The sequence below is a fragment of the Corynebacterium sp. HMSC076D02 genome (assembly GCF_001813815.1).
Classification (GTDB): Bacteria; Actinomycetota; Actinomycetes; order Mycobacteriales; family Mycobacteriaceae; genus Corynebacterium; species Corynebacterium simulans.
In genome coordinates this window covers 80210-136728 of record NZ_KV814045.1, presented here as the reverse complement: position 1 = coordinate 136728, position 56519 = coordinate 80210, and the positions used below count along the sequence as shown (strand labels likewise).

The following is a 56519-nucleotide window of genomic DNA, read 5'->3' as shown; positions in this document are numbered from 1 at the left end:
GCTGAAAATGCCGTGACAAACGGGATGAAAAAGCTCAGCAGGGCCAAAGCTCCGGCGCCAATCAGCAGGCGCCGGAGCTTTTTGTCTTGGGTGGAAAGCGCGATGGCCCAGGTAACCACGGTGAGAATGACTGGTGCGGCGCGCAGGATGATGACCGTTACCAAGGAGGCCATATCAGGCGACATGGCCGGTTCTGCAAGTTGTTCTTGGAACAGGAAGGTCCACAGCACCTCGACCAAGACCAACACCGTGAAGGCAACTCCGACGGCAAAATATCGCTTCCCGCTGCGGGATGTGGAGCCGAACTTGAGGCTATCCGAGGAGAGGAAAAGAATCGTGAGCAGCGTTGCAATTGGTGCGATAAGGCCCGCGATATTGATGTTGGGCAGCGACATCTGTGCGCTGTATTCCTCCCAGTAGCACCACACCCAGGTGGCCCAGGAAGCCGCGCCGAGGAGTGCGCAAAGGCCTACTCGCAGGTCTCGTGTTGGCCGGAAATAATAGAAAAGGCCCAGGATGATGTGCGCGAGCGTGACGAAAGCAGTGCCGACGACGGGTCCGACGAAAGGAGGCAGGAAGAGCGGAAAGATTGGCAGCAACAGCAGGCTGGCCACAAAGAGGCCGAGGCACAGCCGTGCACCAAAACGTTCGTTCATTTCCAGTCTCCTTTCTAAGACGTTGCGAGCCATGCTGTGAGGGATTCAGCGTTAATACAGGGGATGAATACGGGGAACGCCGATCATAGTAACGCCAGATTGGGCAAAGCTGTAGGATTTGGGGCATGCGCGTTTATTTAGGAGCAGACCACGCAGGGTTCGAGATGAAGAACGTCATCGTTGAACACCTGAAGAAGCAGGGCCACGACGTCATCGATTGTGGCGCACACGTTTACGACGCTGAGGATGATTACCCAGCTTTTTGCATTGAGGCGGCACTGCGTACCGTCAACGATCCCGGTTCCTTGGGCATCGTGCTCGGCGGCTCCGGCAACGGTGAGCAGATTGCAGCCAACAAGGTAAAGGGCGCGCGTTGCGCACTGGCTTGGTCCCCAGAAACCGCCCGCTTGGCTCGCGAGCACAACAACGCTCAGCTGATCGGCATCGGCGGCCGCATGCACTCTGAAGAAGAAGCGCTGGCCATCGTGGATGCCTTCCTCGAGCAGGAGTGGTCCGCAGCTGATCGCCACCAGCGCCGCATCGACATCCTGGCGGAGTACGAGCGCACTGAGATTCCGCCGGAGCTTCCTGAGGCTTAGTTCCTTCAAGGTTCCTTTAAGGTGCCTTCAAATACTAAAACTGCTAAAAGCGCCTTCACTTCTTTTCGCCCACCCACTGGATGTGGGGCCAACGAGAAATGAAGGCGCTTTTTAGATGCCTAGCTAAGCAGACTCGCGCTGTCTAGTTCTCGCGCTGCTTAGCTAGCGTTGAACTCGTTTGGGTGCGGGCCGCCGCGGCCTTCCTCACCAAGATCCAGATCCGTGATGGCAGCCATCTCGTCCTCGGTTAGCTCAAAGCCAAAGACATCGAAGTTTTCCGCAATACGCTCTGGGTTCGCGGACTTCGGGAACAAGATGACGTCATTTTGCAGGTGCCAGCGGATGATGACCTGCGCAGGGGAGACCCCATATTTCTTGGCAGGCTCGGTAACCTCATCAATCTCGAAAAGGTCCGTCTGGCCCTGACCGAGTGGGCCCCAAGCCTCAATCTTGACGCCGTGTGCACGGAAAGCGTCCAATTCGCGCCAACGCTGCAGGTACGGGTGCAGCTCAACCTGGTTAACCACCGGGGTAACAGAGGTGTGGGTTTCCAGCTGCTCTAAGTGCTCGAGCTCGAAGTTGGAAACGCCGATGGATTTGACCTTGCCGGACTTTTGCAGCTCAATCATCTGCTTCCATGCCTCGACGTAGTTGCCGTTTTCTGGGCACGGCCAGTGGATGAGATAAAGATCGACGTAGTCGAGGCCCAGCTTCTGCAAAGACTCATCGAGGGCCTCTGCGGCGTTGGTCTGGCTATCATTCCACAGCTTGGTGGTAATAAATAGCTCCTCGCGCGGAATATCGGAGTTAGCGATGGCGCGGCCTACGCCCTCCTCGTTGCCATAAACGGCAGCAGTATCGATGTGGCGATAGCCCACGCGCAGGGCTTCAGCGACGAGCTCTTCGGTCTTTTCTGGATTGACCTTGAAGACGCCGAAGCCAAGCTGTGGGATTTCGTTACCGTCGTGGAGTTTCATCATTGGTACAGACATGGTTCCCAGACTACGTTGCGAGTGAACAACTTAGCAGAAGCCAAGCTCAGCGGTACAAAATAGCCACAAAAATTTACGTATTAATTATTGCTCGGGTGGTGCTGTTGCTGGGCGCCCAGTGTGGGGGCGAGAACTAGAAATCGAAATCGAAGCCAAAGAGACCGTCGTCGCCATCGCCGCCGTCGAAGAGGCCGTCGAAGAATCCGCCGCCATCTTCGCCGTCACCGCCCGTGTTTCCGGCGATGTCACCACCGCCTAATTCACCACCACCCTGGTCGCCGCCCCAGTCGCCGCTTTCGGCAGCTGCTGCCGAGTAGCCAATGCCGGACATGCCGCTGAACATGGCATTGAACATCATGGAGTAGCCCATCATCCATACGCCGGTGCTCAGTGCGTCGGCCCACCATGGGCGGGAGTACCAACCAGCCGGAACCGGGCGGCCTGCAACCACGCCGCCGGGGTAGTAGTTCGGCGTCTCGCTGGATGCATAAGGCGAAGCGGTAATCGTCTGGCCGTCTGCCTCAACTGTGCGCTTTTCAGTGACCTTGCCAGCCTGGCGCTGGCCCTCCAACGGTGGGAGCTCTGGACCTGCATCCATGCCCATGATTTCGCGCGCTGCGTTGACATAGTGCATGCCCTCTAGCGCGGATTCGCGCGCCAGATTCGCCTGCTTGACGGTGTTGGCGCGGGAAATCGCGGCATTGGCTGCGGTGAAACGCTCGGAAGCATCTGCCATGGCTTGTGTGGAAGCAGCGTCGGTGCCGGAAATCTGCATGACCTGACCACCCAGGCGCTCAGTCCAGCGGCGGGCATCTGCCAATGCGTCCTCGAAGCGCTGCGCTTCAAGCTCTTCGCGCCTTTTCTTCTGTCCGCGCGAAGCAAAGTAGGCGGCGCCGCCGCCGACGGCAATAAGCAGGATAATTGGTGTCAAGAAAACTCACTTCCAAATCTTGATGGGCAACACACGTTGAACGCCTTCCAAGCCTAGTTAGTTCCCCACGTTGACGGGCCGGTTTTATTTTCTGCCGGCAAGTGCGCTAAAGTGGTTCGCACGTCAAACATCGCTAGATGTCGGACTGTGGGAATGTCGTATAGTGGCTAATACCTCAGCCTTCCAAGCTGAAGACGCGGGTTCGATTCCCGTCATTCCCTCCAATTTTTAAATCTCGAGTCAACGTTTCATGCAAATGTTGGCTCGAGATTTGTCGTTTTCCACCTTGCGATCAAATCCAGGGAAAAGCCCATAAAGCGTGCTTGTTTGGCCGAAACCCCAAATGGTGAGGTGACAAACCTACATGGTGAGGTCTAAAAGGTGAGGTCAGTAGACTCCAGCCACAGCCGTTATCACCAGGCGCAGAATTGACGGCGTGACCTCACCATCTAGGAATGGGCGACCTCACCATCTGGTTTAGGGGCAAGGCCCACGTCCCACAGTGCGATGTTGTGGGGCTTCGCTGAACGGGCTGCGGAGACGTTGCCGATGCAGTGGAATGGCGCCGCAAAACAAGCGCTAAAACTCACGCTTGAAGGCGTTAACTTTGCGTAATTGGCCGTTGCGACGGGGAGGAAATTCATAGCTGTTAACCTGCGGAAATGCTCTTAAGTGGGGGTCGGTGTTAGGTCATTTGGAGATATGCCGCTACACTATTTCGAGTATGCAACGCACCCACGGCGAAAAGCATGACATGTTTTAGAAGATCGTGGAGGCCTACATACGGGGCGTGGCGCAGTTTGGTAGCGCACCTGCTTTGGGAGCAGGGGGTCGCAGGTTCAAATCCTGTCGCCCCGACGTATGGGGGTCTGGGAATACCCTTAAAGTATTTCCAGACCCCTTATTTACATTCTGAACCAATTTATGCCAGGAGAGTTTCTCGTGAAGACCACCGTAGACAAGCTGAGCGATACCCGCGTCAAGCTCACCGTCAACGTTCCGTTTGCTGAGCTGGACAAGGAAATCGATCAGGCCTACGCGGCGATCGCACAACAGGTTTCTATCCCAGGTTTCCGTAAGGGTAAGGCTCCGCGCCAGCTTATCGACGCCCGCTTTGGTCGCGGCCCGATTCTCGAGCAGGTTGTCAATGACATGCTGCCGACCCGTTACGAGCAGGCAGTTCAGGAAAACGACCTGAAGGTTATCGGCCAGCCAGAGGTTGACATCGCGAAGATCGAGGACAACGACTTCGTCGAGTTCACCGCTGAGGTTGACATCCGCCCGGAGATCGAGGTTCCGGACTTCTCCAAGCTGTCTGTTACCGTTCCGGCTCTGGAGGCTAAGGAAGAGGACGTCGACAAGGCTCTCGAGGACTTGGCAGCACGCTTTGGTGAGCTCAAGGACACCAAGCGCAAGATGAAGACCGGCGACTTCGCCATCATCGACATCGTTACCGAGATCGACGGCGAGAAGCTGGAAGAGGCATCCTACGAAGGCATGTCCTACCAGATTGGTGATGACGACCTCATCAAGGGCCTTGACACCGCACTGCGCGGCATGAAGACCGACGAGGACAACGAGTTCACCTCCACCATCCAGTCCGGTGACCACGCTGGTGAAGAAGCAACCATCAAGGTTCACGTTCAGCAGACCAAGGAGCGCAAGCTTCCGGAACTGGACGATGAGTTCGCACAGATGGCTTCCGAGTTCGACACCATGGACGAGCTGCGCGAGTCCACCAAGACCCGTGTTGAGGAGTCCAAGAAGGCTGAGCAGGCTGCGAACATCCGCGACGAGGTTCTGAAGGCTGCTCTCGACGGCGTTAAGTTCGAGCTGCCGACCTCCGTCGTTGACGAGCAGGTTCACGCACAGCTGCACCAGATCCTGGGCCAGCTGGCTCACGACGAGAAGGCATTCGCACAGCTGCTTGAGGCGCAGGGCACCACCCGCGAGGAGTTCGATAAGGAAGCTCGCGAGTCCGCTGAAGAGTCCGTCCGCACCCAGCTGTTCCTGGATGCCGTTGCTGAGGAAGAGCAGCCTGAGGTCTCCCAGCAGGAGCTGACCGACCACATCCTGTTCACCGCTCAGTCCTACGGCATGGACCCGAACCAGTTCATTCAGCAGCTGCAGTCCAATGGCCAGATTGCAAACCTCTTCTCTGATGTTCGCCGTGGCAAGGCTCTCGCAGCCGCTATCTGCCGCGTTGACGTCAAGGACGAGGACGGCAACAAGGTTGACGTCGACCAGTACTTCGGCGAGGTCGAAGAAGAGGGCGCTGAAGATGCTACCGAGGAGAAGTAGGTTTCTTTCGTAGCGAGCGGTTTCTAGCGCACTAGCAAACCCCGGATTCATGAATGAGTCCGGGGTTTGCGTGATCGTGAACGCCCTCTAGAGATGTGCGTGGGTCCTAGCTGGTTAAGGCATTGTCCACCAGAGCCAGGAAGCGCATGACGTAGTCCTTTACAAATTCTGCGGTGTGTTCATTAAGACGGCCCGAGTCTTCGAAAAGGGTGGGTGATTGGCCGAGGAATACCTCGGGCTGCCCAGGAAAAGGCATATCAAAGTAAGACAGGGCCAATCGGAGGTTCTTTTGTGAGCTATACCCACCCATGCGCCCTACAGAATGGCTGATGATTCCTGCGGGGAGGTTCTTCCAAGCCACATCTGAGTTGGGTTTAGAACCGATGTCCACCGCGTTTTTGAGGCATGCGGGGATTGTGCGGTTGTTTTCGGGCGTAATGAAAAGGACTCCGCTAGAGTTCTTGATGGTGTCGCGGAAGGTGGTGTACTCGGCCGGAGTTGGCTTGTCCGTGACCGCGGGATCATCGTAGTCGAAGTCATAAAGGGGCAAGTTGCGGATTTCGAGGATGTTTGCCTCGTAGTCTTTCGGGATCATTGTGAGTACTTCGTGCGCAATCTTGCGCGCAATTGATCCGCGACGCAGGCTACCTACGATAACGGTGATGCGTGGGGTGGAAGTCATGCTGAACCTTCTTTCTTCATTGGGGCTGGATTAAGGGAGAAAAGGCTTGCAACCGAAAGCTGGGGGCGGGCCGGCACTGTGGGCGGCAGCGAGAAATCCCTCTATTTTGTCATCTTCTTCATTGCGGAAATACAGTTCAATGAGGCCCAAGAGCCCTCCCAGGACGGCCTCGCGTGCGGCCGAGCTTTGTAGCAGCCGCAATGCCGCAGGTTGGTTTCCTTCACGAATAGTCTCAAACAATGCAATGGTTTCAAGCCAGCTTCCTTGGTCTGGTCGTGGGAAGGGTTTAGAAATCCCAGTCATCATCACTCGTTTCTTCAGCGGTACCAATGACATAGGAGGAGCCTGAACCAGAGAAGAAGTCATGGTTCTCGTCTGCTCCAGGAGCTAGGGCGGCGAGAATTTCTGGGTTAACTTCCGTTTCCTCAGGTGGGAAGTAATCTGGGTAGCCTAAGTTCATCAGGGCCTTATTTGCGTTATAGCGAACGAAGACGGCCACATCGTCCATGAGTCCTAATGGTTCATATAGTTCGCCGGAGTATTCCAGCTCTAGGGAATAGAGCTCCTCGAGCAAAGAGATGGTGAAATTCTTCATCTCTTTTTGCCTTTGAGGAGAAGAAGATTCTAGGCCACGCTGGTATTTATATCCCGAGTAGTAACCGTGTACTGCCTTGTCACGCAGAATGAGGCGAATCATGTCTGCCGTATTGGTCAGGGTGGCGTGGACAGAAAAGTGTAAGGGGAGATAGAAACCCGCGTATAGAAGGAGCGAAGAAAGAAGCGTCGATGATACCTTGCGCTTGAGCGGATCCGGCCCGAAATAGTGCGTGAGGACTTTCTTGGCACGTGCTTGGAGAAGGTCATTATTCACCGCCCAGCGGTAGGCTTCGTCGATTTCCTTTGTGCTGCTTAGCGTAGAAAACACTGAAGAATAAGAACGGGCGTGAACTGATTGCATGAAGGCAATGTTGGTGTAAACGGCCTGCTCATGCTCGGTGCGGGCGTCTTGAATTTGGCAGATTTCTCCCACGGTAGCCTGCACGGTATCTAAAGTGGTCAGACCTGTGAACACCCGCATGGTGAGGTTACGCTCTGAGGGCGTCATTTTCTGCCAGGCTGAGAGATCATTAGAAAGCGGCACTTTCTCCGGCAGCCAGAAATTGGCGGTGAGCCGGTTCCATACTTCAAGATCCTTTTCGTCACTCACACGGTTCCAATTGATGGGGCGGATGCGGGCTGAGGGATCATGTCGGAAGCTCGGAGGCGTAACAGAGATGCTAGTTAACGCAGCAGCGTTCGATGCTGAAGTCATTACTTTTTCCTTTCGGGTGAATTGGTAGTGCAAAAGATGGGAGGGCAGCGCTCCTATAAAGCGCAGGAGACGCAGCCTTCGACCTCAGTGCCTTGGAGCGCGGATTGGCGTAAACGGATGTAGTACAAGGTCTTGATGCCGGCCTTCCAGGCATAGATTTGCGCCCTGTTGATATCCCTAGTGGTGCTGTCGGCAGTAAAGAACAAGGTCAGAGAAAGGCCTTGGTCCACGTGCTGCGTGGCCATGGCGTAGGTATCAATGATTTTCTCGTATCCCACGGTGAAAGAGTCCTCGAAATACTCCACATTGTCGTTGGTCATTTCCGGTGCGGGGAAGTACACGCGCCCCAAGCGGCCTTCCTTGCGAATTTCGATCTTGGAGGCAATCGGGTGGATGGATGCAGTCGAATCATTGATGTAGGCAATTGATCCAGTGGGTGGAACTGCCTGTAGATAGGCGTTATATATTCCGTCTCGGGCCACCTGATTCTTTAATTTCAGCCAGTCCTCGCGTGTAGGAATCCGCACGCCTGCTTCATGGAAAAGCTGCTCTACTCGCTTGGTGGCAGGTACCCATTCCTGTTTGAGATACTTGTCGAAGAATGCGCCGGAGGCATAAGCAGAGTCTTCAAAACCCTGGAATCGCTGACCTTTCTCTACCGCTAACGCATGGGATGTGCGCAGCGCATGATAGGTCACAGTCAGGAAATAGAAGTTGGTAAAGTCCAAAGCCTCGGCGCAGCCATAGGGAATCCGTTTGGAAGCAAGGAAACCATGGAGATTCATCTGCCCCAAACCAATCGCGTGCATGGATTCATTGCCTTTAGCAATGGAAGGAACTGCTTCGATATCGGTAAGATCTGAGACTTGGGTGAGCGCGCGCACTGCGGTTTCTACAGTTGCTCCAAAATCCGGTGATGCAAAGGCCTTAGCGATGTTGAGCGAACCCAGATTGCATGAAATGTCTTGGCCGATGGTGGTGTAGTTGCCAGATGGGCCAAGAGTGGATGGCGTGTTGACTTGAAGGATCTCGCTACACAGGTTGGACATATTGATACGTCCTTTGAGGGGATTAGAGCGATTGACCGTATCTTCGAAGAGGATATAGGGGTATCCAGATTCAAATTGAAGCTCAGCAAGCGTAGTGAAAAACTCCCTGGCCTTGATGGTGGTGTGCGAAATTCGCGGATTGGTCACCAGCTCGTCGTAATGCTCGGTGATAGACATGTCGGACATGGGCACGCCGTATTCGCGAGCAATGTCATATGGACTAAACAGATGCATGTCCTTGTTCTCTTTGGCCAGGCGAAACGTTATATCCGGAATAACGACACCCAGTGAAAGGGTCTTGATGCGAACTTTTTCATCTGCATTTTCCCGTTTGGTATCGAGGAAGCGAAGAATATCTGGGTGATGCGCATGCAGGTAGACAGCCCCAGCGCCCTGGCGGGCTCCCAGTTGGTTGGCATAGCTGAAACTATCCTCCAGAATCTTCATAACTGGGACTACGCCGGATGCTTGGTTCTCAATCTTTTTGATCGGGGCTCCGGATTCGCGCAGATTGCTTAGCAATAGGGCCACGCCACCGCCGCGTTTTGATAGTTGTAGCGCGGAGTTCACACTGCGGCCAATGCTTTCCAAGTTGTCTTCTATTCGCAGGAGGAAGCAAGACACCATTTCACCGCGCTGAGCCTTGCCTGCGTTGAGAAAAGTAGGGGTGGCGGGCTGGAATCGTCCGGACATGATGTCGTCCACCAGTTTCTCTGCAAGAACTTTGTCGCCTTGTGCCAGGTAAAGAGCTGTGGTGGTGACGCGTTCTTCGTAGCCTTCAAGGAGTGTTGAGCCGTCAAAGGTTTTTAGCGCGTAGGAAGTAAAGAACTTAAATGCGCCGAGGAATGTGCGGAACCGATGCTGGGCGCGATGTGCTCTGTCATATATGGCGCACAGGAACTCGTCCTCGTAAAGTTCGAGGAAACCCCGCTCGTAGTATTCATTATCTACTAACCATTCCAGGCGTTCCGTGGTGGAGCTAAATGTGCGCATGCGGGGAGCAACATGGTGGGCTAAATAATCTTGTGCTGCCTCAATATCTTTGTCGAACTGAATTCTCCCGGAAGAATCGAATAAGTTCAGCTGTGCGTTGAGCGCATGGTAACTTTTGCGCTTACCAACGCCGCCTTCGTCGTTAGCACCGGTGGTGATGCGATGGGCTGCGTCAACAGGCTGCGTGGGTGTGGTCTGCGGAGGGGTCATTGTGTAGTCCAATCTGTGTGGTCCGGACGTGTTCTTCATTTTTTGACGTGTTCTTGCTGTTCCCAAAACTTGTGAAGACCTTGTTTTACGATGTCAATATCTTTTTGGGTGCCGAGTAGCTCGAAGTGATACAGCTCGGGCACGTGGCACTTGGCGGAAATGATTTGGCCGGCTACGCAGTAGGCGTTTCCGAAATTGGTGTTTCCTGAGGAAATGACGCCGCGGATAAAGGATCGATTGATTGGGTCGTTAAGGAAAGTGATGACCTGTTTAGGAACCGCGCGTTTGAGAGAGCCGCCTCCGTAGGTAGGGACGACGAGTACATACGGGTGTGAAACCTGGATCATTCCGTTTTTCTTGGGCCGTAGTGGAATTCGCACTGCGGGTCTGCCTAGGCGTTCAACAAATCTTTTTGTGTTTTCAGAAACGCTCGAAAAGTACACCAAATCTGGTGAGTCTGACATAGCAATCCTGCTCATCCTGGCCTGAGCCATTCGTGGGATATGTGATATACGAAAGCGTAACTACGTGTGAGCGTAGTTGCAAACTACGTTGCAACGTATATTTTAAAAGGGCAGGTAATGTTAGGTTTAGGTGGAGGGGGATGGCTTTTATGGGGTATGAGGAGCTACAAAAACTGCGTCGGTAGCTGGGCGTCCGAGCAGTACCCACGGAGCGCTACCAAATACTCGCACTTCGAGTGATTCTGAAAAGGGGGCTCCTTCGCGCGTGTCTAGAACGGCACCCGTGACGATGCCGTGTTCTTTCAGGAAAGCTAGTAGTTGTGGGTCGGAATCGGAGATTCGTTCAACGATCACCTGAGTTTGTGCTCCGCTGTCAGAGAGCCGGTGTGCACGAGGAATCGTGATGTTCCCATCAACTGTGGGAATAGGATCGCCGTGTGGATCCCTGCTGGGAAAATTGAGGAACTTGTCCACGCGCTCTATCAGCATGTCCGACACTGCGTGTTCGAGGTTTTCTGCTTCGTCATGGACTTCGTCCCATGTATAGTCCAATGCCTGTACCAAGAAAGATTCAAGCAATCGGTGACGGCGCACCATATCCAATGCATACTGTCTACCCCGATCGGTGAGCTCCACTGCTCCGTAAGGTGTGTGTGATACCAACCCTTGCTTGGTCATTTTGCGCACTGCATCGGAGACTGAGGAGAGTTTGAGCCCTAAATGTGCTGAAATAAGCGTGGCGGTTACGGGCTCAGATGACCATTCCTTTAGCCCCCAGATGGCTTTCAAATAATTCTGTGTGCTAGTGGAAAGCTCGGAAACAGACATGGGAAAATCTTAACCCAGCACCTTAGTGTGTGCTGACGTAGCGCTCCCAACGCTCATAGCGAACAGGGGCCAAATTTGAGAAGAATGTCGGTAAGGTGGGGCCAGTTAAAAATTTTTCAATTGAAGGAGCATCATTAATGTCTGAGAAGATTTCAATGAACTCATCCGCTACTGGTATGAGCCTGGGCGATAGCGTCTATGAGCGCCTCTTGCGCGAGCGCATTATCTTCCTGGGAACCCAGGTGGATGATGAGATTGCGAACAAGCTGTGCGCCCAGATTCTCCTGCTGTCCGCAGAGGATCCCACGCGCGATATTTCGCTTTATATCAATTCGCCGGGTGGCTCCGTTACCGCGGGCATGGCCATTTACGACACGATGAAGTACTCGCCGTGCGATATTGCTACCTATGGCATGGGTCTGGCAGCTTCCATGGGCCAGTTCTTGCTCTCCGGCGGCACCAAGGGCAAGCGCTACGCTCTGCCACACGCTCGCATCATGATGCACCAGCCTTCCGCTGGCGTGGGTGGCACCGCTGCTGACATCGCCATCCAGGCTGAGCAGTTTGCTCAGACCAAGCGCGAAATGGCGCAGCTGATCGCTGAGCATACCGGCCAGAGCTTTGAGCAAATCACCAAGGATTCTGACCGTGACCGTTGGTTCACCGCACAGCAGGCCAAGGAATACGGCATCGTTGACCACGTCATCGAGTCCGTAAACGGCCCGATCAATAACTAGGGAATAAGGAGAATTATCACTATGTCTAACCTTCAAATGCCTAATTCCCGCTACGTTCTGCCGGAGTTTGTCGAGCAGAACGCACAAGGCTCTAAGACCACCAACCCATACTCCAAGCTCTTTGAGGAGCGCATCATCTTCCTTGGCACCCAGGTTGATGACACCTCGGCGAATGACATCATGGCGCAGCTGCTGGTCCTCGAGTCCCAGGATCCAGATCGCGACATCACCATGTACATCAACTCCCCGGGTGGCTCCTTTACCGCGCTGATGGCTATCTACGACACCATGCGCTACGTACGTCCTGATGTGCAGACCGTGTGCCTGGGCCAGGCTGCATCTGCTGCAGCCGTCCTGCTGGCTGCCGGCGCACCGGGCAAGCGTGCGGCACTGCCGAACTCCCGCGTGCTGATTCACCAGCCACGCACCCAGGGCACCCAGGGCCAGGTTTCTGACCTAGAGATCGAGGCTAACGAGATCGAGCGCATGCGCCGCCTCATGGAGACCACCCTCGCTGAGCACACCGGCCGCACCGCAGACCAGGTCCGTGAGGACACTGACCGCGACAAGATCCTGACCGCTCAGGAAGCCGTTGAGTACGGCATCATCGATACCGTCTTTGATTACCGCAAGCTCAACGCCTAAAACCAGTAGTTAAGCTAAAGCCCTTGCACCGTATTCGTGGTGCAAGGGCTTTGGTTTTAGTTCTATAGGTCTTGGTGCGTCACCCAAACCCGTTCTACGGATGGATGTGTCTAGGCAGCCGCCACATCAGCACAACGCTGACGATGATAGCGATACCGCTGAAAATGAATAGGCCTGGGTACGGTGCCTCGATTGGGATACTGAAGGTGTATGCGGCCCAGTTTATCGCGATTGCTAGGAAATAGACTAGGAGAATGCCTCCAGCGGCGGTGATGGTTCGCATAGCGATACTTCTATTATCAAGCGCTTTGAAGAGCATCCCTATCGCCGTGCCAGCATAGCCCGCAACGAGGTAAGTGGTCAGGAATGCCAGGACAGAAAGCAAATGAGCTAACCAAGTTGGAAGGGTGCCGGTATCGCCGTTGACAGCAACCTCAAAAGAGCTATCGACATCAACGCCTGCGGATACCGCGATGTAATGTGCTGCGGCGGCGACGAGTCCAAAAAGAACGGAGCCCACGATGGCAAACCCGTGAGCTGCGATCTGCCACCGCTTCTGCGGCATATCGAGGCTGCGCAAAACCTTGAACTGCGAGGTTGCGCTTGCGCAAAGTATCGCCCAAAAGATAGCCGAGAAGATGATCCAGAAAGTGGGATTAACGCTAACTTGGCTGGAGTCATGCGGAACTAGGTAAGCGCCCACGGCGAGCACAATGATGAGGGGTGCAAATACTGCGATTGTCTTTCGGTGTGCCGAAACGAGTGCGGTCATGGTGTTGCTCCTTTAAAGCTGTGCGGATACAAGTGAGTCGATGAGTTGGACGTCGTCTGGGAAATCGGTGTCTATGCCGTGGAGAGGAGTATTCAGCGGCTCCGCTAGTTGGACACGTACGCGAGAGGTTCGCCCGAGCTTTTGCTGGCTGACGACGCTCCCCGTGAGTGCGGCAACTGCGTCATCAACGGCACTGCTCTCGCCCGTGAACAGTGGATATAGTTCCCGCTGTTCGTCGAGCAGAAGTGGACCAACCGCGCGGCCTTTCTGCACGACGATGAGCCCCTCAACGAGGCCAGCGAGATCCTCGGCGCGATGTGAGGATAGAAGTAACGTCCAATCGTCGTTGTGGGATGCGTGTTCGATGATGACTTGGCGCAGTACCTCACGCGTCGGTACGTCTAGCCCAGTGAAAGGCTCATCCATCAGCGTGACAGGCGTGCGTGCAGCAAGAACGGTGATGTTGGCAATCAATTGGCGCTTGCCGGTGGAAAGCCTCGAGCAGACCTCTGAGGGGTGAAGCTCAAAGCGGGCTAGGAGACGGTTCGCATAGGCGATGTCGAGTTCGCCTCGCGCTTTCTGGGCGATGCGAAGGTGATCTTTCACTGTGTGCCCCGCCAGCAAAATGTCAGCGCCGGTGCGTGCAAGGGCAGTTGGGGCAGTCTCGATAGAGCCGGATGTCATTGGAAGGTGACCCGCAATCGCTCTCATAAGCGTCGTCTTGCCCGCACCGTTGGTGCCGATAATGCCGTAAATTCCGGGCTTCAATCGGATCGAGTGAGCGTGGAGAAAGTCCTTTACTCGGAGGTCTTTTGCCTCGATAGTGTGCATGGTTATTCTCCTTCGCTTTTGATGAGTTCGATGAGCTCAGCCGTTGTGATTCCGAGGGCTCGTGCTTCGGCTAGAAGCGGTGCGACGAAATCCTCGTGTAATGCGGCACGACGCTTTTCTGCAATGCGGGTGCGCGCTTCGGGAGTGACGAACATTCCAAGTCCGCGACGCTTTTCGAGCAGGCCTTCGTCGAAGAGCGCGGTTAAGGCCTTGGACGCTGTCGTGGGGTTGACTGAGTGGAATGCGGAAAGCTCGTTTGTGCTGGGGGCGCGGTCGCCGGGGGCGAGCTGGCTGGACATGATCATGTCGCGGATGCCGCTGGCGAGTTGTTGGTAGAGGGGGAGGGGATTGCCCATGAGACCTCTTTTCGGATGCGTGACTGATAACAAAGCGGTTTGTGGGTTTGTGGGTTTACCACCCATGTGGGTAACCCTAAATGAGCTTTGATGTGTCGTCAAGAGCAAGCGGCAGAAGCGGAGATTGATGCTCCGGCCCTTGGTCGATTCGGCTGCAAATATAAGTGTGAAAGTTTTCGCAGTGCGGGGCCATGACGTGGAACTTTCTGCAGCCGCGTGCTTTAACAAATATTTCGGGCAACCAACCGATTTGTTGTTACCGAGAATTAGTGGTCAACTATTTATATGTCAGATCACAATACGCAGCTGTCTGGCGCGACAGCACACAAAACGGAGCCTGAAGAAAGACTGTTCTTCGGGCATCCGTGGGGCCTAGCCAACCTATTTGGCATCGAGATGTGGGAGCGTTTCAGCTTCTACGGCATGCAGTCGATCGTTTTGCTCTATATGTACTACTCCGTCACCGATGGCGGACTAGGCATGGACAAGACCGCTGCAACGTCCGTGGTTGGTGCCTACGGCGGTCTGGTCTATATGGCCTGCCTTTTGGCCTCTTTGGTTGCAGACCGAATTTTGGGCCCGGAGCGCACCCTGTTCTACTCCGCGAACCTGGTGATGCTCGGTCATATCGCTCTGGCGTTTATTCCGGACGTTATTGGTCTGGCGATTGGTTTGGTTCTCATTGCCATCGGCTCTGGCGGCGTGAAGACCACCGCCCAGGTGGTGCTTGGCTCGCTATATAGCCGTGATGACACCCGCCGTGACGGTGGTTTCTCCATCTTCTACATGGGTGTCAACATCGGCGCTCTATTAGGCCCGTTTGTCACAACAATCATGTGGGGCTGGAAGGGATTCCACTGGGGCTTTGGCCTCGCGGCAATCGGCATGTTCGCGGGCCTGATTCAGTACACCCTGATGCGCAAGTCCACCATCAAGGATGCAGGCCACGAGGTCCCGAACCCTGCTAGCAGCAAGCAGATGCTGCTCGGCCTAGCTGCCGTCCTTGGCATCGTGGCAATTGCGGTAATTTCCATCGCAACCGGCGTTGTCAAGGTCGATTGGCTATCCAACATCGTCACCGTCGTTGCGCTGTTGGCGGCAATCGTATTGTGGTGCCAGATGTACTTCTCCGAGCTGGTTGATGCGGAAGAGAAGAAGCGTCTGCTGGGATTTATCCCGCTGTTTGTCTCTGGTGTTTTGTTCTTCGGTATCTTCCAGCAGCAGTTCACCGTCATGACCATCTACGCGGATGTGCGCTTGGACCGTAACTTCTTCGGCATCGAGATTCCGCCGTCACTGGTGCAGTCCTTCAACCCGGTCTTCATCGTGGTCTTCTCTGCGATTTTCGCAACGATGTGGACCAAGCTCGGTAACCGTCAGTGGTCCACGCCAGTGAAGTTCGGCGCCGCGAACATCATCATCGGTATTTCCTTGTTCTTCTTCCTGCCGTACTCCGGTACCGGTGCAAATTCCACGCCGATGTTTGCCATCATTGGCATCCTCTTCCTGTTCACCATGGGTGAGCTTTTGCTGTCCCCGGTTGGTAACGCGCTTGCTACGAAGGTCGCGCCACGTGCCTTCCCCTCCCGCATGATGGCGGTGTGGATGATGGCCGTTGCCATGGGTACCTCCCTGGCTGGCTCCCTGGCTGGTTTCTACAACCCGGAGGACGCTGGCGCGGAGAATACCTTCTTTATCTCCCTGGGCATCGCTTCCATCGTTCTGGGGCTGCTGGTCCTGGCAGTCAGCCGCTGGGTGGTTAAGAACTTCGCCACCTTCCGCTAAAAAGGAGCCGATGCTTTCCGACGCCGTTGGTCTTAAGGCCCGCGGCGTCGTCGCCGTTTTCTTGGTCCCTGCGTTGCCTGCTGAAAGCAGACGCATAGTGTATGTGAACTGCGAAAAGGGAAGTCTCAAGGAGGGGTTGAGGCTGCGCCACGCGGAGGAATGAATGAGGGCGGTGTCGCGTTGATTTACTAAGGTGGAGGTATCTGTGGGACGCGCCCCTTTTTAAGGGCGCCGGATGCAAAGGATTGGCATCCTAGAATCTTCCCACCACAATCAATAATCAAAAGCGAGTGGAAAGACCTTAATGGCACGTATGCAAGAAAGCGCTGACCTGCTCAAGTGCTCCTTTTGTGGCAAGAGCCAGAAACAGGTGAAAAAGCTCATCGCCGGCGGCGGTGTCTACATCTGTGATGAGTGCATCGAGCTGTGTAATGAGATCATCGAAGAAGAACTCGGCGCAGCCGCCGCGGCTGACAATGCCGAGAAGGAAGTAAAGCTTCCGCGCCCTTCGGAGATTTCCTCCTTCCTTGATAAGTACGTCATCGGCCAGGACCAGGCCAAGCGCGTGCTTTCGGTGGCGGTTTATAACCACTACAAGCGCATCAAGGCAGAAGAAGCAGCGGGCCTGGAAAGCCGCCGCAAGAAAGTCGAGGATGAGGACGTCGAGATCGCTAAGTCCAACATCCTGCTGCTCGGTCCTACCGGTTCCGGCAAGACCTACCTTGCGCAGACGCTGGCTCGCATGCTGGATGTTCCTTTTGCTATCGCCGACGCCACCAGCCTTACCGAGGCCGGCTATGTGGGCGAGGACGTAGAAAACATCCTGCTCAAGCTCCTGCAGGCCGCAGACTTTGACGTAGAGCGCGCGCAGCGCGGCATCATCTACGTCGATGAGGTGGACAAGATTTCCCGCAAGTCTGAAAACCCATCCATTACTCGTGACGTTTCCGGTGAGGGTGTGCAGCAAGCCCTGCTGAAGATCTTGGAGGGCACCGTAGCCGCCATCCCGCCGCAGGGTGGCCGTAAGCACCCCAACCAAGAGTTCATCCAGCTCGATACCTCGAACATCCTGTTTATTGTTGCTGGCGCCTTTGCTGGCCTCGATAAAGTCATCGCAGAGCGCGTGGGCAAGAAGGGCGTGGGCTTTGGCGCGAAGCTCGAGACTGCCAGCGAGCGCGAGAAGCTCGACCTCTTCTCTGAGGTACGCCCTGAGGATCTCGTAAAGTTCGGACTTATCCCGGAGTTCATCGGCCGCTTGCCGGTTGTGGCCACCGTGGACAACCTCGATCGTGAGTCCTTGGTCAAGGTCTTGGTGGAGCCGAAGAACTCGCTCATCAAGCAATATCAGCGCCTCTTCGAGATGGATGGCGCGGAACTGGTCTTCGCAGACGAGGCCTTGGGCTCCATTGCCGAGCTCGCGCTTGAGCGCAAGACCGGCGCTCGTGGCTTGCGCGCCATCATGGAGGAGCTGCTCGTTCCCATCATGTATGACCTGCCAGACCGCGAGGACATCACGGCCGTGCACATTACCGAGGCCTGCGTTAAGGGCGAGGGCGAGCCGGAGTTTGTCTACTCTGACGCCGAAAAGGAATCTGCCTAGCTAGCGCGTTTCCCTCTAGCCCACATGTAAAAAGAGCCGCCTTCTAAAAGGCGGCTCTTTTAGGCTTTATTCGTAAATATCCGATGCGGCCTGCTCTTCGTCGCTGGAGTAGATATCCTGCGGGCTAGCGTCGTTGTCTTCGTCGGCGGCGCTGGTGGTGAGGTAGGAGCTGTGCCCGGAATCCGGGATGTTGGTGGTAAGGAATGCCAGGACTGCGTCGACAGTCATGCGGTGCATGCCGTCGGTGTTTTCGGGGCTGCGCATGTCGATGTCCAACAAATTCTGCATCATCGAGCGATTGGTCACGCGGTACATCGTGAGGGAGGCAATGAGGGTGAAGATATCGTTGGCCGAAATGCCCGGGCGGAAGGCGCCGGAGTCCTGGCCCAGCATCAGAAGTTTGTCCAAGTGAAGGAAAACTTCGGAGACGTCGATTAGCGCGTGGCCGCCATCAAGCGCGCCGGTGGAGGATTCCATCGTCATCATGCGGATGGCCTCTGGGTGCTCAACGTGCTGCTTGAAAAGCCAGTCTACGAGCGTGCGTACGCCTTCCACTGGGACTGCAGAGTCCAGCTCAAGGCTGCCTGCCGGTGGGTTGAGGAGGCGTGCCGCAACCGTGAGGGCCTGCTGGTACAGGCCCTTTTTGTCACCAAAGTGGTAATGGATCATGCGCTTGGACATGCCGGCGAGGCGGGAAATGTTGTCCAACTTGGTGTCAGCGAATCCCAACTCGGAGAACTGCTCGATGGCGACGTCGATTACTTTGTCGACGGAGCCCGTAAGCTCGGCGGTGCCGACGGAATCGGGCGAAGCCGAATCAGTGGCGTCCATGGTCATTGTTTCCGTCCTTGTAAGTCCTGTGCGAGATGAATCTGTTCCTTTAAGACTCTTTCTTTCTCTTTCCTATAGTGCCCAAAAACCAACTTTTCCGAGTTTCAAGTGAAAATAAAGTCATGAACTGCGGGACATTTGGGGGTAATTTTCGCAATTTTGTGATCTCGATTGACTCCAAAAGAGGGGGAGTAACCTGCTGCATAAGTTCTGCGCGCAAGGCTAAGGTGGGCTTTAAGAACACGTTTGTTTCACCACATCCCGCAGGAGGATTGCACATGACTGAGTCAGCATTGAAGCCCGTCAAAGTAACCGTTACTGGGGCAGCCGGTAACATCGCTTATTCGCTGCTGTGGCGCATCGCTGCTGGCGACGTCTACGGAAAAGACACCCCGGTAGAGCTCGCGCTGCTCGAAATCCCTGACGCTGTAGGCGCCGCAGAAGGCGTGGCCATGGAGTTGGCTGACTCCGCTTTCCCGCTGCTGCGCGGCATCACCGTCACCGATGACCCAGCAGTGGCCTTCAAGGACACCAAGGCTGCCTTCCTCGTGGGCGCGCGCCCGCGCTCCAAGGGCATGGAGCGTGCGGACCTCCTTGAGGCCAATGGCGCCATCTTCACCGTCCAGGGCAAGGCCATCAACGATCACGCCGCGCGCGACGTCCGCGTGCTCGTTGTCGGTAACCCGGCCAACACCAATGCCTACATCGCCGCCCAGAGCGCACCAGACCTGGACGCCAGCCAGTTCAACGCACTCATGCGTCTAGACCACAACCGCACGCTCAGCCAGCTTTCGCTCAAGACCGGCACGCCAACCGCAGAGTTCACCAAGGTGGCCGTCTGGGGCAACCACTCCGCCACCCAGTTCCCAGACCTTAGCTACTCCAACGCGGAGGTAGATGAGAAGTGGTACACCGAGGAGATGATTCCGAAGGTGGCCAAGCGCGGCGCGGAAATCATCGAGGTCCGCGGTCATTCCTCCGCTGCTTCTGCTGCCTCTGCTGCAGTCGATCACATGCACGACTGGATCCACGGCACTGAGGATTGGCGCACCGCCGCGGTGGTCTCCGATGGCTCTTATGGCGTGGACGAGGGCCTTATCTTTGGTTTCCCCACCGTGGCCAAGAACGGCACCTGGGAAATCGTGCAGGGCCTAGAGCTTGGTGAGTTCCAGACCGAACGCATCCAGGCCAACGTGGAGGAGCTGCGCGCTGAGCGCGAAGCCGTCCAGCACCTGCTTTAATCGAGCAGCAGGTTATCGATAAGCCGCACCGGACCCACGAATGCGGCAACCAACGCTAGGGCAGGGCGCGCTGCAGCAGCCACCGGCTCTAGCGTTTTCGGATCGACTACCGTCAGGTAGTCCAGCTTCACGCCCTCGCTGGCATCCAGCGCCGCGGCGGCCTGCGTTACGTCGGCGAAGGCGCCGTCGCGAAGCGCAAATAGCGTGCGCGATAGCGCCAGTGCCTGGTCACGCTCCTTCGTGCTGAGCCTTTGATTGCGGCTCGATTCCGCCAGACCATCTGCCGCGCGGACGATGGGTGCCGCCACAATCTCCACCGGCAGGTCGAGATCTGCCACCATGCGCCGAATCACCGCCACCTGCTGGGCATCCTTTTGCCCGAAGTAGGCGCGGGTGGGCTGCACGATAGTAAAGAGCTTGGTCACCACCGTGGCCACACCATCGAAGTGGCCTGGGCGGGAAGCCCCCTCGAGCACCTCACCCATGCGCCCAGTGCGCACCCACACTAACGGGGTACCAGACGGATACATCTGTTCCATGCGCGGCGCGAAAACCGCATCCACGCCAATTAATTCCAAGAACTTCGCGTCACCTTCCAGATCCCGCGGGTAGTTCCGGTAGTCATCGCACTCGCCCAAATCACTAAACTGCAGCGGATTTACAAACACCGAGACCACGACCACGTCGTTGTCTTGGCGTGCGCGCTTAACCAGCGCGCCGTGCCCGGCATGCAGAGCACCCATGGTCGGCACCAATCCCACGCTCCGCCCGGCAGCGGCCTGCTCCGCGCGGAAAGTACGCAGCTGCGAAATAGTTTCAAAAACCTGCATTACTCAAACCTTAAAGACTAGTCGCTGAAGGATTCCGCCTCATTCGGGAACGCGCGCGAGTGAACGTCGGCGGCGTAGGAACGCGCGGCTTCGGCAAGCATGCCGCGCAGATCCGCATACCGGCGCACAAAGCGCGGCGTCTTGCCCGCGCCCATGCCAAAAGCGTCGGTCCAGACCAGAATCTGCCCATCGCAGGCATTGCCCGCGCCGATGCCGATGGTGGGGAAGGAGACCTCCTTGGTCAGCGAGTGCGCAGGCGCGCCGGGGAAGTTCCAGGATGTGAAGACATGACAGACAATGTATCCAGCCGCCGGCGCCCGCGGTGCCGATTTCGCCCAATGGGGGTGAAAAGCCAGTTGACCGACAGGGTAGACTTGTCCGGGTGACTGAGCAGAACAACGCTGTAGATAAAGAGCAACTAGTAGGCACTAACCGTGCTGACGCGCTTCCGAAGTCCTGGGAGCCGCAGGCGGTAGAAAAGGACCTCTACGAAGGTTGGGTCGAAGCCGGCTACTTCACCCCGGATGCCGCCAGCGAGGCAGAGCCTTATTCCATCGTGCTGCCGCCACCCAACGTGACCGGCCAGCTGCACATGGGCCATGCCCTAGACCACACCCTCATCGACTCCATCATTCGCCGCAAGCGCATGCAGGGTTATGCCACCCTGTGGCTGCCGGGCGCCGACCACGCGGGTATCGCCACCCAGACCAAGGTCGAAGCCAAGCTGAAGGAGACCGAGGGCAAAAAGCGCTGGGATTATGAGCGTGAGGAGTTCATCTCCAAGGTCTGGGAATGGAAGGAAGAATACGGCGGCACCATCCAGAATCAGATGCGTGCCATTGGTGACTCCGTGGACTGGTCCCGCGAGCGCTTCACCCTGGACGAGGGCCTGTCCCGCGCGGTCCAGACCATCTTTAAGCAGCTTTTCGACGCCGGCATGATCTACCAGGCCCACCGCCTGGTCAACTGGTCCCCGGTTCTGGAGACCGCGGTCTCCGACATCGAGGTTGTTTACAAGGACGTCGAGGGCGAGCTCGTGTCCATCCGCTACGGCTCGCTAAACGACGACGAGCCGCACCTCATCGTGGCCACCACCCGCGTGGAGACCATGCTTGGCGACGTCGCGATTGCCGTCCACCCCGATGACGAGCGCTACAAGGACCTGGTGGGGCAGGAGTTTGCCCACCCATTCCGTGATGATCTCAAGCTCAAGGTCATCGCTGATGATTACGTGGACATGGAATTCGGCACCGGTGCTGTGAAGATCACCCCGGCCCACGACCCGAACGACTACCAGATGGGCCTGCGCCACAACCTGGACATGCCCACCATCATGGACTCCACCGGCCACATCGCGAACACCGGCACCAAGTTCGATGGCCTGACTCGTGAGGAAGCACGCGTGGAGATCCGAGAGGCGCTGCGTGAACAGGGTCGCATCGTCAAGGAAATCCGCCCTTATGTCCACTCCGTTGGCCACTCCGAGCGCTCCGGCGAGCCGGTCGAGCCGCGCCTTTCCCTGCAGTGGTTCGTGGCGGTAGAAAAGCTGGCCAAGTACTCCGGCGACGCCGTGCGCGAGGGCGATACCACGATTCACCCGACCTCCCTCGAGCCGCGTTACTTCGAGTGGGTCGATGACATGCACGACTGGTGCATCTCCCGCCAGCTGTGGTGGGGCCACCGCATCCCGATCTGGTACGGTCCGGAGACCACCGACGCCGAGGGCAACACCACCCGCGATATCGTCTGCGTCGGCCCTGACGAGGAGCCGCCGGCAGGCTACGAGCAGGATCCAGACGTTCTGGATACCTGGTTCTCCTCTGCGCTGTGGCCATTTTCCACGCTGGGCTGGCCGGAAAAGACTCCGGACCTGGAGAAGTTCTACCCAACCAACGTGCTGGTCACTGCCTACGACATCCTGTTCTTCTGGGTCGCCCGCATGATGATGTTCGGCACCTTCGCTGGCGGCCAGACCCCGGAGTTGCTCAACGCTGGTGATGGCTCCGCGCGTGATGGCCGCCCACAGATTCCTTTCCACGACATTTACCTGCACGGCTTGGTTCGCGATGAGCAGGGCCGCAAGATGTCGAAGTCCCTGGGCAACGGCATCGACCCGATGGACTGGGTCCGCGACTACGGCGCGGATGCCCTGCGCTTTACCCTGGCGCGTGGCGCAAACCCGGGCGTCGACCTGCCGCTGGGCTCCGACGCTGCTGCGGCTTCCCGTAACTTCGCCACCAAGCTTTTCAACGCCACCAAGTTCGCGCTCATGAACGGCGCTGGCGTGGCGGAGCTGCCGGCACGCGAGGAGCTAACCGACGCCGACCGTTGGATCCTGGACCGCGCCGAAGAGGTCCGCGTCAAGTTCGACGCTTACCTGGATGACTACCAGTTCTCCAAGGCCAACGAGCTGCTCTACCACTACATCTGGGATGAGCTGTGTGACTGGTACCTGGAGATTGCCAAGTCCCAGATTCCGCGCGACGTCGATTCGGCAGATACGTCAGACGCGGAGCGGCTGACCGGCCGCAACACCCAGATCGTCCTGGGCCGCGTCCTCGACGTCGTCCTGCGCCTTTTGCACCCAACCATGCCTTTTGTCACCGAGGTCCTGTGGAAGGCACTTACCGGCGGCGAGTCAATCGTGATTGCCCCGTGGCCAACCGCGGCCGATACCAACGGCGGCATGGCCACCGACGAGGTTGCCGCTCGCCGTATCGCGGACGCCGACAAGCTCATCACCGAGCTGCGCCGCTTCCGCTCTGACCAGGGCGTTAAGCCTTCGCAGAAGGTTCCAGGCCGCCTGGACTTCGCCTCGGTGGACCTTGCAGGTCAGGAGAACCTGGTGCGCAACCTGGCTAATACCACCGTGCCGGAAGAGGGCTTTACCGCCTCTGCTTCCATCGAGGTTCGCCTTTCCCAGGGCACCGTCGAGGTCGCCCTCGATACCTCCGGCGCAGTCGACGTCGAGGCAGAGCGCAAGCGCCTGGAAAAGGATCTGGCCAAGGCCAACAAGGAGCTCGAGCAGACCGGCAAGAAGCTGGCTAATGAGTCCTTCCTAGCCAAGGCTCCGGAGGAGGTCGTGGAGAAGATCCGCACCCGCCAGCAGGTGGCACAGGAAGAAGTCGACCGCATCACTGCACGCTTGGAGGCACTTAAGTAGTGAGCAAGCGAGAAGATCGCGAGGAATACGAACTCGTCGACGCTCTGCAGGAGGGCACTGAGGGCGGACCCGTGGAGATCACGGAGTCCGGCCTGCAGCTCAACCTCGGCATGGGCGCGGAAGACGAGTACGAGGAAGCCGCTCCCATCGAGGTCAGCCCGGAGGAACTCGAAGCGCTAGCGCTTGTCGACGCCGAGCTCAACGCCCGCGCGCCCGAAACCCAGATCGCTCCGAGCCTGGAACGCATCCAGGCGTTGATGGATTTGCTGGGTAACCCGGAGAAGTCCTTCCAGGTCATCCACGTCGCGGGCACGAATGGCAAGTCTTCGACTTCCCGCATGATCGACTCCTTGCTGCGCGCCTTCCACCGCCGCGTCGGATTGGTGACGAGCCCGCACCTGCAGCTGGTCACCGAGCGCATCGGCATCGATGGCCGCCCGATTCACCCGCGTGACTTCGTGCGCATTTGGGGCGAAATCAAGCCTTATGTCGAGATGGTCGACGCGCGCTCGGACATTCCGATGTCCAAGTTCGAGGTGCTGGTGGCCATCTCTTATGCGGCCTTCGCCGACGCGCCAGTCGACGTCGCCGTGGTCGAGGTCGGCCTCGGCGGCACCTGGGATGCCACCAACGTGGTCAACGCCGAGGTCTCCGTCATCATGCCGGTGGGCCTCGACCACACCGACTACCTGGGCGATACCCTCGCCGAGATCGCGGGGGAGAAGGCCGGCATCATCAAGGCGCGCGAGCACGACGATGATGACGTCCTTGCCCCGCGCGAGAACATCGCCATTATCGCGGAGCAAGAGCCGGAGGCGATGTCCGTCATCCTGCAGCGCACCGTCGAGGTCGGCGCGGGCGTGGCGCGCTCCGGCAGCGAGTTCGCGGTGCTGGAGTCCCGCATCGCGGTCGGTGGCCAGCAGCTGAACATTCAGGGCTTGGGCGGCCTCTACGAGGACGTGTTCCTGCCGCTGCACGGCGAGCACCAGGCTAAAAACGCCGGCGTGGCGCTGGCTGCGGTCGAGGCCTTCTTCGGGGCGTCGGCAGGCAAGCCGCTCGATGCGGCCACCGTGCGCAACGGCTTTGCACAGGCCATCTCTCCCGGCCGTCTGGAACGCGTGCGCACCAGCCCCACGACCTTCGTCGATGCCTGCCATAACCCGCACGGCGCGAAGGCCCTAGGCGCGGCCCTTGACCGCGACTTCGACTTCGCGCGCCTCGTTGGCGTCATCAGCATCTTCGAAGACAAGGATGCCCTTGGCATATTGGAGGCCCTCGAGCCTTATCTCACTGAGGTCGTCATCACGCAAAACTCTTCTCCGCGCGCCCGCGACGCCTACGAGCTGGCAGAGCTCGCCCGCGACATCTTCGGCGAGGAGCGCGTCTACGTGGAGCCTGATCTGCCCGGTGCCTACGCGCAAGCAGTGGAACTGGCTGAGGATGCGGAAGTTCAGTCCGGCTCGGGTATCGTCATCACGGGTTCCGTCGTCACTGCCGGCGACGCCCGCGCGATGTTTGGAAAGGATCCCGCATGAGTCAGTCCCGCCGCACCAACCGCAACGAGGTGCCGGAATCTGAAATCAGTCCGCTCGGTCTCGGCAAGGCACCGGTCAAAGACCCGCTCAAGCAGTTTGGCGGGATGGTGGTGGCCAGCTCTCTGACCATGGAGCTGCTCACCCTCGTGCTGGCGCTGCCACTTTTGTACAAGCTTTACGACGGCACGCTGTGGACCCCGTTTAACTACTCCGTAGTGATTGGCCTGGCTGTGTTGCTGCTCGTTAGCTTCGCGTTCATGAACAAGCCGTGGATTGTCAACGCCATGATTGCGCTGCACGTGCTCGCTATCATCTTGGGCTTTATGATCCACTGGTCCATCGCGGCCATCTTCATCATCTTTGGCCTGCTGTGGCTTATGGCTTCTTACATGCGCGGCATCATCGTCGAGCGCATGAAGCGCGGATACCTCACCACCCAGCACCTAAACGCCTCGCAGCCGCGCCAATAGCCACGTAGACTTTGCAGGCATGCGCTATCTCTACTTTTTCCTCGCGGCACTGGGCTGCATTGCGGCCTTGCTGCTGCGCGCAATGACCGGGCAGCCTTGGATGCCGCTGGTTGCGCTGCTTGCTGCCGCCGCGTTCCTGGCGCTCGGCCTGTGGCAATCGGCGCGCCCCGCAACTCCCGTTAGTGAGACAGATCTTTCAGAAGAGCAGCGAGCCGAACTTAACCGACTGCTGGAAAACGGCCAGTTCGGCACCGCCGTAAAACAGGTGCAGCTGTGGTTTAAGGGGACCGATTACAACCACGCAGAGAAGATCGTGCGCGGGCTGAACCAAACATCTCACCCCTAGCGCGAGACGCGGCGGAATAGCTTTAGTACTATGGCAGCCATGACTGAACGTACACTCATTCTCATCAAGCCAGACGGCGTTAAGAACGGCCACGTCGGTGAAATCATCACCCGCATTGAGCGCAAGGGCCTGAAGCTGGTTGCTATGGATCTGCGCGTTGCAGACGAGGCTACCGCTAAGAAGCACTACGCAGAGCACGAGGACAAGCCATTCTTCGGTGACCTCGTTGAGTTCATCACCTCCGCACCGCTGGTTGCTGGCGTTGTTGAGGGCGAGCGCGCTATCGAGGCATGGCGCCAGCTGGCCGGCGGCACCGACCCAGTTTCCAAGGCCACCCCGGGCACCATCCGCGGCGACTTTGCTCTGACCGTCGGCGAGAACGTTGTTCACGGCTCTGACTCCCCAGAGTCCGCTGAGCGCGAGATCTCCATCTGGTTCCCGAACCTGTAAAAGCATCTAGCTTTTTAGCCCGCATTCGCTTGGCGAGTGCGGGCTTTCTTCGTGTTTGACGCCCCTTCTCCTTCGCTGGCGCCGTATCTGCACCGCGTTGGCGCCGTATCTGCACCGCGTAGGCGCAATTTGCCAAATATGCCGCCAAAACCACCCCGTTTCAGCGCACTATTTGGCAAAATGTGCGGCCCAAGCCCCAGCAGCCCTCAGCTAACGCCTCCGCGCCTCATACATGCTCCGCACACCCAACTCGGTCAGCGTGACATCCCACGTGCGAGTGTTATCGGAATGGCGCACACCGCGCAGCTTAATCACGCCGGTCTTTTCCAGCTCCAGCACGCGTTTTTCGAGGCCTTCCTCCTGCCCGGTGATGTAACCCAACTGCTTGACGCTCACGATATTGCCTTCCACAGCACCGGCTGCCACCAGCGCGGAGACAATATCGGCGTAGTCGGTTACAGCCTGCAAGGTCGTCTCGGTGATTCCCTCGATCGAAGAATGCTCCAGCGTCTTACGAATGCGCCGCCGCCCAGTGCGGTATGGGCCAGTAAACGAGGCCCAACCGCCAAGCGTGAACGCTGGCACCATGTAGATAGCCTTGCAGACAGTTAGCACGATGGGTGAGATAGTGGCATCTGGGACGAGGCCGAAGTCATCGGCCAGCCACAGAATTGGCGCACCCACCACCGGCAGGAAGGGGCCGATATAGGCCAAGGAGGAGTAGTCGCCCGACTTATACTCCTCGCGCACGGCCTGAATCATCTTGGGCTTTTTGCGCAGAATGTTGATGCCCGCCAGCACACTAAGCACGATGCAAATGCCCACCACCACGTACTGGCCTGAATAGTGCCCCAGATCTGGATTGGATAAAGCAAACGCGAGGGAAAGCGGAATCGAGCCGATAAAAATATCGCGCATCGAAATCTCGTTACGGGCCCGAGCCTGTGCCACCGTGCGCGGTGCGTGCTCAGGAATTGCGAGTTCTTCTTTCTCCTCAGGCGCTTCCATGTCTGACATCTTGCCACAGGTGGTCTATATCTCGTGGGGCTTGGTTTGGCTAAAGCACAGCTTGCCGACGTCCTGTGCCACAATGGGAAGCAGAAAACTTCATACCGCACCATACATTCCGGCCCCCTCGTGTGGCTGCAGAAAGCCTGTGTCAGTCAAAAGGTGCTGATTATGTTGCCTGCGCCCGGGGATTGTGCCGCTGATTTTGTCAGGAGAAGGTCACCAGATGGCGACTAAGAAGACTACGAAGACTGCAAAGAATACGAAAACTGAAAACTCATATGCTGCTGCAGCAGCTTTCGCCGCAAAGATTGACCGCGAAGCTTTTGCAGAAAAGACCCGCCTGTATACGGTGGCAAAGCAGCTGGGGCTTAGCTCCAAAGAGCTCGTTGCTGAATACGCCGAGCTGGGCCTGAAAAAGGCCGCGCAATCCTCCCTCACGCGGGAAGAGGTAGGCCAAGTCCTCGATGCCATCATCGCCAAGGCGGGCGATGGCGAGGCCCAAGAAAACAAGCAAGAAAACAAGAAGGCTAAAAAGAAGAAGGCCGTCGCCCAGCCCGCTGAGATCAAAGACGAGCAGGACGATGCCAAGCTGCGCGACCGCGTGCGCAAGAACGTCGCCAACGAGATTTCCCAGATCGAGGAAAAGATCGAGGCCGAGCTCGCCGAAACCGCTGAGACCGTCGAAGACACTGCGCAGCCAGAAGAAGCTGAGCATGCGGACACGGGCACCGTCGACGTCGAGAAGCTGCATGAGGCGCTAGTAGAAGCCGGCGATGAATTCGACGAAGACGAGTATGCACCCGTCGTTACGCCGATGCCGCAGGACGAGCCAGAGGTCTACGACTTCGCTCCCATCTTCATAGCGCCGAAGTTGGAAAAGCCGCAGCCGCGTGAGACGGAGGAGACCTCCGAGGAAGCTCGCAGCGGTGGTCGCCGACGCGGTAGCCGTGGTACGTCCCGTGGCCGTGGGGCACAGGGGCATGAGCACGAGACCGAGACGATCGAAGAGCCTAAAGCAATCAAGGGTTCCACTCGCATCGAAGCGCAGCGCCGTCGTCGTGCCGAGCTGCGTGAGAAGGGCCGAGAGCGTCAGCACATCGTCTCCCAGGCGGAGTTCCTGGCGCGTCGGGAATCCGTCGAGCGCACCATGGTCGTGCGCGACAAGGAGCGCGCCGATGGCGCTGGCATCATCACGCAGGTTGGCGTCCTCGAAGACGATCTCCTTGTAGAGCACTTCGTCACCACTGAGGCCCAGGCCTCGCTCATCGGCAATATCTACTTGGGCCGCGTGCAAAACGTCCTGCCTTCGATGGAGGCTGCCTTCATCGACATCGGACAGGGCCGCAATGGCGTGCTTTATGCCGGTGAAGTGGATTGGCGTTCTGCTGGTCTGGGCGGCCGCGGACGCAAGATTGAAAATGCGCTCAAGTCTGGTGACCAGGTTCTGGTCCAGGTGGCTAAGGACCCAATCGGTCACAAGGGCGCGCGTCTGACCACCCAGATTTCCCTGGCCGGCCGTTACCTGGTCTATGTCCCAGGTGGCCGCAGCGCGGGTATTTCCCGCAAGCTGCCTGTTCCGGAGCGCAAGCGCTTGAAATCCATTTTGGAGCGCGTTGTGCCTGGCGACGGCGGCGCAATCATCCGCACCGCAGCCGAGAACGTCTCCGAAGAGGCCATTTCCACCGACGTCAATCGCCTCCATGACCTGTGGGAGGACATCACTCGCCGCGCTGAGCACGAGAAGTCCACCAAGGGTGCCAAGCCGGTGACCATGTATGAAGAGCCAGATCTTCTGGTTAAGGTCGTCCGAGACCTTTTCAACGAGGACTTCACCAAGCTCATCGTTGACGGCAAGCGTTCCTTCAACACCGTCAGCGCCTATGTAGAGTCCATGGCGCCCGATCTCGCTGACCGCGTGGAGAAGTACGACGCACGCAGCAACGGCGGGGAAGACGCCTTTGTTACCTACCGCATCGATGAGCAGCTGCATAAGGCGCTCAGCCGTAAGGTATGGCTGCCTTCCGGCGGCACCTTGGTCATTGACCGCACTGAGGCCATGACCGTGATTGACGTCAACACCGGCAAGTTCACCGGTTCCGGCGGCAACCTGGAGGAGACGGTCACCCGTAACAATCTTGAGGCTGCCGAGGAAATCGTGCGCCAGATGCGTCTGCGTGATTTGGGCGGCATGATTGTCGTGGACTTCATCGACATGGTTCTGCCGGAGAACCAGGAGCTGGTTCTGCGCCGCCTCAAGGAGGCCTTGGGTCGTGACCGCACGCGCCACCAGGTTTCTGAGGTCACGTCGTTGGGTCTGGTACAGATGACCCGTAAGCGCCTGGGCACCGGCTTGGTGGAGACTTTCTCCACCGAGTGCGAGACCTGCCATGGCCGCGGCATCATCATCCACGAGTACCCAGTGGAAGAAGAGCAGGATACTCACGGCAGTCACGAGCACAAGGGACGCCGCCAGCGTCGCGAACGCCGTCACCCCGAACATGATCCGCAGCAGCATCCGGCTGCCGTTGCCATGCACCGCCACGAGGATGAGCAGGACCAAGAGCAACAGGGGGAAAAGAAGACCTCCATCGAGGAACTCGTAGCTGGCATCGTCGTGGGCGAGGAGGAGCAGGACGAGCAGAAGGGCAATAAGAAGCGCCGTAACCGTCGTAGTCGCCGCGTCCAGCGTGAGGAAAGGAAGCCTCAGGACGCTGGTACTTCTGCAGAAGACATCGCAAGCATCGGTTATGCTGCTGCGGAAAACGCCGCAGAGCTTGACGACGTCGCAGAGTTCAGCTCGTACGTTGCCGACGAAGAAGAGCAGCCACGCCATGATAAACGCAAGAGCGGACGCGGCCGTCGTCGTAGCGTGCGTTCGAATGCTCCGAAGCAGCAGGAAAGCGATAAGCAGCAGACCTACGAGGAAGCCGTTGCAGAGTTCGAGGCTTCGCCGCGTCGTAAGCGCCGCACCCGTGGCAACTCGCGTTCCGACCACCGCCCGCAGCCGCAGGACTTCCTGGCTCCGGCTGAAAAGGAAGCGCCCGCCGAGGAAAAGGTGGAGCGCAAGCCGAAGGCTGCGCTAAAGCGAGTGCGTGGTCGTCGCCGCGTTGTTCGCCAGAGTGCTGCCAAACCAAAGGATGCCCCCGTGGTAGAGCCCGAGGCAGAAGAAGCAGGAGAGCCTGCAGCTACCGAAACCAAGGTCATTCGCCGTGGCCGCAAGCGGGCCGTCCGCAAGGCGGTGGCTCGTAAGTCCGCGCAGCCAGCAGCAGAAAACACTCAGGAAAATCCGGCTAAGCAGAGCGAAAATCGCCAGGCTGAGTGGGAAAAGGGGCGTGCTTCTGGCAAGGGCGGCAGTGGGCGCGGACGGCGTCGCGTAGCACGGCGCAGCGCAAAGTAGGCCTTCGCCACGCGGGAGAGAAAATACGCAGTTTGTATTTTCTGCCCGTGACGGGGTAGTCTTTGACAGTCGCTGTTTAGACCATGAATGCGCTGCATCGGCCGAGTCGTTGTTTTGCGCGGGCGCCACACATAGCGCCAGGGATAAACGCAATAAGTAATTGTCCATTCAGAAGTGGCTCACCCTGCCGCTTCTGAGCCGAGTTTAGATAAGGGGTAACCCTCTATGTACGCGATCGTCAAGACCGGCGGAAAGCAGTACAAGGTTGCTGAAGGTGACCTCGTCAAGGTCGAGAAGATCGAGGGTGAGCCGGGTACGTCCGTAGCTCTCACCCCGGTTCTGCTCGTCGATGGCGCAACCGTTAAGGCTAAGGCTGCTGACCTGGAGAAGGTCTCCGTCTCTGCTGAGATCGTCGAGCAGGGCAAGGGCCCGAAGATCGACATCTTGAAGTACAAGAACAAGACTGGCTACAAGAAGCGTCAGGGCCACCGTCAGCCGCTGACCGTTCTGAAGGTAACCGGTATCAAGTAAGCCTTAACCGGCTCGAGAAATCCCTGAAGGAGGGAAAACCACATGGCACACAAGAAGGGTGCTTCCAGCTCCAGCAACGGTCGCGACTCTGAGTCTAAGCGTCTCGGCGTCAAGCGCTTCGGTGGTCAGCAGGTTAAGGCCGGCGAGATCATCGTGCGTCAGCGCGGCACCAAGTTCCACCCAGGTGAGAACGTTGGTCGCGGCGGCGACGATACCCTGTTCGCACTCGAGGCAGGCGCTGTTGAGTTCGCTATCAAGCGCAACCGCCGCATCGTGAACATCGTTCCGGCTGAGCAGGCTGCAGTTGAGGCTTCTGCCTAGTTAATAACGTAAAAAGGTCTGATTCCGATTTTTGGAGTCAGACCTTTTTCGTTTTTGTATTTACGCCTTCTTTTTCAGGAAAATTGTCCGGCTTTACAGAAAAATATTAATCAAATAAGAAAAGATTCAATGTATTAATTTTTCTCTTATGTTCACCGTGTGGGTGGAAAAATGACAAAAACGGGGGTAAAAGAGCTGATTTTTGCTGCGTTATGGGTGGCGATTGTGCGGTTTTGTGACCGAATAGTGTGGGTAAAGATGGTTTCATAGTTTGTGGGGTTGCGAACGATTTACTAGGATTGAACTGCTAAATATTCAGCGGGCGCCATTTTAACGCCCTCGATGCCCCAGTTTGATGGGGGAATAGGATTCCCTATGTCTAAGTTCTCTATGCGCTTGGCAGCAGCAATTGCTGCAGGCACCGTATCCGTTGCAAGTGCTGGTTTCGCTGCGCCCGCTCTCGCTCAGGAAGCTGGCGTTGAAACCACGCCTTCCGCTCCTGCCGCTGCCGCTGACCTCGTAGACCCCAACGCTACGGTCACCCTGAACATCCACAAGTACGAGGGCGAACCAGAGCCGGGTAACACTGGTGCCCCTAAGAATCCTGACGCACTGAAGCCTCTCGACGGCGCTCAATTCGTGGTGGAGAAGGTTCAGGGAGTAGACCTCACCACCCAGGCTGGCTGGGCAAAGGCTGCAGAGTACGGCAACTACACTGTCGATCAAATCAAAGCTTTGCCCGCTGATAAGGTTGGAGAGACCCTCACGACTAGTGGAGGTCTTGCAACGTTTACCGCAGCAAACGGCCAGGGCCTCTACCGCGTAACCGAGCAGAGCCGCACTGGTTACACCACGGCCCAGCCTTTCCTGATTGCTCTGCCATACTCCAATGAGGACGGCAAATGGACCTACACTCGCGACGTCTACCCGAAGAACCAGAAGCTGGTCCCCTCCAAGCAGGTTGATGACTCCGCTGCCACCATTGGTACCGACCTCAAGTACACCATCAACGCTCCGGTTCCAGCCAGCGACCTGACGACCTTCAAGATCGAGGACAAGCTCGTGCAGGAACTGACCCTCAAGACCGATGGGATTAAAGTCGCAGCCAAAGGCGTCGATCTGCAAGCTGGCACCGACTACAACATCGACACCGCCAACAACACCCTGACCGTAACTTTCACTGAAGCAGGTATGGAGAAGCTGGAGAAACAGCGTGTTACCGATCCTGCTTTGAAGGTCACCGTTGACTTCGCTGCGACCGTCAAGGAGATCCCAGCCGGCGGTGTTATCACCAACACCGCAACCATCAACTACCCGAACGGCGCTACCGTCACCACCGATGGCGACGGCCCAACCAGCACTACCTTCGGCACGTTAACCATTAACAAGACTTCCAAAGGTGGCGATAAGCCACTGGCCGGCGCGGTATTCGAGCTGTACCAATGCGTTGCTAAGGACGGCGGCGGATACACCGCTGTTGGTGACCCGCTGAGCGTCGCAAGCACTGCTAGTGGCAACCCGCAGAAGACCTTGACCACCAGCGGTGGCGATAACGCTAAGTCGACTGCAACGGGCTTCGGCGTTCCGATCAAGTCCTATGCTGCAGTAACAGGTGATTCTCAGAACAACTACTGCGTTCTCGAGACCAAGGCGCCAGACGGCTACGTTCGTAACCCAGAGCTGCAGCACGTCGAAATCAACGAAGGTGACCTGACCTTGACGGCGACCGTCGAGAACCAGAAGAACACCATCATCAACAAGCTGCCGGCTACCGGTGCTTGGGGTATCGTCCTGGTCTTCCTGGTCGGTCTGCTCCTGCTGGCTCGCGGTCTGTACACCTCTTACAAGGACAACCGCGCCCAGGCCTAAGGAGGCCATGTGAAGGGAAAGCGCAGGCGTAATCCGCGAGGGGTCATTTACCTCATCCTGGCTATTTTGGTCTTCCTCCTTCCGGTGGTGCTCACCCAGTACAAGAACTGGGAACAGCACCGGATTGCGGAGGAATACAGCCGCAGCGTCTTTGACCTCACGCCGGAAAAGCGCGAACAGGCTTTCGCTGAGGCGCAAGACTACAACGCGCATCTGCCGGAAGTCGGTGCGCCGGATCCTTGGGTAAACGGTGTAGATACCAAGTCGCCTGACTATCAGCACTATCTGCAAGTGCTGCGCCAAGTCGGCCCGATGGCACGCGTGCGAGTTCCTTCCGTTGGCATTGACTTGCCCGTCTATCACGGCACGTCGACTGATGTTCTCGCACACGGCGTGGGCCACCTCTACGGCACGGCGCTTCCCGTTGGTGGGGAAGGAAACCATGCGGTCCTCACGGGCCATACAGGTCTCGCCACGCTGACCATGTTCGACAACCTCACCCACATCAAAGTGGGAGATGTTTTCACGGTTGAGGTCATGGGCAAGACCATGGCCTACAAGGTGGACCAGATTGAGACGGTTCTTCCCGATCAAGTGGAGGCCTTACGTGCCGAAGAAGGCCGCGATTTATTGACCTTGGTGACGTGTACTCCATACGGCATCAACAGTCACCGCCTTCTGGTTCGCGGTGAGCGTACCGAGCTACCCGCTGAGCTTGACCAGAGCTATCACTCGCTATGGCAGCCGTGGATGATTGCAGCGATCATCATCGTGTTGTTCGTTCTGCTTTACCTGCTGTGGTGGTTCCTGGCAGGGCGCAAACGGAAGAAAAAAGAAAAAGAATTAGAGGAATCCTAACGTGACTACCAGAGGGCGATGTGAGGCATTGATGCGCTTGGCCGTTGGCCTGTTCTTTGCGTGCGCCTTGCTCGTCGCTGTCTCGCCGGCGCCAGCGCATTCGGCAAGCACTGGTAGTTTGGCAGTTCACAAGAGTGCTGACCCCAAAGGCATCAACTCCAACGTTGGTGCTATCTTCGTCGTCCGTCAGCTTCTTGGGCTGCCCTTGGCCAGCCCAGAAGAACTCGGGCAGATGGTTCAGGATAATCCTGCCTTGTTGACTTCGAAGCCTGGCATGGAGCTCGGGCCTGAAATTGTTGCAACTACTGATGAGACCGGTACTGCAACGTTTACAGGCTTATCAGAGGGCGTGTACCAGGTAACCGAGCGGCCCCGACGCACCGACAATTCCTACGAGGATGTGGCAAGCCCTTTCCTCGTCCCCGTAAAGAATGACGTGCAGGCTGAAATCAGTGCCAAAGCGCAGCCGGTGATTGTCGATAAAACAGTGGACGCTCGATCAGTCGAGGTTGGAGCTGTGTTGGACTATCGCATCAGGACGTCGCTGCCGCCTTGCGACGCCCAAGGAAAGCTCCACCAGTTTGTCGTGCTCGATGAGCTGGATCCGCGTCTTGCGTTTCGGCGTCTAAAGTCCATTACCGTGAGCAACCTCAATGGCTCGCGAACTTTGGAGGACGGGCGTGATTTTCGCACAACCCTTGACGGTAACTCAGTTGAGATCGTGATGGAACAGTCTGGTCTAGACATTCTGGCGAAGGCACGGCTCGGCAATCCGGAGACCCGTGTGGAAATTCACTTGGAAGCAGAAGTGCGCTCTTCTGCAACTGTTGGCGATGTCATCACCAACATTGCGCGCTTTAGCCCCGACGGCTACTGCCTACCAAACCTAAGTCCCAGTGTTTCGACCTTGGCGTATTCCGATGCTAACGGCCGTCAAGTAACTGAGCGCGTTGTTCTTGCTGCAGCTGAACAGTGCCGTGGCGATCAGCCTGCCACTATCCAGTCCACTCCAGCGAAAGTCGTCGTTGCAGGCAAAAATCATCCGATCGATGACGACGATGACGATAGCGATGGACAAACCCAGACGGGTTCCGAGACTCATAGGCATCCCGATTCTCCGAGCAGCGGGGTAGTCGACGATGCTGGCAATGACAGCAAGGGCAACGGCGTCGGCGAGCAAGCAAAGCGTATTGCCGGCAAGATTGCCGACAACCTCGCAAGCACCGGCGCCAGCGTGATCGGCATCGTGCTCGCTGCGATTACCGCATTGGTGCTGGGCTTTATTCTCGTTCGCAGGCGCGACGAGGATGACGATGACAATGAAGGAGATGGTCGCGTATGAGGGTACGCCCGGCCAACCTATTTCATTCCTCACACACAATCTTTTCCGCAGGAGCATTTATGACGGTTAACACCAAGACTCGGCGCCTTTTCGCCGCATTATTGGTGGCGTTCGTGACGCTAATGCTAGTCGTCGCGCCCTCTTCGCCGCTGAATAACTTGGTGACGCCCGAAGCCGAGGCACAGACCAGCAAGGGCTGGGCCACGAACGAGGCGACGTACAAGCAGTGCGGTTTCCGCAGTGGCACCGGTGAGGCCGCCAACTATGCGGACCAGCTGTGCTGGATCGACATGTCGGATCTCAATAACTCGGTCACCACCTACCCGAAGCCCGTGAAGAAGGATCTCGGCCGCTACGAGCTGACTTTCGACGTCATGTACGAGACAAAAGACGACCGCGGCTACGACACGAACACTGATCCTTCCAAGGTGCAGACTTATTCTGGTCCGGTGGGTGACGGCGTCTTTGGCCGCAATGTAAACGACACCGACTACTTTGTCCCGCGTTCTGGTCAGGAGGCCATCCAGCCGAGCGTGGTGTGGGGTATAGGCACCGGAATTACGGCCGCATCGCAGCAGGCCACCCTGCGCTTTCGCAACATCAAGGTCAAGGATAAGTTCACCGGCCAATACGTGAGCAATTACCGCACCTCAATTGTTGATGCACAGGACACTCGTGGTTGGTCATTATTTACGGAAAACTTGACCATCGATGCCCCCGAGACGGGGCAGACCATTTTTCCGTACAAGCGTTTCACTCCGGGCGGTTATCGCTCCGCGTGCGATGCCAATAACAATTCCAGCAACGTCTTCGGCCCCGGCATCGAGGATTACTACGGTCGCGGCGATAACACGCCGAAAGACTTCGTGTGCAAGGAATTCTCCATCAACACCGGCAAGGCCGGCTCCTACATTGTGGGCGGCGATGGCCTGACGAGCCTCGACGTCGGCTTCTTTACTCGCAACAACTTCCAAGGCGTTGCACTAGCCCTCAACATGGGCCGCATGACCGGTGACGTCGTCCAGCCGGATACCATGATGGAAAAGACCATCACGGGTCAAGAGACCAAGTTCGATTTCTCCATGGCCACCCGCTATGGCAGCACCGACACCAAGGTTCCGTGGCAAGGCGCGAACACCTACACCCAGGCGCTGCGCCGCATGTCCCCCGATGTGAACGGCAACGTTGCCGCCGATTCCATGGTGTTCAAGTCTGCTGCCACCGGCACGGAAAAGAGCAAGGCGCTGGCCCGCTATACGCCGACGTGGCGTTGCACCCTCGGTACCACGGATTACACCATCAAGGAAGGCTCCGTGCCTCCGGGATTCCGGCTCAACAACGATGCCGCGGCAGGTACCTCCGAGGTGGTCTATCAAAACAAGTACTCGGTTCCCATGTCCTGTACTGTCACGTGGACGTCAAAGTACCAATTCTCCGCGCTGACCCTACGCAAGACGGTCACCGGTACCGCGGCCGGCTTCGACGAGGTGCAGTCGCGCAAGTTCAACTTGGGCTACCGCTGCGCCGCCCCGACCGGCTACTCCGATGCTTACCCCACGATGAAGCTGGAGGATTCCCGTGATCTCGCCGCTGGTGATGATTACACCGTTGAAGGTCTGCCAGCCGGCGCGACTTGTACCTTGACGGAGAAGTTTGCTGATGGTGCTCCGCCTGCCCGTCCAGGTAAGGAACTGACCCTGACCTGGAAGGGCAACGGCACCTCCCAGAACACCGACGCCGTGCCCGTTGGTACTGTCACCCTGAAATCCGGTGTCAACGCCGCCGATCACTCGAACGACATCGAGGCAAACAACAACTATGACTACCGTCCCGGCACCGTCAACATCTCAAAGACCATCACCGGCGAACCTGTCAACGAGCTCGGCAGCCCGCGCGATTATTCTTTCTCGCTACGTTGTTTGACCACCAATTACAGTCAGCAATCCACGATCCAGGCCACGGGCACTGGGGATGAAATCGCCGGCGATACGAGCTTTAACAATGTCCCAGTCGAGCGCGATTGCGTGCTCAAGCCACTGTCTGGCCTTTCCGATTCCGAGGCCGAGCGCATTAGCTTCGACGGCCGCGATGTCTGGGTTGATGGCCAGCAAATTCAAGCCAACTCCGATGGCACCTACACCATCCGCCTGAAGGATTATCCGCAAGGTGGAACCCCGACTGTGTCCGATATTCGTATCGAGGCGCACTACTCTTACAAGACCCGCGACGTCCGCGTGATCAAGCAGTTGCGTGGACCAGGCAGCAGCTTGTTGGACGCGGGTACCACCTTCCCGGTGCACTATCGCTGCACCGACCCAAACGATGCCGCCTACAACCTCGAAGGCGACATGAACATCACCACTGACACCGCCAATCCGGTCAAGATCGAGGGCGTGCGCGTCGGTGCAGACTGCTACGTCTACGAATCCGGTAGCCCCTCGCAGCAGAACGTCACGCTTGACCGCACCACGGTCTCCGCGTCCGATTCTTCTGACGTGGTGACCACCCTCAACAATGAGGAAGCAAAGACCACCCCGGTTTTGACCGTGAACAAATCCACGGATACCAACCAGAACCGCGTTTCTGTGTCGAACCACTACCTCAATAAAACGGGCACGGTCGATTTGACCAAGCTCGTTAACAATTCCGTCAACGGCGCTAACCTGCCTGCTGACTACGAGCTTTCCTTCCGCTGTGGTACCCGCACGGTAGAGACGACGAGCGATAACTATGTTCCTGTCGACCTCACTGGTACTGTCCGTTTAGCCGATGGGCAGACCGAACGTCTCGTCGCCGAGGTCTCCGATCCCACGATTGCGGGGCTGGTTAATGACCGCGACGGTGCGATGGGCGTGCCCTATGGCAATGAATGTACGTTCTCTGAAACCACTCCTTCGACTGGCAACGGCGTTCTGTGGTCAACCGACGCCAAGGAGCAGACTTTTACAGTCGATTCTGACTCTGAGTCCGTTAGCCTGACCAATACCTTCGAACCCGCCGGTAAGGGCATCACCATTACCCAGTCTGAGGCAGGCGTCGACGAGTTCTTCCGCGACGTCGACTACGAATTGACCTGTACCGCCGACGACGGCAGCCCCTTGGACCTAGGCCAGTACGCCACTATCACCCTGGGGCCCGATAACCCGAAGGAGACCGTGCCAGCCACCGTCGTGACGTCGGGAAGCACGTGCCAATTGGTCGAATCCGACAGCAACCGTGAAGACGGCAAACGCAATGGCTACGCCATCGACCGTGATTCCAACATTTCAGTCGATGGCGAGTCTCAGACCTTCAACGACGAAGCTCGCATCGTTTCTGGTGAGTTCATCGTCGGCGATTCCACCATTGCACAGGTAACCCACACCTACGACTACCAAGATGTCACCGTGGCTGTGACCAAGCAGGTCGACTTTGCCAATGAGGCTTACTTCTCCCAGGCCCGCAAGGACGTCAAGTACAACCGTCAATTCGATTTCACGATGAAGTGCACGCCACCCGGTGGCGGCAGCGTCATCACTGTCTCCGGTAAGGTCAGCTCCCCGCAATCTGATGATGCGGCTAGCCAGTCCTTGAGCTTTGATAACATTCCGGACGGTTCCGAGTGCGTTGCGGCAGAAGGTGAGACCACTGCTGCCGAGGGCATCACTTTCACCCAGGAAGTAAAAGTCGGGGACGCTACAGGCGATCGCTCCCTGAACTTCGACGTCAGAGGCAACCAAGACGTGAAGTTGGTCAATACCTATACCCGTCAGCTGGCAGAGGTGAACCTGGACAAGGTTGCTAACACGCCAGTCGACGTCCAGGCAGCTTATGGCTCAAACTGGAAAGACCAGTTCTATACCCACAACTTTGCATTGGTCTGTCGTGACCCAGAAGGGCCTATCGATGGTTCGGGCAACCTTGGAACCTTCCCGGTCAACAGCACCATTCAGGGACCTGGCTCTACCAGTTTTGCTGATATCCCGGTCGGCGCGGAATGCGAACTGACCGGTGACAAGTTTGGTCAGCTCAACTTGACCCAGACCGCGCCGGACGGCATGGAACTGGAAACGCACATGCGTCCAAGCAAGGTGCAGTGGCGTCTGCAGCGCGACGAGGGCATGACCTACACGGATACCGATCTCGCAGATGGTGAGACCACCTCGCAGAAGTTCATGATTGAGGACGACATCTCCGATGGAGGCCTGGGCAACAAGGTCGAACTGGTCAACTTCTATGAATTCGTGAAGTCGCCCATCAAGATGAGTAAGAAGATCGTCGCCAATGCGGACGACCTTCAGGTGCTGCGCGAGGCCAACCCAGAGTTCCGCTTCGACTACCAGTGCCAGGGCGTGGGCTATTCCATCTCTAACGTGGGGCTGCCTACCAGTTTGAATGCGGGCGATACCACTGCCTTCCCGGATGGCACGTTGACCTTCACCTCGGACGAGGTTGAGGTTCCTTCCGGTGCGTGGTGTACCTTCACGGAGCTCGCTCCTTCTGCCACACCAGAAGCTTTGGAGTGGAAGCAGGACCCACGTGAGGTCGACAAGCGCGTCGGTGAAGAGGGCCAACCGGCGGTTTCCTATGACTTCACCAACACCTACACGCGCCGCACCGTCCCCGTGTCCTTCGCGGCGCTGCAGGATGGCTACCTCGGTGGTCTGAGCAACAATAGCTATGACTATAAGGTCAGCTGTACTGCTCCGGGCTTTGATAGCCAAACGTTGAGCTTCGACGTCAATAGAGCTAACTCGAGTGCGACGGTGGCTGACGCCAGTGCACCTTCGGGTGGCAAGGTTGTAAACCTGCCGGTGGGCTATGACTGCACCTTGGATGCAAGTGGTTCCTCGGCCCTGCGCGAGCGCGTGCAGTTAGAAGTGACCGCGGGCACGCGTTCTCCGTACATGACTTTCGCGACGTGGACGAAGGAGGGCGCCGCAGCCGATAACCCGGATGTAAAGCCTGCAGATATTCCACTCGACAAAGTCACCAGTGACTTGAAGAAATACACCTACGATTTTAGGCTGGATAGCGCGCTGCGCTCTGAGACGGGTGCTCCGGTGTTGACCATCGCCGGTGAGGCGATGCATCCGCGCGATAGCGTTGAGGTCACCTTCACTAAGCAATCTGTTGGCGCGGCAGGAGAGGGGCGGACCTTCGAGTTCTCCTCGAGCTGTGGTGAGACATTCACTTTGAAGTCTGGCCAGTCGCATACGTTGAGTGACATCGAAGTTGATCAGAACTGCACCATCGGCGAGGTCATGAATCAAGATTCTGCGTCTCCGGTTGTCTCCGTGGGTGAGACCGGACCGCGCCTGGGTAATGTGAAGGCGAATAACTCCATCGATCCGACTACCCACACGGTGACTTCTGGCCAGTGGTCCTTCGATGTCCTGCCGGTAGCGAAGGCCAGCGATATGTCCACTTCGGGCAGCAAGTGGGAACTGACCGGTATCAATACCTTCCCTGGGGTCAACATCACCAAGAAGATTGATGGCGCACCTATCAGTGCGGTCAGCGGAACGGTGGCCGATACCGCGGTGCTTCCCGACGACGCGACCACCATGCGTTTCAACTACACGGTAGAAAACAACGGCGCCTTGCCGCTGACTGACCTCAAGCTCACCGAGCCGGAGTTGGCTGGCCGCACTGTGGTAGCCGCTGATGGATCCGAGTACGTGGTGCCGGAAGGTGGTGCGATTCCCACTGAGGTTTGTGCCCCAGGCGATCTCGCTGAAGGGGCATCCACCACCTGCAGCTTCGACGTGAAGATCACGGAGTCGACGGAGGATAACTTCTACTACCGCGGCAAGGTTACTGTGACGGCGCTGGGCAATAACATCCTCGTCTCCGACGACGATAGCTACGGTGCTCTGCGTCTGAAGGAAGGCCTCGGCTTCCTGCTGCCGGATACCGGCCGCCAGACCCTGGTGTGGGCGCTGCTCATCGGCCTCATTCTGCTGGCAATCGGTATGGCTTTGTACCTGCGTAATCGCAACGACGAAGAAACCGATGGCGAAGACTAAGACGAAGAAGAACCAGTCACGCAAGAAGAAAAGCTCGCTGTGGCTGGTTATCCTCGGCATCTTGGTGCTGCTGTATCCGATTGTTGCCACGCAGTACAACGATTGGCAGCTGCAGCGCCAGGCGGAGAACTACCGGCGCGCCATTGAGCGCATCGACCCGCCTGCCCAGCGAGAGGCCTACGTGCAGCAGGCACATGAGTACAACGATTGGTTGGCGGAGCAAGGTCATCATGCTTTCCCACCGAATCCTTCTTCACCGGGCTTTGAGCGTTACATGAAAACGCTCAATGCCCCAGAGGCCGGGGGCGCGATTGCGCGACTTCGCATTCCCGCAATTAACGTCGATCTTCCCGTGCGGCATACGACTGCCCCTGCTGTGCTTTACGACGGCGCGGGACACATGTTTGGTTCCTCACTGCCGGTGGGAGGTAAGGGAACCAATGCCGTTATTTCTGCACACACCGGCATGGTGGACGCGTCGATGTTTGATAACTTGCCGCGACTCAAGGACGGCGAAATCGTCACCATCGAGGTGATGGGCGAGTTGCTGCATTACAAGGTCGTGGGCCGCGAGGTGGTCAAACCTGATAAGTACGATGCGGTGACTTATGAGCCTGACAAGGATCAGATCACGCTGATCACCTGCACCCCGTACGGCATCAACACGGATCGTCTGCTCGTGCATGCAGAACGCGTCTACATTGCGGGCGGAGATGAGGATTCGGGCTGGCATCCAAAGCTGTCGTGGTGGATGATTGCCGCGCTTAGCATCATCGCCATCTCTTTGCTTATCATCATCTATCTGGAATGGCGTCGCCGCCGACGTAAGCAAGCCCGCGAGGAACGTCAGGCTAGGAAGCAGGCGGCCGCCGATGGTAGTATGAGCAGCTCAGAGTAAGAAAAACAGCTACTTAGCGTTAGTGCGAGGAAACCAACTTCATGGCACGTTTTATTGACCGCGTCGTTCTTCACCTGCAGGCCGGCGACGGAGGCCACGGATGCTCTTCGGTGCACCGTGAAAAGTTTAAGCCGCTGGGCGGTCCAGACGGCGGCAATGGCGGCCACGGAGGAGACATCCTGCTAGAGGTTTCCACCCAGGTGCATACCTTGATGGACTTCCACTACCGTCCGCACCTGAAGTCCGGCCGAGGTAACAACGGTGCTGGTGACTGGCGCAATGGCGCCCGCGGCGAGGATCTCATCCTCGAGGTCCCGGCCGGCACCGTGGTCTACTCCGAAGACGGCGAGATGCTGGCGGATCTCACGATTCCTGGCACCCGTTTTGTAGCCGCTGAAGGCGGCTTTGGCGGCCTTGGTAATGCTGCGCTAGCTTCTGCTGCCCGCAAGGCACCAGGCTTTGCGCTTCAAGGCGAGCCGGGCGAGGCCCGTGATCTGGTGTTGGAGCTTAAATCCATGGCGGATGTCGGCCTCGTCGGTTTCCCATCGGCCGGCAAGTCTTCCCTAATTTCCGTGCTTTCTGCGGCCAAGCCAAAGATTGGTGATTATCCGTTTACCACCCTGCAGCCGAATCTCGGCGTGGTGGACATGGGCTTTGAATCTTTCACCATGGCCGACGTTCCGGGCCTTATCCCGGGCGCTGCTGACGGCAAGGGCCTCGGATTGGACTTCCTGCGCCACATCGAACGCACTGCGGTGCTCGCTCACGTCGTTGACGTTGCCTCCTTGGAGCCGGGCCGCGACCCGCTTTCCGATATTGAGGCGCTCGAGGAGGAGCTCGCAAAGTACCAAGAACTGCTGGACCAGGACACCGGCTTGGGCGATCTGCGGCAGCGCCCACGCATCATTATCTTGAACAAGGCGGATATTCGGGAGGCGGAAGAACTGGCCGAGTTCGTCAAACCCGAGCTGGAGGAGAAGTACGGTTGGCCCGTCTTCATTATTTCTGCGGTGGCACGCAAGGGCCTCGATCCGCTCAAGTACAAGCTGCTTGAGATGGTCAAGGAGCACCGTCGCACACAGCCGAAGGTCAAGGCGGATAAGAACCACACCATCATCCGCCCACGTGGCGAGCGTAAGTCCGGCTCCCACGCTGACTTCACTGTGCGCCCTGATCCCGAGCTTGCCGGTGCCTTCGTGGTGGAGGGCGACAAGATCGAGCGCTGGATTGTGCAAACCGACTTCGAAAATGATGAAGCCATCGGCTACCTCGCTGACCGCTTGGCCAAGGCCGGTGTGGAAGATGAGCTGTTCAAGCAGGGCGCTGTTGAGGGCTGTCCGGTGACCATCGGCGGCATCACCTTCGAGTGGGAGCCGATGACTGGCGGCCGTGCCACGGATGCCGGCCGCGGCTTCGACGGTCGCCTCGGCGGCACCGAGCGTGTTTCCGCCGCTGAGCGTAAGCGCGCTTCGCAGGCTCGCCGTGGCCTCATCGACGAGTATGACTTTGGCGATGACGAGAAGGTCACCCGCGAGCAGGCGAACCGGGACCGCTGGCAGGGCTAGTACAATGGGCGGCCATGTCTTCGCAACAAGATTTTCCGCTAACCCAAAAACCTTATTCCGGGCCCACGGTTGACACCCCCTTTCCGGACCCGTTGCATGAAAATCCCACGGCGTCCGGCTTTGATTCGCCGCTGCGCCAGCGCATCGCGCACGCCAAGCGCGTAGTCATCAAGATTGGTTCTTCGTCGCTGACGGATGAGGACTTCCTGGTCTCCCAGGAGCGCATCGACCACATTGTGGACGCGGTGCACGCCCGCATGGGCATCTCCGATGTCATCCTGGTCTCCTCCGGTGCGGTGGCCGCTGGCATGGGCCCGCTGGGGCTTAATCGCCGGCCGACTGATCTGGCCACCAAGCAGGCCGCGGCGTCTGTGGGCCAGGTGCATCTGGCGTACGAGTGGGGCCGGTCTTTCGCCCGCTATGACCGCACGGTGGGCCAGGTGCTGCTCACCGCCTCGGATACGGGGCACCGGGACCGCGCCCGCAACGCGCAGCGCACCATCGACCGGCTGCGCCAGCTGCGCACCATTCCCATCGTCAATGAGAATGACACGGTGGCGACCTCGGAGATGCACTTCGGGGATAATGACCGGCTCTCCGCCTTGGTGGCCAACCTGATGGGCGCGGACGCGCTGTTCCTGTTCTCTGATGTCGATGGCCTCTATGACAAAAACCCGGCGGAGCCGGACGCCCGCTTCATCGATGAGGTGCGCACGGGCAAAGACCTGAAAGGGGTCGAGGCCGGTGAGTCCGGCAACGTCGGCACCGGTGGTATGGCCACGAAGGTCTCGGCCGCGCGCCTGGCCACCCGCGGCGGAATCCCGGTGCTGCTGACGTCGACGGATAACATTGGCCCTGCTCTTGCCGATGCCTCCGTGGGCACCGTCTTCCACACCCGCGAGGAGCGCAAGTTGTCTGCCTGGAAGTTCTGGGCGCTCTACTGCGCCGATACCGGTGGGGCGGTGCGCCTGGACGCTGGCGCCATGCAGGCGGTCACCAAGGGAGGCAATTCGCTCCTGGCGGTTGGCATCACGGAGGCCATCGGTGAATTCTCCCGTGGGGAAATCATCGACATCATGGGCCCGGAAGGTGAGGTCATCGGCCGCGGCGAAGTACGTTTTGATTCCGCGGAGCTGCGGGGCATCCTGGGCAAGCAGATGGAGGAGCTGCCGGAATACCAGCGCCGCAGCGTTGTCCACGCCGACTACCTGTCGAACTACGCCTCCCGAATCTAGACACTAGAGGCCAGAGAAACCCCAGGAAAAGACCATGAAATACGCCATGTTGCCGGAACAATGGGAAGAATCCATCGAGACCTTGCGGGGAGCTGGCCATGAGCTCGCGGAGCTTTCCGATGCCGACTTCCTCATCTACAACGGCGACGGCTCGGACTTCCCGTTGCCACTGCCGGAGAACATCAAGTTCGTGCAGATTCCGTCTGCAGGCGTAGACCATCTGCTCGACGTCATGAAGGAGACCGACGTAATCTGGTCCAACGCCGCTGGCGTATTCGATAACACCGTGGCGGAATCTACCATCGCGCTGCTGCTTGCGCAGCTGCATGCCCATCGCTATGTCAACGACACCTTCTCCAACTACGAGGAGGTGCAGGATCACAAGTCCTACCTACACGAGGACAAGACTGTGGCGATCATCGGCGCCGGCGGCATCGGCAAGCGGCTCATCACGATGCTCTCTGGCTTTGGCCCGCGCATCATCGCCGTAAACCGGTCCGGCAACGCGGTTCCAGGCGCGGATGAGACCTATCCCATCTCCGAGGTGGACAAGGTCTGGTCTGAGGCCGACTACTTTGTGCTCATCGCGCCGCTTACCCCGCAGACCCACCACATGGTCAACAAAGACGTGTTTGCCCAAATGCCGAATCATGCGGTGGTGGTCAATGTGGGCCGTGGCCCACTCATCAGTACCGAGGATCTTTTGGCAGCGCTGGACTCTGGCGAGATTGCCGGCGCAGCGCTCGACGTCACTGATCCGGAGCCGCTCCCGGATGATCACCCGCTGTGGAAGGACCAACGTGTGGTCATTACACCGCACATTGCTAATACCCGTAACTCGGTGCGCCGCCACTTGGGAGCACACACCGCAAAGGTGGCCGCAGCCTTTGAGGCTGGCGAGGAAATTCCTACCCGTGTGGATCCGAACGCTGGATATTAAAGTGTAAAAGCATGAACAAAGACATTCGCGTGGGAGACGCGGAACGCCACAATGCGCTAGACCTCCTCAGCACCCACTTCGCTAACGGTCTCATCGACATCAACGAGTTCGAAGACCGCACAGGAAAGGCGGCTGTTGCGCGTACCCGCGGCGAGATCGCTTCCCTCTTTGAGGACCTTCCTGACAATCCAATTGCAGAGGTCGTCCCGTTCAAGGAATCGGAAGCGCAGGCCGAGCTCGACCGGCTGCAGCGCCGCGGAGGGTTAGTCCACCGAATCGATGCCGTCATTTGGTCAGCGACGATGATCCTCTTCTTCCTGGGGCTTTTCGTCTTCGACTGGGACTATTTCTGGCTTGTCTTCCCGATTGCAGGTATCGCCTCGTGGGGTGTCAGGGAGGCGGTCAAGCTCTCCGACGACGACGAAAAACTTTATGAGGAATTGAAAAAGAAGGATGACAAAGACCGGGCCGAGCGCCTACGTCTGGCAGCCGAGCGCCGCAAGGAGCTGGGGCAGTAGTCCGCGGGGTCTGCGGGGGGAGTGGCTGCGCGCTTGAGCTATACCCACGCGTGACATCCAGCGCGGATAACCATGCTGTTGGGGGGTGAGTTTCTTTAAGAGGATGTTATTCAGCTTTAAAGTGACCTAAATAAAACCCGGGGGGATCACTTTCGCGGGCACGTTCCGGATTGTAAGCTCATCCTAGTTCGATTTAGTCAAGCCTAAGTTAACTTGGCTATTGTTCGTGAGCAAAGGACTTTCTTTCATGACCCATTTCAACGTGCCCAAGTACTCCGTCCGCATTGCGGCAGCCACCCTGGCCATGCTCGCATCCGCGACTGCGTTGAGCGCGTGCAGCAGCAACGAAGACACCTCCGCGTCCACCGGCTCTACCGGCGCCGCGGGGGACACTGCTGTGACCATCACTGACGTCGCCGGCCGCGAGGTCACCTTCGACAAGCAGCCTGAGCGTATCCTTCTGGGCGAGGGCCGCGGGCTCTTCGCCACCTCGATTCTCAACCGCGAGGATCCGCTCGAGCACGTCGTGGCTCTGGGCAAGGACCTGCATGAGGCGGCTCCGAGCTTCGAGTCCAAGTTCGCCGAAACCAATGCGGCGTACAAGGATCTGCCGACCATCGGCAACATCGCCAAGGGCGACGTCACCGTGGAAAACCTGCTCGCGCAAAAGCCAGACGTCGTGGTCATGACGCTGGACCACAAGGAGGGTGCGGAAAAGACCGGCTTCCTGGACAAGATGGACCAGGCCGGCCTGAAGTACGTCTTCACCGACTTCCGCCAGAAGCCGCTAGAAAACACCCCGAAGTCCATGGAGGTCTTCGGCCAGCTCTTCGGTCACGAGGACAAGGCCGCAGAGTTCAATAAGTTCTATACCAGCAAGGTTGATGACATTAAGTCCCGCGCGGAAAAGGCCGGGGACAAGCCGCGCACCCTGGTCTGGCGCGCGGCGGGCCTGAAGGATTGCTGCTCCACGGTCAAGGACTCTAACCTAGGTGACCTGGTTAATGCCGCCGGCGGCGAGAACTTGGGCGATAGCCTGCTGGACACAGAGTCTGGAGACCTTACCGCAGAAAAGGTGCTTGCTGAGCAGCCGGAGCACATCATCGCCACTGGCGGCGCATGGGCCAAGGACCCGGAAAAGCCGGAGGTCCTGCCGCACGTGGAGATGGGTTACGCGGCCAAGGAAGAAAAGGCGCAGGAGACCCTCGAAGGCCTGCTAAAGACCCCGGGCTTCGAGCAGCTTGAGGCCCCAAAGGAAGGCAACTTCCACGCTGTCTACCACCAGTTCTACGATTCGCCTTTTAACATCTTCGCCTTGGAGCAGTTTGCTGTGTGGATGCACCCAGAAACCTTCAAGGACTTAGACCCAGAAAAGGACTTCGCCGAATTCCACAACAAGTGGCTGCCCATCGACTACAGCGGCGTTTTCTTCACTACCAAGAACACACACAAGCACTAAAAAATGGCACTTTTGACCTCTTCTGAGAGTTTGCAGACTGACCAGAAAGCCGAAACCAAAACCGACACCCACCAGGTAATTGCCGAGTACCGCAGCAATAACTTCCGCAAGGTACTCATCATCGGTGCACTGGTGCTGGCTGCCTTCGTAGCCTTCGTCATTGCCACGGTGGTCGGCCCGATTCACCTTTCCCCGATGGAGATGCTGCGTGGCATTTTCTCACCGGGCCAGGTGGATGAGACCACCCGGACGGTCCTGTGGAACCTGCGCCTGCCGGCGTCGGTTATGGCCGTGCTCATCGGCGCCGCACTGGCGCTATCCGGCGCGCATATGCAGACCATTCTGGATAACCCTTTGGCCGAGCCTTTCACCTTGGGTATTTCCGCCGCCGCGGCTTTTGGCGGCGCGGCCTCCATCGTGCTGGGCTGGACCGTGCTGGGAAATCCGCAGTTCAATCTCGCGGCCGTCGCTTGGCTGTCGGCTCTTGTGGCCGTGGCCATCGTCGCGGGTGCGGCGGTGTGGCGCGGCGCTAGTGCGGAGTCAATGATTCTGCTGGGTATCGCCCTCGTTTTCTTGTTCCAGGCACTGCTTTCGCTGATGCAATACAGCGCCTCGACTGAAGCCCTGCAGCAGATTGTCTTTTGGACCATGGGCTCCCTGCAGCGTGCGAATTGGGTGTCCAACCTGATCATCGCGGCCACCTTGCTGGTTGCCATTCCTTTCACCATGCTCAACGCGTGGAAGCTCACGGCGCTGCGCCTTGGCGACGAGCGTGCGGCGGCCCTTGGCATCAACGTGCAAAAACTGCGCGTTCTAACCCTCGTCGTGGCCTCCTTGCTGGCCGCTAGCGCCGTGGCCTTCGCCGGCATCATCGGCTTCATTGGCTTGGTTGGCCCACACGTGGCGCGCCTATTGGTGGGCGAGGATCAGCGTTTCTTCGCTCCAGCCTCCATGGCGGCGGGCGCGATGCTGCTGGCGGGAGCACACGCGGTATCCATCACCATCATCCCCGGCGTTGCCGTACCCATCGGCATCATCACGGCGCTCGTTGGTGTTCCTTTCTTCGTGCTGCTCATCTTCACCAAGAGGAGGATCAAGTGCTGAAAGTAGAACAGGCATGCGTGAACTTTGGCAAGCGGGAGGTGCTCAAAGGAGTTGACTTGCCCGAGCCTGAACCCGGCACCATCGTCGGACTCATCGGCCCCAACGCGGCGGGCAAGTCCACCTTGGTCAAGGCCATCGCCGGCATTCAGAAGCTAACTTCGGGCACCTGCGATACTGGTGGCGCCAACGTGGGCTACGTGCCGCAGGATCTTCTGACCAGCGCCTCGCTGACCGCCTTTGAATCGGTGGTCATCTCCGCTAAGCGTGGTTCACCCAACGCTTTGGAATCCGCGGTTGAGGCGCTCGAAAAGCTCGGCATCGTGCACCTCGCGCACCGCTACGTTCACCAGCTTTCCGGCGGCCAGCGCCAGCTCGTCGCCGTGGCGCAGATGCTGGCCCGTGAGCCAGACCTGATGCTGCTGGATGAGCCGACCTCCGCGCTCGACCTGCGCCATCAAGTGCACCTGCTGGATACCTTGCGCAAGGAGGTCTCCCGCGGGGCAGTGGCGTTGGTAGCTATCCACGATCTCAACCTGGCCGCGCGTTATTGCGACGAGCTGGTGGTTCTCCACGGCGGCCGCGTGCATGCCCACGGCACCCCGGCAGAGGTGCTGAACACCGAGCTGCTGGGTGAGGTCTATGGCATCCACGCTCGAGTCATCGACGACGAAGGCGTGCCCATGGTCTGTCCTGTCGAGGCTAGCTTCGGTAAGCTTGAGCCTCATGAGCCAACTCACTCGAGATGAAGAACGAGACCAAGTACTAAAACTGGCGCGTCAGGCCAAGAATGTTGCGCCGCAGTTCGCGCAGCTTTCCACCCCACGCAAGAATGAGATTCTTGTGCGCGCTGCTGAAAACCTGGTGGCCCGCACCCCTGAGATCCTCGAGGCCAATGAGCGCGACGTCGCCGCTGGCCGCGCGGCCGGGATGAATGATTCTTTAATCGATAGGCTCTCGCTCGACGCCGCGCGCGTCGAAGGTATCGCCGGCGGCCTGCGCCAGGTCGCCGCCCTGCAGGACCCAGTAGGGGAGGTACTGCGGGGCCACACCATGGACAACGGCATCCAGATGAAGCAGGTGCGCGTGCCGCTCGGCGTCATGGGCATGGTTTATGAGGCCCGCCCGAATGTCACGGTGGATGCCTTTGGCCTTGCGCTCAAGTCTGGCAACGTTCCGCTGCTGCGCGGATCTAAGTCCGCACGCAACTCCAACGAGCAGCTCGTGGAGATCCTCCAGGACACCCTGGCGCACTTCGACCTTCCGCGCGAGGGCGTGCAGCTCCTGCCGTGCGAGAGCCACGATTCGGTGCAGGATCTCATCACGGCGCGCGGGCTTGTCGACGTCGTGATTCCCCGCGGTTCTGCTCGCCTCATCAATGCGGGGGTGGAGGGCGCTACCGCCCCCGCCATTGAGACCGGCACCGGCAACTGCCACTTCTACATCGATGCCAGCGCCGACCTCGACAAGGCCATCGCCATGGTTATAAACGGCAAGACCCGCCGCCCTTCGGTTTGTAACTCCACCGAGTGCGTGCTGCTGGACGCCGCGCTTGCCGACGCCGCGAAACTCCGCGTCATCACCTCCCTTCAGGAGGCGGGCGTGGTCATCCATGGCGAGGTCGCTGAGCTCGAGCAATTCGGCGTGGCCAATGCCGTGGAAGCAACCGACGAGGAATGGCGCGAGGAGTTCCTGAGCAACGACATCTGCGCCAAGGTAGTTGACGGCGTCGCTGGCGCCATCGCGCATATCGCCGAGTACACCACCGGCCACACTGAGGGCATCGCCGCTCAGGACGCCGATGTTCTGCTTAAGTTCGCCAACGAGGTCGATGCCGCCGCCGTCATGCTCAATGCCTCCACCGCCTTTACCGACGGCGAGGTTTATGGCATGGGCGCGGAGATCGGTATCTCTACCCAGAAGCTGCATGCCCGCGGCCCGATGGCTCTGCCGGAGCTGACCTCCACAAAGTGGATTCTGCAGGGCAGCGGTCAAACTCGACCTTAAAATATGCCTCTATCTCTATCTCTTTTCACCCAGGCGCCCACGCCCGCGGATGGGCAGAAGGTGCACGTATAATCTCCACTCATGACTAGTCCACAGCGCATCGGAATCATGGGCGGCACCTTCGACCCCATCCACAATGGCCACCTCGTGGCGGCCAGTGAGGTGGCCTACCGCTTCCAGCTGGACCAAGTGGTCTTCGTACCCACCGGCCAGCCGTGGCAGAAGGCGGGGCGCGACGTCACCGCAGCTGAGCATCGCTACCTGATGACGATGGTGGCAACCGCCTCGAATCCGCGCTTTACTGTCTCCCGCGTCGACATCGACCGCGAGGGCCCCACCTACACCATCGATACCCTGCGTGACCTGCGCGAGCTTTTCCCCGATGCCGAGCTCTACTTCATTACCGGCGCCGATTCCCTGGCTTCGATCATGAGCTGGCGCGATTGGGAGGTCATGCTAGAGATGGCCAACTTCGTCGGCGTCACCCGCCCCGGCTACGAACTCAGCAAGGATATGCTGCCGCTGGGATCCCAAACCGGGATCGAACTCATCGAAATTCCCGCCATGGCCATTTCTTCCACCGATTGCCGCAAGCGCGCCGGGGAAGGCGAGCCGGTGTGGTACCTCGTGCCGGACGGGGTTGTGCAATACATCGCTAAGAACAATCTTTATGGGCCTAATCCTGATAAGCCTTTATAGAATTTGGGAAAAAGAATTCACGGAAATAGCCAAACGCACCTCTTACGTGCGAAACTGGCAGAACTAAAAAGTATTCGAAGATATTTGAAGGAAAGCACATGTCCGTTACTGATGTAGCCCGCAAGATGGCTGAAACCGCGGCGCACGCTGCTGACGAGAAGCTGGCCACGAACATCGTGGCTATCGACGTCTCTGACGTGCTTGCTATCACCGAGATCTTCGTGCTGGCATCCGCCGAGACCGAGCGCCAGGTGGCCTCCATCGTGGAGGAAATCGAAGACGAGCTGACCAAGCTTGGCCACGAGCCAAAGCGCCGCGAAGGCAACCGCGAAAACCGCTGGGTACTGCTGGATTACGGTCACATCGTCATCCACGTCCAGCGCAACGATCAGCGCGAGTTCTATGGCCTCGACCGCCTCTACCACGATTGCCCGATCCTGGAGATCGAGGGTATCGAGACCCCGGAGCGTCCGGGCGAGTGGTCCGATGAGGTTAACCTGCGCGAGGTTGAGTCCATCGACGAGATCCCACTGGCTCAGCCGGAGCCGGAAGAGGACGAGGAGTACTAAACCTTGTCGCGCCGCCTGCTTCTGATCCGCCACGGTCAGACCACTTATAACGCCACTGGCCGCATGCAGGGCCACCTGGACACGGAGCTGTCCGAGCTGGGGCTTGCACAGGCCAAGCAGGCGGCAGGCCTGCTTGCGGAGCAAGGGATTTCCGCGATCTTGTGCTCGGATCTTTCCCGTGCCCGCGCCACCGCCGGCGTCATTGGTGAGCGTTTGGGCCTGGAGCCTACTGTCGACGCCCGCCTGCGCGAGACGCACCTGGGCAAGTGGCAGGGGATGTCCTCGGCGGAAGTAGATCGCGATTACCCCGGTGCCCGCGCCATCTGGCGTCACGATCCCACCTGGGCGCCGCCGGAGGGCGAGTCGCGGGTGGACGTCGCCAAGCGTGCGCGTCCCGTCATCGACGAGCTGATGCGTGACCCGGAACCGTGGGCCGAGGGCACCGTGTTGGTGGTGGGGCACGGCGGTGCGATTGCAGCGTTGACCTGCCACCTTTTGGGCCTGCGCCACGAGCAGTACTCCATCCTTTCGGGCCTGAAGAACACCCACTGGTCCCAGCTGACCGCCCGTCCGGACTTTGATCCAGCGAATCCGCAGGCCTCCCTCGAGTTCACTGCGGGAAACGTGGACGGCGCCAAGTGGTACTTCGACGGCTGGAACATGGGGGCAGGTGACTAGTGGCCGTCCGCATCGTCACTGATTCCGCCGCGGGGCTGCCGCCAGACATCGTGAAAAACCTGCAGATTCGAGTAATCGATTTGCACGTCATGGACGCAGACGGCGAGCAATCTACCTCGGGTCTTACTGCGCTGGAGCTCGCGGCCGCATACGGTCGCGAAATGGAACGCTCCACCGACGACGGCATTGTGGCCATCCATCTGTCCAAGGAACTTTCTTCCACCTGGTCTGCCGCGGTGACGGCTTCCGGCGTGTTTCCCGATACCGTCAAGGTGGTCGAGTCCGGCTCGGCGGGCATGGTGATTGGTGCCGCGGCGATGTCTGCGGCGACCTTGGCACGTGATGGCGCCTCGCTTGAGGAGTGCTACGAGGCGGCGCTGGATACGATCAAGCGCGGCCGCACCTGGGTTTACCTCAACTCCACGGAGGAACTGCGCCGCTCCGGCCGTCTTTCTACCACCACCGCGATGCTCTCCACTGCACTTCTGGCCACCAAGCCCATCATGTCCATCGTGAGCGGCAAGCTGGAGCTCGTGGGCAAGACCCGCACCCAGACTAAGGCTTTTACCAAGCTGGTCGATCTCATCGCCTCCCGCGCCGATGGCGAGCCCGTCTTCGTGGCATTGCAGCACAACGACGCCGAGGAGTCCGCCGAGCGCCTGCTCGAACTGCTCGAGAAGGCCCTGCCGAAGGGCTCTTCCTTCATGGTCGAAGAACTCACCGAGGTGCTCGCCGTGCATGCCGGCCCAGGCGCCATCGGCGTATCGGTGGTCTTTAGCAAGGAACCTCCTGAATCGTTGACACGTACAACAAGTTATCCACAGGTTTTTAAATTGCCTCTAGCGCATTAACTGCGCCGCCTTTTAGCGTCGAGGGCATGCCGCATATTAGCGATCGTCTTCGGGAACTAACCCGCCCCACCGGGGAAGAGGACCTGCTCAACGTCACCTATCCGCGCCCGCGCGTGCGTATTCCGCCGTGGCTTGCCTGCGCCATCGCGGTGTTGGTTGCTGCGGGTGTCTTGACGTGGCTGGGTATTACGAGCCGGAACGATCCTTATGCGGTTTCCGCTTCCGAGGCTACGAGCAGCGCCGCTGCACCGAGCTCCCTGGTGGTCTCCGTGGTGGGGGAGGTCGAAAACCCCGGCCTTGTCACGGTGGCGCCGGACGCCCGCATTGCCGACGCCCTCGATCACGCCCACCCGCGCCCCGGCGTGGACCTCCTCAACCTCAACCTGGCCAAACGGCTTAGCGACGGCGAGCAAATCGTCGTCGGCCTGCCCGCACCCGCCCCAGTACCGGGCGAGCCACAGGAAGGCGGTCTGCTCAGCCTGAACTCAGCCACCAAGGAGCAGCTTATGGAGTTGAAAGGAGTAGGAGAGGTCACGGCGGAGTCCATTTTGAGCTTCCGTGAGGAATCCGGCGGTTTTACCTCGATTGAGCAGCTGATGGAGATAAGCGGCATTGGGCCTGCAAAGTTCGAGGCGCTCAAAGACCAGGTGCAATTATGAGGCAGCTGCGCCTGCTGCCGGCCGCGTGTGCGGTGTGGCTGGCCACGCTCTTAAGCTTTAACGGCGCGTGGTGCTCCTTAGTGCCGCTAGTCTGTCTAGTCCTGTGGTTCTGGCAGCGCGGCCAGGCGGTGCTCACCACGGGCCTTAGCGCCTTGGCCATCGCCGTGACTAAGGTGCGCATTTCCCGCGCGGGCCCGCTTGGCGACGTCCTGACCGGCACCGTCATAACTGAGCCCACCGAGGTGCGCTTTGGCTGGCTGCTGCGCCTGCGCGTGCCTGGCTATCCCTTTCAGGTACCTGTGTTTAGCGACGAACCCGCTCCAGCCGGGGCCCAAGTGACCGTGGACCATGGCACCATCACTTCGCTTACCCCGCCGGATTCTTTGGCCGCGCACGTGGCAGAGAACTTCCGCGAGCTGGTCAGCATAAGCGTTGGCCCTTCCTCACAAGGCCTGCTGCCGGGCATGGTGCTGGGGGATACCACCTTGCAGACGGCGGCAGAAAAGCAGCTTTATATCGACACCGGGTTGTCGCATTTGAGCGCGGTATCCGGCTCGAACGTGGCCATCGTGTGCAGCGCTGCCGCCTTGTTGGTGAAAGGGCCACGGCTGCGGGTCGCGGCGTCGCTTAGCGCATTGTGCATCTTCGTGGCTTTGGTGGGGTTTGAGCCTTCCGTCCAGCGCGCGGCCGTGATGGGCCTGGTGGGACTACTCGCGGTTTTAAACTCCGCGCGCATGGAGCCGATGCATGGGCTCAGCCTGGCTATCATCGTGCTGCTTTTTATAGACAGCGAGTTGGCCAAGAACTTCGGGTTTGCGCTGTCGGTGGCGGCGACCGCCGGAATCGTGGCGCTCTCGCCGCTGCTTTATCGCCACCTGGCGGTGATTGGATGGCCGGATATCTTCGTCCGCGCGCTCGCCGTGGCAATTGCGGCCGACCTCGTGACGATGCCGATCATCGCTCTGATGTCCGGGAAGGTATCGGTGGTCTCGGTACTTGCAAACGTGCTGGTTGCTCCCGCGACTGCTCCCGTGACCATCCTGGGATTGCTGGCAGCCCTCTTCGCGCAGCTGGGCCCGCTTTCCGTGTTGGGCGCCGGGGTACTGTGCCTAACCGAGCCTTTTACTTGGTGGATCAACACCATCGCCCGCGGCTGCGCGGCCTTGCCGGTCAGCACCGTTGACGCTAGCCCTTTCCTGGTGTTGCTGGGCTACGGCTGGATAGTGGCGGGCATCCTCTACAAACGCCCGTTGCTCACACTTGCCTGCGTGGTTGCATTCCTGTGGCCGAGGCACTTTGATACCCCGCAGGAACCGATACATGTGGTGGCCACCGAGGAAGACATCGAGCCCATTCCGCCGGGCACACGCAGCATCATTGTTACGCAAGATCCG

At 58.5% G+C, this 56519-nt stretch carries 48 protein-coding genes, 2 tRNA genes and 1 pseudogene; 36 read left to right on the top strand and 15 right to left on the bottom strand.

Annotated elements, in window-relative coordinates; genetic code table 11:
- Nucleotides 1-656 (bottom strand): hypothetical protein (locus tag HMPREF2935_RS06080; protein ID WP_070732401.1); only part of this gene is annotated, 656 nt, incomplete at its 3' end.
- Nucleotides 657-781: 125 nt separating this feature from the next.
- On the opposite strand from HMPREF2935_RS06080, the gene HMPREF2935_RS06075 reads away from it, so the two are divergent.
- Complete coding sequence (locus HMPREF2935_RS06075; protein WP_061924185.1) at nucleotides 782-1255, top strand: ribose-5-phosphate isomerase; 474 nt, start codon at nucleotides 782-784, stop codon at nucleotides 1253-1255.
- A gap of 158 nt (nucleotides 1256-1413) precedes the next feature.
- Here the strand turns inward: HMPREF2935_RS06075 and HMPREF2935_RS06070 are convergent, their stop codons facing one another.
- Nucleotides 1414-2247 (bottom strand): aldo/keto reductase, encoded by an 834-nt coding sequence (locus HMPREF2935_RS06070; protein ID WP_061924182.1) that lies wholly within the window; start codon nucleotides 2245-2247, stop codon nucleotides 1414-1416.
- A gap of 133 nt (nucleotides 2248-2380) precedes the next feature.
- Nucleotides 2381-3178, bottom strand: coding sequence for a hypothetical protein (locus HMPREF2935_RS06065; protein WP_070732398.1), 798 nt, complete (start codon nucleotides 3176-3178; stop codon nucleotides 2381-2383).
- Nucleotides 3179-3327: 149 nt separating this feature from the next.
- On the opposite strand from HMPREF2935_RS06065, the gene HMPREF2935_RS06060 reads away from it, so the two are divergent.
- From HMPREF2935_RS06060 to tig, 3 genes are all read left to right on the top strand, one after another.
- Nucleotides 3328-3402: transfer RNA gene (locus tag HMPREF2935_RS06060), tRNA-Gly, on the top strand.
- A 560-nt stretch (nucleotides 3403-3962) separates the two neighbouring features.
- Nucleotides 3963-4036 (top strand) — tRNA-Pro (locus HMPREF2935_RS06055).
- An 84-nt stretch (nucleotides 4037-4120) separates the two neighbouring features.
- Nucleotides 4121-5479, top strand: a complete 1359-nt coding sequence (tig, locus tag HMPREF2935_RS06050) for a trigger factor (RefSeq protein ID WP_061924176.1) — start codon at nucleotides 4121-4123, stop codon at nucleotides 5477-5479.
- 106 nt (nucleotides 5480-5585) lie between these two features.
- Here the strand turns inward: tig and HMPREF2935_RS06045 are convergent, their stop codons facing one another.
- From HMPREF2935_RS06045 to HMPREF2935_RS06025, 5 genes are all read right to left on the bottom strand, one after another.
- Nucleotides 5586-6161 carry an NADPH-dependent FMN reductase gene (locus tag HMPREF2935_RS06045; RefSeq protein WP_061924173.1) on the bottom strand — a complete coding sequence of 192 codons (576 nt, stop codon included), beginning with the start codon at nucleotides 6159-6161 and terminating at the stop codon, nucleotides 5586-5588.
- A gap of 286 nt (nucleotides 6162-6447) precedes the next feature.
- A complete protein-coding gene (gene nrdF, locus HMPREF2935_RS06040) occupies nucleotides 6448-7473 on the bottom strand; it encodes a class 1b ribonucleoside-diphosphate reductase subunit beta (protein WP_082787678.1) in 1026 nt (341 codons plus the stop codon).
- 53 nt (nucleotides 7474-7526) lie between these two features.
- Complete coding sequence (gene nrdE / locus HMPREF2935_RS06035) at nucleotides 7527-9725, bottom strand: class 1b ribonucleoside-diphosphate reductase subunit alpha (protein WP_070732396.1); 2199 nt, start codon at nucleotides 9723-9725, stop codon at nucleotides 7527-7529.
- A gap of 35 nt (nucleotides 9726-9760) precedes the next feature.
- On the bottom strand, nucleotides 9761-10219 hold the full coding sequence (nrdI, locus tag HMPREF2935_RS06030) for a class Ib ribonucleoside-diphosphate reductase assembly flavoprotein NrdI (protein ID WP_070518240.1): 459 nt from the start codon (nucleotides 10217-10219) through the stop codon (nucleotides 9761-9763).
- Nucleotides 10220-10336: 117 nt separating this feature from the next.
- Nucleotides 10337-11017, bottom strand: a complete 681-nt coding sequence (locus HMPREF2935_RS06025; protein WP_070732394.1) for a metal-dependent transcriptional regulator — start codon at nucleotides 11015-11017, stop codon at nucleotides 10337-10339.
- A 137-nt stretch (nucleotides 11018-11154) separates the two neighbouring features.
- On the opposite strand from HMPREF2935_RS06025, the gene HMPREF2935_RS06020 reads away from it, so the two are divergent.
- Both HMPREF2935_RS06020 and HMPREF2935_RS06015 read left to right on the top strand, forming a co-directional pair.
- On the top strand, nucleotides 11155-11754 hold the full coding sequence (locus HMPREF2935_RS06020) for an ATP-dependent Clp protease proteolytic subunit (protein WP_062043541.1): 600 nt from the start codon (nucleotides 11155-11157) through the stop codon (nucleotides 11752-11754).
- 21 nt (nucleotides 11755-11775) lie between these two features.
- Complete coding sequence (locus HMPREF2935_RS06015; RefSeq protein WP_061924159.1) at nucleotides 11776-12399, top strand: ATP-dependent Clp protease proteolytic subunit; 624 nt, start codon at nucleotides 11776-11778, stop codon at nucleotides 12397-12399.
- A 94-nt stretch (nucleotides 12400-12493) separates the two neighbouring features.
- Here the strand turns inward: HMPREF2935_RS06015 and HMPREF2935_RS06010 are convergent, their stop codons facing one another.
- The 3 genes from HMPREF2935_RS06010 to HMPREF2935_RS06000 are packed head-to-tail and all read right to left on the bottom strand — an operon-like array spanning nucleotide 12494 to nucleotide 14358.
- Nucleotides 12494-13171 carry a hypothetical protein gene (locus HMPREF2935_RS06010; RefSeq protein WP_070732392.1) on the bottom strand — a complete coding sequence of 226 codons (678 nt, stop codon included), beginning with the start codon at nucleotides 13169-13171 and terminating at the stop codon, nucleotides 12494-12496.
- A gap of 12 nt (nucleotides 13172-13183) precedes the next feature.
- Nucleotides 13184-14002: an ATP-binding cassette domain-containing protein gene (locus tag HMPREF2935_RS06005; RefSeq protein WP_070732391.1), complete on the bottom strand. Its 819-nt coding sequence runs from the start codon at nucleotides 14000-14002 to the stop codon at nucleotides 13184-13186.
- A 2-nt stretch (nucleotides 14003-14004) separates the two neighbouring features.
- Nucleotides 14005-14358 (bottom strand): GntR family transcriptional regulator, encoded by a 354-nt coding sequence (locus HMPREF2935_RS06000; RefSeq protein ID WP_061924149.1) that lies wholly within the window; start codon nucleotides 14356-14358, stop codon nucleotides 14005-14007.
- 285 nt (nucleotides 14359-14643) lie between these two features.
- On the opposite strand from HMPREF2935_RS06000, the gene HMPREF2935_RS05995 reads away from it, so the two are divergent.
- Nucleotides 14644-16143 carry a peptide MFS transporter gene (locus tag HMPREF2935_RS05995; protein ID WP_070587538.1) on the top strand — a complete coding sequence of 500 codons (1500 nt, stop codon included), beginning with the start codon at nucleotides 14644-14646 and terminating at the stop codon, nucleotides 16141-16143.
- A 304-nt stretch (nucleotides 16144-16447) separates the two neighbouring features.
- Nucleotides 16448-17743, top strand: coding sequence for an ATP-dependent Clp protease ATP-binding subunit ClpX (gene clpX, locus HMPREF2935_RS05990; RefSeq protein ID WP_061924143.1), 1296 nt, complete (start codon nucleotides 16448-16450; stop codon nucleotides 17741-17743).
- Nucleotides 17744-17809: 66 nt separating this feature from the next.
- On the opposite strand, the gene HMPREF2935_RS05985 is transcribed toward clpX, so the two are convergent.
- Nucleotides 17810-18580, bottom strand: a complete 771-nt coding sequence (locus HMPREF2935_RS05985; protein WP_061924139.1) for a TetR/AcrR family transcriptional regulator — start codon at nucleotides 18578-18580, stop codon at nucleotides 17810-17812.
- Nucleotides 18581-18852: 272 nt separating this feature from the next.
- Here HMPREF2935_RS05985 and HMPREF2935_RS05980 point away from each other — a divergent pair, with 272 nt between their 5' ends.
- Entirely contained in the window at nucleotides 18853-19815 is a 963-nt protein-coding gene (locus tag HMPREF2935_RS05980) for a malate dehydrogenase (RefSeq protein ID WP_061924137.1), read from the top strand.
- Here HMPREF2935_RS05980 and panC read toward each other — a convergent pair.
- Complete coding sequence (panC, locus tag HMPREF2935_RS05975; RefSeq protein WP_070732388.1) at nucleotides 19812-20645, bottom strand: pantoate--beta-alanine ligase; 834 nt, start codon at nucleotides 20643-20645, stop codon at nucleotides 19812-19814. The genes HMPREF2935_RS05980 and panC overlap by 4 nt on opposite strands.
- Before the next feature lie 17 nt (nucleotides 20646-20662).
- Nucleotides 20663-20893: pseudogene (locus HMPREF2935_RS12680) on the bottom strand (3-methyl-2-oxobutanoate hydroxymethyltransferase); the annotation flags it as partial.
- A gap of 134 nt (nucleotides 20894-21027) precedes the next feature.
- Between HMPREF2935_RS12680 and HMPREF2935_RS05970 the strand changes: the two are divergent.
- The 5 genes from HMPREF2935_RS05970 to ndk are packed head-to-tail and all read left to right on the top strand — an operon-like array spanning nucleotide 21028 to nucleotide 26609.
- Nucleotides 21028-23808, top strand: a complete 2781-nt coding sequence (locus HMPREF2935_RS05970; RefSeq protein ID WP_062043553.1) for a valine--tRNA ligase — start codon at nucleotides 21028-21030, stop codon at nucleotides 23806-23808.
- Nucleotides 23808-25343: a bifunctional tetrahydrofolate synthase/dihydrofolate synthase gene (locus HMPREF2935_RS05965; protein ID WP_061924129.1), complete on the top strand. Its 1536-nt coding sequence runs from the start codon at nucleotides 23808-23810 to the stop codon at nucleotides 25341-25343. The genes HMPREF2935_RS05970 and HMPREF2935_RS05965 overlap by 1 nt, the downstream gene beginning before the upstream one ends.
- Entirely contained in the window at nucleotides 25340-25813 is a 474-nt protein-coding gene (locus HMPREF2935_RS05960; RefSeq protein WP_062037819.1) for a DUF4233 domain-containing protein, read from the top strand. Before HMPREF2935_RS05965 ends, HMPREF2935_RS05960 begins: the two co-directional genes overlap by 4 nt.
- Nucleotides 25814-25832: 19 nt before the next feature.
- Complete coding sequence (locus HMPREF2935_RS05955) at nucleotides 25833-26159, top strand: hypothetical protein (RefSeq protein WP_062043556.1); 327 nt, start codon at nucleotides 25833-25835, stop codon at nucleotides 26157-26159.
- A 39-nt stretch (nucleotides 26160-26198) separates the two neighbouring features.
- Entirely contained in the window at nucleotides 26199-26609 is a 411-nt protein-coding gene (gene ndk, locus HMPREF2935_RS05950; protein ID WP_061924281.1) for a nucleoside-diphosphate kinase, read from the top strand.
- Nucleotides 26610-26819: 210 nt separating this feature from the next.
- On the opposite strand, the gene HMPREF2935_RS05945 is transcribed toward ndk, so the two are convergent.
- Complete coding sequence (locus tag HMPREF2935_RS05945) at nucleotides 26820-27617, bottom strand: hypothetical protein (RefSeq protein WP_083313187.1); 798 nt, start codon at nucleotides 27615-27617, stop codon at nucleotides 26820-26822.
- Between the two features lie 226 nt (nucleotides 27618-27843).
- Between HMPREF2935_RS05945 and HMPREF2935_RS05940 the strand changes: the two genes are divergently transcribed.
- From HMPREF2935_RS05940 to HMPREF2935_RS05835, 22 genes are all read left to right on the top strand, one after another.
- Nucleotides 27844-31017, top strand: coding sequence for a translation initiation factor IF-2 N-terminal domain-containing protein (locus HMPREF2935_RS05940; RefSeq protein ID WP_070455901.1), 3174 nt, complete (start codon nucleotides 27844-27846; stop codon nucleotides 31015-31017).
- 225 nt (nucleotides 31018-31242) lie between these two features.
- On the top strand, nucleotides 31243-31548 hold the full coding sequence (gene rplU / locus HMPREF2935_RS05935; protein ID WP_061924117.1) for a 50S ribosomal protein L21: 306 nt from the start codon (nucleotides 31243-31245) through the stop codon (nucleotides 31546-31548).
- A 42-nt stretch (nucleotides 31549-31590) separates the two neighbouring features.
- Nucleotides 31591-31869 carry a 50S ribosomal protein L27 gene (gene rpmA, locus HMPREF2935_RS05930; protein WP_005531747.1) on the top strand — a complete coding sequence of 93 codons (279 nt, stop codon included), beginning with the start codon at nucleotides 31591-31593 and terminating at the stop codon, nucleotides 31867-31869.
- 375 nt (nucleotides 31870-32244) lie between these two features.
- The gene (locus HMPREF2935_RS05925; RefSeq protein ID WP_070732387.1) at nucleotides 32245-33738 is read left to right on the top strand and encodes a SpaH/EbpB family LPXTG-anchored major pilin; all 1494 of its coding nucleotides are present in this window, start codon (nucleotides 32245-32247) and stop codon (nucleotides 33736-33738) included.
- Between the two features lie 9 nt (nucleotides 33739-33747).
- Nucleotides 33748-34596 carry a class C sortase gene (locus tag HMPREF2935_RS05920; protein ID WP_061924111.1) on the top strand — a complete coding sequence of 283 codons (849 nt, stop codon included), beginning with the start codon at nucleotides 33748-33750 and terminating at the stop codon, nucleotides 34594-34596.
- 1 nt (nucleotide 34597) lies between these two features.
- On the top strand, nucleotides 34598-35938 hold the full coding sequence (locus HMPREF2935_RS05915) for an isopeptide-forming domain-containing fimbrial protein (protein WP_141756024.1): 1341 nt from the start codon (nucleotides 34598-34600) through the stop codon (nucleotides 35936-35938).
- Nucleotides 35939-35997: 59 nt separating this feature from the next.
- Entirely contained in the window at nucleotides 35998-41946 is a 5949-nt protein-coding gene (locus HMPREF2935_RS05910) for a DUF5979 domain-containing protein (RefSeq protein ID WP_070732382.1), read from the top strand.
- A complete protein-coding gene (locus HMPREF2935_RS05905; protein WP_062037842.1) occupies nucleotides 41933-42844 on the top strand; it encodes a class C sortase in 912 nt (303 codons plus the stop codon). Before HMPREF2935_RS05910 ends, HMPREF2935_RS05905 begins: the two co-directional genes overlap by 14 nt.
- Before the next feature lie 41 nt (nucleotides 42845-42885).
- On the top strand, nucleotides 42886-44409 hold the full coding sequence (gene obgE / locus HMPREF2935_RS05900) for a GTPase ObgE (RefSeq protein ID WP_061924098.1): 1524 nt from the start codon (nucleotides 42886-42888) through the stop codon (nucleotides 44407-44409).
- Nucleotides 44410-44423: 14 nt separating this feature from the next.
- Entirely contained in the window at nucleotides 44424-45644 is a 1221-nt protein-coding gene (gene proB, locus HMPREF2935_RS05895; protein ID WP_062037845.1) for a glutamate 5-kinase, read from the top strand.
- Between the two features lie 34 nt (nucleotides 45645-45678).
- Complete coding sequence (locus HMPREF2935_RS05890) at nucleotides 45679-46584, top strand: D-isomer specific 2-hydroxyacid dehydrogenase family protein (protein ID WP_062037848.1); 906 nt, start codon at nucleotides 45679-45681, stop codon at nucleotides 46582-46584.
- A gap of 11 nt (nucleotides 46585-46595) precedes the next feature.
- Complete coding sequence (locus tag HMPREF2935_RS05885) at nucleotides 46596-47102, top strand: DUF1707 SHOCT-like domain-containing protein (RefSeq protein WP_062037851.1); 507 nt, start codon at nucleotides 46596-46598, stop codon at nucleotides 47100-47102.
- Nucleotides 47103-47349: 247 nt separating this feature from the next.
- On the top strand, nucleotides 47350-48561 hold the full coding sequence (locus HMPREF2935_RS05880; RefSeq protein WP_062037854.1) for an ABC transporter substrate-binding protein: 1212 nt from the start codon (nucleotides 47350-47352) through the stop codon (nucleotides 48559-48561).
- A 3-nt stretch (nucleotides 48562-48564) separates the two neighbouring features.
- The gene (locus HMPREF2935_RS05875; RefSeq protein ID WP_082787681.1) at nucleotides 48565-49665 is read left to right on the top strand and encodes a FecCD family ABC transporter permease; all 1101 of its coding nucleotides are present in this window, start codon (nucleotides 48565-48567) and stop codon (nucleotides 49663-49665) included.
- A complete protein-coding gene (locus tag HMPREF2935_RS05870; protein WP_062037857.1) occupies nucleotides 49659-50411 on the top strand; it encodes an ABC transporter ATP-binding protein in 753 nt (250 codons plus the stop codon). Before HMPREF2935_RS05875 ends, HMPREF2935_RS05870 begins: the two co-directional genes overlap by 7 nt.
- Nucleotides 50389-51669 carry a glutamate-5-semialdehyde dehydrogenase gene (locus HMPREF2935_RS05865; protein ID WP_070732381.1) on the top strand — a complete coding sequence of 427 codons (1281 nt, stop codon included), beginning with the start codon at nucleotides 50389-50391 and terminating at the stop codon, nucleotides 51667-51669. Before HMPREF2935_RS05870 ends, HMPREF2935_RS05865 begins: the two co-directional genes overlap by 23 nt.
- An 81-nt stretch (nucleotides 51670-51750) precedes the next feature.
- Nucleotides 51751-52368, top strand: a complete 618-nt coding sequence (gene nadD, locus HMPREF2935_RS05860) for a nicotinate-nucleotide adenylyltransferase (RefSeq protein ID WP_070732377.1) — start codon at nucleotides 51751-51753, stop codon at nucleotides 52366-52368.
- A gap of 98 nt (nucleotides 52369-52466) precedes the next feature.
- Nucleotides 52467-52937, top strand: a complete 471-nt coding sequence (gene rsfS, locus HMPREF2935_RS05855; RefSeq protein WP_061924072.1) for a ribosome silencing factor — start codon at nucleotides 52467-52469, stop codon at nucleotides 52935-52937.
- Nucleotides 52938-52940: 3 nt separating this feature from the next.
- Complete coding sequence (locus HMPREF2935_RS05850; protein WP_070732375.1) at nucleotides 52941-53615, top strand: histidine phosphatase family protein; 675 nt, start codon at nucleotides 52941-52943, stop codon at nucleotides 53613-53615.
- Nucleotides 53615-54466, top strand: a complete 852-nt coding sequence (locus HMPREF2935_RS05845) for a DegV family protein (protein ID WP_070732373.1) — start codon at nucleotides 53615-53617, stop codon at nucleotides 54464-54466. Before HMPREF2935_RS05850 ends, HMPREF2935_RS05845 begins: the two co-directional genes overlap by 1 nt.
- A 26-nt stretch (nucleotides 54467-54492) precedes the next feature.
- Complete coding sequence (locus HMPREF2935_RS05840) at nucleotides 54493-55125, top strand: ComEA family DNA-binding protein (protein WP_061924062.1); 633 nt, start codon at nucleotides 54493-54495, stop codon at nucleotides 55123-55125.
- On the top strand, nucleotides 55122-56519 hold a 1398-nt coding region (locus HMPREF2935_RS05835), incomplete at its 3' end, for a ComEC/Rec2 family competence protein (RefSeq protein WP_070732371.1). The genes HMPREF2935_RS05840 and HMPREF2935_RS05835, both read left to right, overlap by 4 nt.

Excerpts from the sequence above, each read along its gene's own strand:
- HMPREF2935_RS06075 (WP_061924185.1), top strand. The coding sequence starts at position 782 with ATGCGCGTTTATTTAGGAGCAGACCACGCAGGGTTCGAGATGAAGAAC.
- HMPREF2935_RS06070 (WP_061924182.1), bottom strand. The coding sequence starts at position 2,247 with ATGTCTGTACCAATGATGAAACTCCACGACGGTAACGAAATCCCACAG.
- HMPREF2935_RS06045 (WP_061924173.1), bottom strand. The coding sequence starts at position 6,161 with ATGACTTCCACCCCACGCATCACCGTTATCGTAGGTAGCCTGCGTCGC.
- nrdF (WP_082787678.1), bottom strand. The coding sequence starts at position 7,473 with ATGACTTCAGCATCGAACGCTGCTGCGTTAACTAGCATCTCTGTTACG.
- nrdE (WP_070732396.1), bottom strand. The coding sequence starts at position 9,725 with ATGACCCCTCCGCAGACCACACCCACGCAGCCTGTTGACGCAGCCCAT.
- nrdI (WP_070518240.1), bottom strand. The coding sequence starts at position 10,219 with ATGGCTCAGGCCAGGATGAGCAGGATTGCTATGTCAGACTCACCAGAT.
- HMPREF2935_RS06025 (WP_070732394.1), bottom strand. The coding sequence starts at position 11,017 with ATGTCTGTTTCCGAGCTTTCCACTAGCACACAGAATTATTTGAAAGCC.
- HMPREF2935_RS06020 (WP_062043541.1), top strand. The coding sequence starts at position 11,155 with ATGTCTGAGAAGATTTCAATGAACTCATCCGCTACTGGTATGAGCCTG.
- HMPREF2935_RS06015 (WP_061924159.1), top strand. The coding sequence starts at position 11,776 with ATGTCTAACCTTCAAATGCCTAATTCCCGCTACGTTCTGCCGGAGTTT.
- HMPREF2935_RS06010 (WP_070732392.1), bottom strand. The coding sequence starts at position 13,171 with ATGACCGCACTCGTTTCGGCACACCGAAAGACAATCGCAGTATTTGCA.
- HMPREF2935_RS06005 (WP_070732391.1), bottom strand. The coding sequence starts at position 14,002 with ATGCACACTATCGAGGCAAAAGACCTCCGAGTAAAGGACTTTCTCCAC.
- HMPREF2935_RS06000 (WP_061924149.1), bottom strand. The coding sequence starts at position 14,358 with ATGGGCAATCCCCTCCCCCTCTACCAACAACTCGCCAGCGGCATCCGC.
- HMPREF2935_RS05995 (WP_070587538.1), top strand. The coding sequence starts at position 14,644 with ATGTCAGATCACAATACGCAGCTGTCTGGCGCGACAGCACACAAAACG.
- clpX (WP_061924143.1), top strand. The coding sequence starts at position 16,448 with ATGGCACGTATGCAAGAAAGCGCTGACCTGCTCAAGTGCTCCTTTTGT.
- HMPREF2935_RS05985 (WP_061924139.1), bottom strand. The coding sequence starts at position 18,580 with ATGACCATGGACGCCACTGATTCGGCTTCGCCCGATTCCGTCGGCACC.
- HMPREF2935_RS05980 (WP_061924137.1), top strand. The coding sequence starts at position 18,853 with ATGACTGAGTCAGCATTGAAGCCCGTCAAAGTAACCGTTACTGGGGCA.
- panC (WP_070732388.1), bottom strand. The coding sequence starts at position 20,645 with ATGCAGGTTTTTGAAACTATTTCGCAGCTGCGTACTTTCCGCGCGGAG.
- HMPREF2935_RS05960 (WP_062037819.1), top strand. The coding sequence starts at position 25,340 with ATGAGTCAGTCCCGCCGCACCAACCGCAACGAGGTGCCGGAATCTGAA.
- HMPREF2935_RS05955 (WP_062043556.1), top strand. The coding sequence starts at position 25,833 with ATGCGCTATCTCTACTTTTTCCTCGCGGCACTGGGCTGCATTGCGGCC.
- ndk (WP_061924281.1), top strand. The coding sequence starts at position 26,199 with ATGACTGAACGTACACTCATTCTCATCAAGCCAGACGGCGTTAAGAAC.
- HMPREF2935_RS05945 (WP_083313187.1), bottom strand. The coding sequence starts at position 27,617 with ATGGAAGCGCCTGAGGAGAAAGAAGAACTCGCAATTCCTGAGCACGCA.
- HMPREF2935_RS05940 (WP_070455901.1), top strand. The coding sequence starts at position 27,844 with ATGGCGACTAAGAAGACTACGAAGACTGCAAAGAATACGAAAACTGAA.
- rplU (WP_061924117.1), top strand. The coding sequence starts at position 31,243 with ATGTACGCGATCGTCAAGACCGGCGGAAAGCAGTACAAGGTTGCTGAA.
- rpmA (WP_005531747.1), top strand. The coding sequence starts at position 31,591 with ATGGCACACAAGAAGGGTGCTTCCAGCTCCAGCAACGGTCGCGACTCT.
- HMPREF2935_RS05925 (WP_070732387.1), top strand. The coding sequence starts at position 32,245 with ATGTCTAAGTTCTCTATGCGCTTGGCAGCAGCAATTGCTGCAGGCACC.
- HMPREF2935_RS05910 (WP_070732382.1), top strand. The coding sequence starts at position 35,998 with ATGACGGTTAACACCAAGACTCGGCGCCTTTTCGCCGCATTATTGGTG.
- HMPREF2935_RS05905 (WP_062037842.1), top strand. The coding sequence starts at position 41,933 with ATGGCGAAGACTAAGACGAAGAAGAACCAGTCACGCAAGAAGAAAAGC.
- obgE (WP_061924098.1), top strand. The coding sequence starts at position 42,886 with ATGGCACGTTTTATTGACCGCGTCGTTCTTCACCTGCAGGCCGGCGAC.
- proB (WP_062037845.1), top strand. The coding sequence starts at position 44,424 with ATGTCTTCGCAACAAGATTTTCCGCTAACCCAAAAACCTTATTCCGGG.
- HMPREF2935_RS05890 (WP_062037848.1), top strand. The coding sequence starts at position 45,679 with ATGAAATACGCCATGTTGCCGGAACAATGGGAAGAATCCATCGAGACC.
- HMPREF2935_RS05885 (WP_062037851.1), top strand. The coding sequence starts at position 46,596 with ATGAACAAAGACATTCGCGTGGGAGACGCGGAACGCCACAATGCGCTA.
- HMPREF2935_RS05880 (WP_062037854.1), top strand. The coding sequence starts at position 47,350 with ATGACCCATTTCAACGTGCCCAAGTACTCCGTCCGCATTGCGGCAGCC.
- HMPREF2935_RS05875 (WP_082787681.1), top strand. The coding sequence starts at position 48,565 with ATGGCACTTTTGACCTCTTCTGAGAGTTTGCAGACTGACCAGAAAGCC.
- HMPREF2935_RS05865 (WP_070732381.1), top strand. The coding sequence starts at position 50,389 with ATGAGCCAACTCACTCGAGATGAAGAACGAGACCAAGTACTAAAACTG.
- nadD (WP_070732377.1), top strand. The coding sequence starts at position 51,751 with ATGACTAGTCCACAGCGCATCGGAATCATGGGCGGCACCTTCGACCCC.
- rsfS (WP_061924072.1), top strand. The coding sequence starts at position 52,467 with ATGTCCGTTACTGATGTAGCCCGCAAGATGGCTGAAACCGCGGCGCAC.
- HMPREF2935_RS05840 (WP_061924062.1), top strand. The coding sequence starts at position 54,493 with ATGCCGCATATTAGCGATCGTCTTCGGGAACTAACCCGCCCCACCGGG.